This window comes from Sphingomonas sp. Leaf407 (genome assembly GCF_001425385.1).
Lineage (GTDB): Bacteria > Pseudomonadota > Alphaproteobacteria > Sphingomonadales > Sphingomonadaceae > Sphingomonas.
Genome location: NZ_LMQO01000001.1, coordinates 1,292,501 through 1,346,781, shown reverse-complemented (window position 1 = coordinate 1,346,781; position 54,281 = coordinate 1,292,501). Strand labels below are relative to the sequence as shown.

Annotated in this window: 63 protein-coding genes and 1 tRNA gene (2 of these 64 running past the window's edge); 49 read left to right on the top strand and 15 right to left on the bottom strand. The window is 66.9% G+C overall.

The genetic code is table 11. The features are described 5' to 3' along the window. Both ettA and ASG37_RS06090 read left to right on the top strand, forming a co-directional pair. Positions 1-652: the 3' end of an energy-dependent translational throttle protein EttA gene (ettA, locus tag ASG37_RS06095; RefSeq protein ID WP_055756979.1), read on the top strand. 1,028 nt of this gene lie to the left of the window's left edge; the window shows 652 of its 1,680 coding nt (coding positions 1,029-1,680); its start codon lies beyond the left edge, outside the window; its stop codon occupies positions 650-652. Beyond that, positions 652-1,038 carry a hypothetical protein gene (locus ASG37_RS06090; protein WP_055756977.1) on the top strand — a complete coding sequence of 129 codons (387 nt, stop codon included), beginning with the start codon at positions 652-654 and terminating at the stop codon, positions 1,036-1,038. Before ettA ends, ASG37_RS06090 begins: the two co-directional genes overlap by 1 nt. Before the next feature lie 193 nt (positions 1,039-1,231). Here the strand turns inward: ASG37_RS06090 and ASG37_RS06085 are convergent, their stop codons facing one another. From ASG37_RS06085 to dapA, 7 genes are all read right to left on the bottom strand, one after another. Further along, positions 1,232-2,008 carry an NYN domain-containing protein gene (locus ASG37_RS06085; protein WP_055756975.1) on the bottom strand — a complete coding sequence of 259 codons (777 nt, stop codon included), beginning with the start codon at positions 2,006-2,008 and terminating at the stop codon, positions 1,232-1,234. Positions 2,009-2,053: 45 nt separating this feature from the next. Then, positions 2,054-2,488, bottom strand: a complete 435-nt coding sequence (locus tag ASG37_RS06080) for a hypothetical protein (protein ID WP_156349263.1) — start codon at positions 2,486-2,488, stop codon at positions 2,054-2,056. A gap of 71 nt (positions 2,489-2,559) precedes the next feature. After that, positions 2,560-4,218 carry a YbaL family putative K(+) efflux transporter gene (gene ybaL, locus ASG37_RS06075; protein WP_055756971.1) on the bottom strand — a complete coding sequence of 553 codons (1,659 nt, stop codon included), beginning with the start codon at positions 4,216-4,218 and terminating at the stop codon, positions 2,560-2,562. 67 nt (positions 4,219-4,285) lie between these two features. Further along, positions 4,286-4,825, bottom strand: a complete 540-nt coding sequence (locus ASG37_RS06070) for a DUF2062 domain-containing protein (protein WP_055757408.1) — start codon at positions 4,823-4,825, stop codon at positions 4,286-4,288. Between the two features lie 7 nt (positions 4,826-4,832). Next, on the bottom strand, positions 4,833-5,315 hold the full coding sequence (gene smpB / locus ASG37_RS06065) for an SsrA-binding protein SmpB (RefSeq protein WP_055756969.1): 483 nt from the start codon (positions 5,313-5,315) through the stop codon (positions 4,833-4,835). A 174-nt stretch (positions 5,316-5,489) separates the two neighbouring features. Continuing rightward, the gene (locus tag ASG37_RS06060; RefSeq protein WP_055756967.1) at positions 5,490-8,102 is read right to left on the bottom strand and encodes an ATP-binding protein; all 2,613 of its coding nucleotides are present in this window, start codon (positions 8,100-8,102) and stop codon (positions 5,490-5,492) included. Positions 8,103-8,114: 12 nt separating this feature from the next. Then, entirely contained in the window at positions 8,115-8,999 is an 885-nt protein-coding gene (dapA, locus tag ASG37_RS06055) for a 4-hydroxy-tetrahydrodipicolinate synthase (RefSeq protein WP_055756965.1), read from the bottom strand. A gap of 79 nt (positions 9,000-9,078) precedes the next feature. Between dapA and ASG37_RS06050 the strand changes: the two genes are divergently transcribed. The 8 genes from ASG37_RS06050 to ASG37_RS06015 all read left to right on the top strand — a co-directional run bounded on the left by ASG37_RS06050 (position 9,079) and on the right by ASG37_RS06015 (position 21,176). Then, complete coding sequence (locus tag ASG37_RS06050; protein WP_055756963.1) at positions 9,079-11,127, top strand: lytic transglycosylase domain-containing protein; 2,049 nt, start codon at positions 9,079-9,081, stop codon at positions 11,125-11,127. Beyond that, complete coding sequence (locus ASG37_RS06045) at positions 11,124-11,606, top strand: GreA/GreB family elongation factor (protein WP_055756961.1); 483 nt, start codon at positions 11,124-11,126, stop codon at positions 11,604-11,606. The genes ASG37_RS06050 and ASG37_RS06045 overlap by 4 nt, the downstream gene beginning before the upstream one ends. A gap of 268 nt (positions 11,607-11,874) precedes the next feature. Further along, complete coding sequence (locus ASG37_RS06040) at positions 11,875-13,956, top strand: M13 family metallopeptidase (RefSeq protein WP_055756959.1); 2,082 nt, start codon at positions 11,875-11,877, stop codon at positions 13,954-13,956. Between the two features lie 401 nt (positions 13,957-14,357). Beyond that, positions 14,358-16,748 carry an ATP-binding protein gene (locus ASG37_RS06035; RefSeq protein WP_055756956.1) on the top strand — a complete coding sequence of 797 codons (2,391 nt, stop codon included), beginning with the start codon at positions 14,358-14,360 and terminating at the stop codon, positions 16,746-16,748. Between the two features lie 51 nt (positions 16,749-16,799). Continuing rightward, positions 16,800-17,153 carry a response regulator gene (locus ASG37_RS06030; protein WP_055756954.1) on the top strand — a complete coding sequence of 118 codons (354 nt, stop codon included), beginning with the start codon at positions 16,800-16,802 and terminating at the stop codon, positions 17,151-17,153. Between the two features lie 131 nt (positions 17,154-17,284). After that, a complete protein-coding gene (locus ASG37_RS06025; RefSeq protein ID WP_055756952.1) occupies positions 17,285-18,448 on the top strand; it encodes a hypothetical protein in 1,164 nt (387 codons plus the stop codon). 262 nt (positions 18,449-18,710) lie between these two features. Then, positions 18,711-19,796, top strand: a complete 1,086-nt coding sequence (gene recA / locus ASG37_RS06020; protein ID WP_200909852.1) for a recombinase RecA — start codon at positions 18,711-18,713, stop codon at positions 19,794-19,796. Between the two features lie 729 nt (positions 19,797-20,525). Then, positions 20,526-21,176 (top strand): glutathione S-transferase family protein, encoded by a 651-nt coding sequence (locus tag ASG37_RS06015; protein WP_055756950.1) that lies wholly within the window; start codon positions 20,526-20,528, stop codon positions 21,174-21,176. A gap of 5 nt (positions 21,177-21,181) precedes the next feature. Here ASG37_RS06015 and ASG37_RS06010 read toward each other — a convergent pair. The 3 genes from ASG37_RS06010 to ASG37_RS06000 all read right to left on the bottom strand — a co-directional run bounded on the left by ASG37_RS06010 (position 21,182) and on the right by ASG37_RS06000 (position 23,488). Further along, a tRNA-Thr gene (locus tag ASG37_RS06010) sits at positions 21,182-21,254 on the bottom strand. A gap of 57 nt (positions 21,255-21,311) precedes the next feature. Further along, positions 21,312-22,211, bottom strand: a complete 900-nt coding sequence (locus ASG37_RS06005; protein ID WP_055756948.1) for a hypothetical protein — start codon at positions 22,209-22,211, stop codon at positions 21,312-21,314. Beyond that, on the bottom strand, positions 22,178-23,488 hold the full coding sequence (locus ASG37_RS06000; protein WP_055756946.1) for a replication-associated recombination protein A: 1,311 nt from the start codon (positions 23,486-23,488) through the stop codon (positions 22,178-22,180). Before ASG37_RS06000 ends, ASG37_RS06005 begins: the two co-directional genes overlap by 34 nt. A gap of 122 nt (positions 23,489-23,610) precedes the next feature. On the opposite strand from ASG37_RS06000, the gene ASG37_RS05995 reads away from it, so the two are divergent. The 5 genes from ASG37_RS05995 to ASG37_RS05975 all read left to right on the top strand — a co-directional run bounded on the left by ASG37_RS05995 (position 23,611) and on the right by ASG37_RS05975 (position 26,439). Further along, positions 23,611-24,210: a PadR family transcriptional regulator gene (locus ASG37_RS05995; RefSeq protein WP_235525309.1), complete on the top strand. Its 600-nt coding sequence runs from the start codon at positions 23,611-23,613 to the stop codon at positions 24,208-24,210. Beyond that, positions 24,207-24,524 (top strand): DUF2218 domain-containing protein, encoded by a 318-nt coding sequence (locus ASG37_RS05990; RefSeq protein ID WP_055756944.1) that lies wholly within the window; start codon positions 24,207-24,209, stop codon positions 24,522-24,524. The genes ASG37_RS05995 and ASG37_RS05990 overlap by 4 nt, the downstream gene beginning before the upstream one ends. A gap of 31 nt (positions 24,525-24,555) precedes the next feature. Further along, a complete protein-coding gene (locus ASG37_RS05985; protein ID WP_055756942.1) occupies positions 24,556-24,822 on the top strand; it encodes a UvrB/UvrC motif-containing protein in 267 nt (88 codons plus the stop codon). Positions 24,823-24,888: 66 nt separating this feature from the next. Continuing rightward, positions 24,889-25,764: a dienelactone hydrolase family protein gene (locus tag ASG37_RS05980; RefSeq protein ID WP_055756939.1), complete on the top strand. Its 876-nt coding sequence runs from the start codon at positions 24,889-24,891 to the stop codon at positions 25,762-25,764. A 51-nt stretch (positions 25,765-25,815) separates the two neighbouring features. Then, positions 25,816-26,439 (top strand): glutathione S-transferase family protein, encoded by a 624-nt coding sequence (locus ASG37_RS05975; protein WP_055756937.1) that lies wholly within the window; start codon positions 25,816-25,818, stop codon positions 26,437-26,439. A gap of 37 nt (positions 26,440-26,476) precedes the next feature. Here the strand turns inward: ASG37_RS05975 and ASG37_RS05970 are convergent, their stop codons facing one another. Next, complete coding sequence (locus ASG37_RS05970) at positions 26,477-27,130, bottom strand: peptidylprolyl isomerase (protein WP_055756935.1); 654 nt, start codon at positions 27,128-27,130, stop codon at positions 26,477-26,479. 113 nt (positions 27,131-27,243) lie between these two features. Between ASG37_RS05970 and ASG37_RS05965 the strand changes: the two genes are divergently transcribed. Both ASG37_RS05965 and ASG37_RS05960 read left to right on the top strand, forming a co-directional pair. Next, a complete protein-coding gene (locus tag ASG37_RS05965; RefSeq protein WP_055756933.1) occupies positions 27,244-27,516 on the top strand; it encodes a hypothetical protein in 273 nt (90 codons plus the stop codon). Between the two features lie 51 nt (positions 27,517-27,567). After that, positions 27,568-28,638: an alpha/beta fold hydrolase gene (locus ASG37_RS05960; RefSeq protein WP_235525321.1), complete on the top strand. Its 1,071-nt coding sequence runs from the start codon at positions 27,568-27,570 to the stop codon at positions 28,636-28,638. A 15-nt stretch (positions 28,639-28,653) separates the two neighbouring features. On the opposite strand, the gene ASG37_RS05955 is transcribed toward ASG37_RS05960, so the two are convergent. Next, positions 28,654-29,133: a hypothetical protein gene (locus ASG37_RS05955; RefSeq protein ID WP_055756931.1), complete on the bottom strand. Its 480-nt coding sequence runs from the start codon at positions 29,131-29,133 to the stop codon at positions 28,654-28,656. 252 nt (positions 29,134-29,385) lie between these two features. Between ASG37_RS05955 and rpsL the strand changes: the two genes are divergently transcribed. From rpsL to rplQ, 31 genes are all read left to right on the top strand, one after another. Continuing rightward, entirely contained in the window at positions 29,386-29,757 is a 372-nt protein-coding gene (gene rpsL, locus ASG37_RS05950; protein WP_055757399.1) for a 30S ribosomal protein S12, read from the top strand. Positions 29,758-29,846: 89 nt separating this feature from the next. After that, the gene (gene rpsG, locus ASG37_RS05945) at positions 29,847-30,317 is read left to right on the top strand and encodes a 30S ribosomal protein S7 (RefSeq protein WP_055756929.1); all 471 of its coding nucleotides are present in this window, start codon (positions 29,847-29,849) and stop codon (positions 30,315-30,317) included. Positions 30,318-30,412: 95 nt separating this feature from the next. Further along, positions 30,413-32,506: an elongation factor G gene (fusA, locus tag ASG37_RS05940; RefSeq protein ID WP_055756926.1), complete on the top strand. Its 2,094-nt coding sequence runs from the start codon at positions 30,413-30,415 to the stop codon at positions 32,504-32,506. Positions 32,507-32,708: 202 nt separating this feature from the next. Further along, complete coding sequence (gene tuf, locus ASG37_RS05935) at positions 32,709-33,902, top strand: elongation factor Tu (RefSeq protein ID WP_055756924.1); 1,194 nt, start codon at positions 32,709-32,711, stop codon at positions 33,900-33,902. Between the two features lie 152 nt (positions 33,903-34,054). Then, the gene (rpsJ, locus tag ASG37_RS05930) at positions 34,055-34,363 is read left to right on the top strand and encodes a 30S ribosomal protein S10 (RefSeq protein WP_033921125.1); all 309 of its coding nucleotides are present in this window, start codon (positions 34,055-34,057) and stop codon (positions 34,361-34,363) included. A 323-nt stretch (positions 34,364-34,686) separates the two neighbouring features. After that, positions 34,687-35,409 carry a 50S ribosomal protein L3 gene (rplC, locus tag ASG37_RS05925; protein WP_055757390.1) on the top strand — a complete coding sequence of 241 codons (723 nt, stop codon included), beginning with the start codon at positions 34,687-34,689 and terminating at the stop codon, positions 35,407-35,409. 3 nt (positions 35,410-35,412) lie between these two features. Continuing rightward, the gene (gene rplD / locus ASG37_RS05920) at positions 35,413-36,039 is read left to right on the top strand and encodes a 50S ribosomal protein L4 (RefSeq protein ID WP_055756922.1); all 627 of its coding nucleotides are present in this window, start codon (positions 35,413-35,415) and stop codon (positions 36,037-36,039) included. Further along, positions 36,032-36,346, top strand: a complete 315-nt coding sequence (locus tag ASG37_RS05915) for a 50S ribosomal protein L23 (RefSeq protein WP_055756919.1) — start codon at positions 36,032-36,034, stop codon at positions 36,344-36,346. The genes rplD and ASG37_RS05915 overlap by 8 nt, the downstream gene beginning before the upstream one ends. A gap of 1 nt (position 36,347) precedes the next feature. After that, positions 36,348-37,196, top strand: coding sequence for a 50S ribosomal protein L2 (rplB, locus tag ASG37_RS05910; protein ID WP_055756917.1), 849 nt, complete (start codon positions 36,348-36,350; stop codon positions 37,194-37,196). Between the two features lie 4 nt (positions 37,197-37,200). Further along, positions 37,201-37,479, top strand: coding sequence for a 30S ribosomal protein S19 (gene rpsS, locus ASG37_RS05905; RefSeq protein ID WP_055756915.1), 279 nt, complete (start codon positions 37,201-37,203; stop codon positions 37,477-37,479). Then, complete coding sequence (rplV, locus tag ASG37_RS05900) at positions 37,479-37,856, top strand: 50S ribosomal protein L22 (protein WP_055756913.1); 378 nt, start codon at positions 37,479-37,481, stop codon at positions 37,854-37,856. The genes rpsS and rplV overlap by 1 nt, the downstream gene beginning before the upstream one ends. Next, positions 37,856-38,566 carry a 30S ribosomal protein S3 gene (rpsC, locus tag ASG37_RS05895; RefSeq protein WP_055756912.1) on the top strand — a complete coding sequence of 237 codons (711 nt, stop codon included), beginning with the start codon at positions 37,856-37,858 and terminating at the stop codon, positions 38,564-38,566. Before rplV ends, rpsC begins: the two co-directional genes overlap by 1 nt. A gap of 12 nt (positions 38,567-38,578) precedes the next feature. Continuing rightward, a complete protein-coding gene (gene rplP / locus ASG37_RS05890) occupies positions 38,579-39,010 on the top strand; it encodes a 50S ribosomal protein L16 (protein WP_055756910.1) in 432 nt (143 codons plus the stop codon). A gap of 2 nt (positions 39,011-39,012) precedes the next feature. Next, positions 39,013-39,216: a 50S ribosomal protein L29 gene (rpmC, locus tag ASG37_RS05885; protein WP_055756906.1), complete on the top strand. Its 204-nt coding sequence runs from the start codon at positions 39,013-39,015 to the stop codon at positions 39,214-39,216. Positions 39,217-39,227: 11 nt separating this feature from the next. After that, entirely contained in the window at positions 39,228-39,500 is a 273-nt protein-coding gene (gene rpsQ, locus ASG37_RS05880) for a 30S ribosomal protein S17 (RefSeq protein WP_055756904.1), read from the top strand. 220 nt (positions 39,501-39,720) lie between these two features. Then, entirely contained in the window at positions 39,721-40,089 is a 369-nt protein-coding gene (gene rplN, locus ASG37_RS05875; protein WP_055756902.1) for a 50S ribosomal protein L14, read from the top strand. Then, positions 40,089-40,403: a 50S ribosomal protein L24 gene (gene rplX / locus ASG37_RS05870; RefSeq protein ID WP_055756900.1), complete on the top strand. Its 315-nt coding sequence runs from the start codon at positions 40,089-40,091 to the stop codon at positions 40,401-40,403. The genes rplN and rplX overlap by 1 nt, the downstream gene beginning before the upstream one ends. Further along, positions 40,396-40,980 (top strand): 50S ribosomal protein L5, encoded by a 585-nt coding sequence (gene rplE / locus ASG37_RS05865; RefSeq protein WP_055756898.1) that lies wholly within the window; start codon positions 40,396-40,398, stop codon positions 40,978-40,980. Before rplX ends, rplE begins: the two co-directional genes overlap by 8 nt. A 60-nt stretch (positions 40,981-41,040) precedes the next feature. Further along, positions 41,041-41,346, top strand: a complete 306-nt coding sequence (rpsN, locus tag ASG37_RS05860) for a 30S ribosomal protein S14 (protein WP_055756896.1) — start codon at positions 41,041-41,043, stop codon at positions 41,344-41,346. 12 nt (positions 41,347-41,358) lie between these two features. Further along, on the top strand, positions 41,359-41,754 hold the full coding sequence (gene rpsH / locus ASG37_RS05855) for a 30S ribosomal protein S8 (RefSeq protein WP_033921102.1): 396 nt from the start codon (positions 41,359-41,361) through the stop codon (positions 41,752-41,754). Beyond that, on the top strand, positions 41,754-42,287 hold the full coding sequence (gene rplF, locus ASG37_RS05850; protein ID WP_055756890.1) for a 50S ribosomal protein L6: 534 nt from the start codon (positions 41,754-41,756) through the stop codon (positions 42,285-42,287). The genes rpsH and rplF overlap by 1 nt, the downstream gene beginning before the upstream one ends. Continuing rightward, positions 42,287-42,643, top strand: a complete 357-nt coding sequence (rplR, locus tag ASG37_RS05845) for a 50S ribosomal protein L18 (protein ID WP_055756888.1) — start codon at positions 42,287-42,289, stop codon at positions 42,641-42,643. The genes rplF and rplR overlap by 1 nt, the downstream gene beginning before the upstream one ends. Before the next feature lie 3 nt (positions 42,644-42,646). After that, positions 42,647-43,381 carry a 30S ribosomal protein S5 gene (rpsE, locus tag ASG37_RS05840; protein WP_055756886.1) on the top strand — a complete coding sequence of 245 codons (735 nt, stop codon included), beginning with the start codon at positions 42,647-42,649 and terminating at the stop codon, positions 43,379-43,381. Positions 43,382-43,387: 6 nt separating this feature from the next. Then, positions 43,388-43,564, top strand: a complete 177-nt coding sequence (gene rpmD, locus ASG37_RS05835) for a 50S ribosomal protein L30 (protein WP_055756884.1) — start codon at positions 43,388-43,390, stop codon at positions 43,562-43,564. A 97-nt stretch (positions 43,565-43,661) separates the two neighbouring features. Next, positions 43,662-44,192: a 50S ribosomal protein L15 gene (rplO, locus tag ASG37_RS05830; RefSeq protein ID WP_055756882.1), complete on the top strand. Its 531-nt coding sequence runs from the start codon at positions 43,662-43,664 to the stop codon at positions 44,190-44,192. A gap of 167 nt (positions 44,193-44,359) precedes the next feature. After that, on the top strand, positions 44,360-45,730 hold the full coding sequence (gene secY / locus ASG37_RS05825; protein WP_055756880.1) for a preprotein translocase subunit SecY: 1,371 nt from the start codon (positions 44,360-44,362) through the stop codon (positions 45,728-45,730). A gap of 28 nt (positions 45,731-45,758) precedes the next feature. Next, entirely contained in the window at positions 45,759-46,400 is a 642-nt protein-coding gene (locus ASG37_RS05820; protein ID WP_055756878.1) for an adenylate kinase, read from the top strand. 282 nt (positions 46,401-46,682) lie between these two features. Continuing rightward, entirely contained in the window at positions 46,683-47,051 is a 369-nt protein-coding gene (gene rpsM, locus ASG37_RS05815; protein WP_055756875.1) for a 30S ribosomal protein S13, read from the top strand. Between the two features lie 105 nt (positions 47,052-47,156). Then, the gene (gene rpsK, locus ASG37_RS05810) at positions 47,157-47,546 is read left to right on the top strand and encodes a 30S ribosomal protein S11 (protein ID WP_055756871.1); all 390 of its coding nucleotides are present in this window, start codon (positions 47,157-47,159) and stop codon (positions 47,544-47,546) included. 93 nt (positions 47,547-47,639) lie between these two features. Then, positions 47,640-48,704, top strand: a complete 1,065-nt coding sequence (locus tag ASG37_RS05805) for a DNA-directed RNA polymerase subunit alpha (RefSeq protein ID WP_055756869.1) — start codon at positions 47,640-47,642, stop codon at positions 48,702-48,704. A gap of 230 nt (positions 48,705-48,934) precedes the next feature. Continuing rightward, positions 48,935-49,357, top strand: a complete 423-nt coding sequence (rplQ, locus tag ASG37_RS05800; RefSeq protein WP_055756866.1) for a 50S ribosomal protein L17 — start codon at positions 48,935-48,937, stop codon at positions 49,355-49,357. Between the two features lie 139 nt (positions 49,358-49,496). On the opposite strand, the gene ogt is transcribed toward rplQ, so the two are convergent. Next, the gene (ogt, locus tag ASG37_RS18185; RefSeq protein WP_321163606.1) at positions 49,497-50,081 is read right to left on the bottom strand and encodes a methylated-DNA--[protein]-cysteine S-methyltransferase; all 585 of its coding nucleotides are present in this window, start codon (positions 50,079-50,081) and stop codon (positions 49,497-49,499) included. Positions 50,082-50,144: 63 nt separating this feature from the next. Here ogt and ASG37_RS05790 point away from each other — a divergent pair, with 63 nt between their 5' ends. After that, positions 50,145-50,972, top strand: coding sequence for a bifunctional transcriptional activator/DNA repair enzyme AdaA (locus tag ASG37_RS05790; protein ID WP_082448595.1), 828 nt, complete (start codon positions 50,145-50,147; stop codon positions 50,970-50,972). Between the two features lie 175 nt (positions 50,973-51,147). On the opposite strand, the gene ASG37_RS05785 is transcribed toward ASG37_RS05790, so the two are convergent. Then, a complete protein-coding gene (locus ASG37_RS05785; protein ID WP_235525308.1) occupies positions 51,148-53,163 on the bottom strand; it encodes a M3 family metallopeptidase in 2,016 nt (671 codons plus the stop codon). A gap of 11 nt (positions 53,164-53,174) precedes the next feature. Further along, on the bottom strand, positions 53,175-54,281 hold the 3' portion of the coding sequence (locus ASG37_RS05780) for an L-serine ammonia-lyase (RefSeq protein WP_055756863.1). 246 nt of this gene lie beyond the right edge of the window; 1,107 of the gene's 1,353 nt are visible here — the last part of the coding sequence; the start codon falls outside the window, past its right edge — the gene reads right to left on this strand; its stop codon occupies positions 53,175-53,177.

The following is a 54,281-nucleotide window of genomic DNA, read 5'->3' as shown; positions in this document are numbered from 1 at the left end:
CGAGAATCTCGATTTCAGCCTGCCGCCGGGCGGCATCGTCGGCGTGATCGGCCCGAACGGGGCAGGCAAGTCGACGCTGTTCAAGCTCATCACCGGTCAGGAACAGCCCGACGGCGGCACGATCGACGTCGGACAGACCGTGAAGCTCGGCTATGTCGACCAGTCGCGCGACGACCTCGACCCCAACAAGAACGTGTGGGAGGAAGTGTCGGACGGCCTCGACGTGTTCCGCTTCGGCAAGCAGGAACTGGGCACGCGCGCCTATGTCGGCGCGTTCAACTTCAAGGGCCAGGACCAGCAGAAGAAGGTCGGCCAATTGTCGGGCGGTGAGCGCAACCGCGTCCACATCGCCAAGATGCTCAAGGAGGGCGGCAACGTCCTGCTGCTCGACGAACCGACCAACGATCTCGACGTCGAGACGCTGCGCGCCTTGGAAGAGGCGCTCGAATCCTTCGCGGGCTGCGCCGTGGTCATCAGCCACGACCGCTTCTTCCTCGATCGCCTCTGCACCCACATCCTCGCGTTCGAGGGCGACAGCCACGTCGAATGGTTCGAGGGCAATTTCGAAGCATATGAGGCCGACAAGCGCCGCCGCATGGGCGACGCCGCCGACCGGCCGACGCGCCTTGCCTACAAGAAGCTGACCCGCTGATGCCGACGCCCCCGGACCATGGCGGTCCGGGGGCGATCGCCGACGTCGCGCGGGTCCGCGCGCTGTTGATCGACGCCGCGCGCGAGGGGCAGGCGCTGACCTATTCCGGGCTGCTGCTGGCGCTCGGCCATGGCTTCACCCGGCCGAAGATGCGCGCGCTGTGCCGCACGCTCGACGCGATCGATGCCGCCGGCGCCGGGATGGGGGAACCGGGCCTCGCCGTCCTCGTCGTGCGCCAGTCGGATGGGCTGCCGGGGCAGGGCTGGTGGATCGATACCGCGACCCCGGCGGGCTATGCCGACGCATGGACCGGCCCAAAAGCTGCCGCCTACGTCCGCAGGCACCAGCAGGCGGCCTTCAGCTACTGGCAGGGGGCGGGTGTTTGATTCGGTCCAGTCCGGGCCGGTTCGACATCCGGGAAAATGCCTTTCCAACCTGCTCCCCTCCCTTGTCAGGGAGGGGAGGTGTCCACGAACGGCCGTCTTATGACCGCCGATCGATCCTGTCGGCAGGGTATGGTCGGTGCCGCCCAACCGCCCCAGCCTTCGCTGGGGCGACGTCCGCTGCAAATCCCCACACTCACACCCGCTTGACGAAGATCCCGGTGTCGCGCCGTTCGACCTCGAACTCGCGGACCTTTTCGATCAGGTCGGACAATCGCTTGAACCCATAGTTGCGCGTGTCGAAGCTCGACCGGTTGGCGGCGCGCTGGCCGACTTCGGACAGGCTGGCGAAACCGCGCTTGTCGATCTTCGACGCATCATAGGCATCCGACAGCAATTTGACGAAGGCGACGTCGACCTTCTGGCTGGTGCGCGCCGGGGCGGGGGTGGGCTTGGCCGCCGGGGTCGCGGCGGTCGCGCCGACGCCGCCGATCGCGGGGGGCAGCGGCATGTTGGCGACATCCTCGACATCCAGCGACGCGACGTCGATGAAGCGGGTGCAGCTCTCGCGGAACCCCTGCGGCGTGCGTTCGGTGCCGAAGCCGTACACCGGCACGCCTTCCTGGCGGATACGCTGCGCCAGCGGCATGAAATCGCTGTCCGACGACATGATGCCGAAACCGGTGATCCGCCCGCGCAACAGCAGGTCCATCGCGTCGATGGTCATGCGCATGTCGGTGGCGTTCTTGCCCTTGGTGATGTCGAACTGCTGGAACGGTTCGATCCCGTGGCGCATCAACAGCTTTTCCCAGCTTTTGAGGCCCGGTTTCTGCCAGTTGCCATAGGCGCGCCGAACGTTGACCGTGCCGAATTCGGCCAGCACCGTCAGCACCGAATCGAGATAGGCGGCGCCGGCATTGTCGGCATCGATCAGCAACGCGACGTTGCCGGTGGGGTGGGGAAGCTGGACCATGACGCCCGGCCTACCGCATGGACGGCGGCGGCGCGACCGAAACCGTCAGCGTTTCGCGCAGGACGGGTCGATCGCCGCCGGATCGATGGCCAGTTCGATCCGTACCGCCGTGCCGCCGGGACGGTCGATCGCCATCGCGGCGTCGCCGCCGCACCCGACCAGTAGCACCGGCCGGCTGACCGTCGTCCAGCGTCCCGCCTGTTGCCGCGCTACCTCGACCGCGACCTGTGCCGCCGGCTTGCCGGCGATGGTGGCGCGCTCCGGCCGGACGCTGATGGCATAGCCGCCGGGCCGGTCGAGCCGGATCGTCGTTGCCTGGCCGTAGGGGGTATAGACGATCGGTGTCGCGATCAGCCGGTCGCCTTCATAGAGCCGGATCGCGATCGGTACGTGGACGGCATCGCCCGCCTCCGCGCCACTCGCCACCGTCATCGCGATCAGCGCCAGCATCATCCGCACGATCGACCAGAATATCGCCACCGAATCCACCCCCGTTGCTTCGATCGTGCGATGCTACGTCGGCGCGAACCGTGGGGCAACCGGGTGTCGGGTCATCCCGTTGCCGCCCGCTGCTCGCCCGCCCGGCGCAGCATCGTGCGCGCCAACTCCTCCTCGCCCAGCACGACCTCGTCGACGCCGTGGCGCTTGAGATAGGCGACCTCGTCCACCGAATGCGCGCGCGACAGGACATAGAGATCGGGGTTCAGCGCCCGTGCCCGCGCGGCGATCGCCCCGGCCTCGAACCCGCCGGGGATCGCGATCAGCAGCTTGGTGGCGCGCGGCACCCCTGCGTCGCGCAGCACCCGGTCGTCGAGTGCATTGCCGACGACCACGCTCCACCCCTCGCTTGCCGCCGTGTGCGCGGTATCGCGCTGGTCCTCGACGATCACGAAGGCGCGGCCGGCGTCACGGCATCCCTTGGCGATGATCCGCCCGACCCGGCCGGCACCGATGACGACGACATGGTCCTCGCGCGCTTCCTCGCGCGCTTCCTCGCGTTCGGTTTCCTGTCGGCTGGGGTCCTGCGGCGCGGTGCCGCGTCCGGCGACCATCGCGAACAGCACCGGATTGACCAGGATCGACAGGATCGCCCCGCCCAATATCAGGTCGCGCGCCTCTGCCGGCAGGATGCCGAGCTTGGTGCCCAGCCCGGCGAGGATGAACGAGAATTCGCCGATCTGCGCAAGGCTGGCGGCGACCGTCGCGGCGGTGCGATTCGGATGGCCGAATGCGCGGACGATCACCCATGCCGCCGCCGACTTGCCGATCACGATGATGCCGACCGTGGCGAGCAGCGGCAACGGCTGTTCGATCAGCACCTTGGGGTCGGCGAGCATGCCGACCGACACGAAGAACAGCACCGCGAACGCATCGCGCAACGGCAGCGTTTCCTGCGCCGCGCGGCGGCTGAGTTCGGTTTCGCCAAGGATCATCCCGGCGAAGAAGGCGCCCAGCGCAAACGACACATCGAACGCCAGCGCCGATCCGAACGCGACGCCCAGCGCAATGGCCAGCACGGCGAGGCGGAACAGCTCGCGCGACCCGGTATGCACGACCCAGTGCAACGCCCATGGGATCGCCCGCCGCCCGACGATCAGCATCAGCGCGACGAACCCGCCGACCTTCACCAATGTCGTCGCGATCGACCACAGGATCGCCGGCATCGCCACCGCCTTGTCGGGGTCGAGCGCGGCGGCGACGACCGGCAGCAGCACGAGCGCCACGACCATCGCCAGATCCTCGACGATCAGCCAGCCGACCGCGATCCGCCCCCGCTCGGTCTGGACCAGCGAGCGCCCCTCCAGCGCGCGCAGCAACACCACGGTACTCGCCACCGACAGCGCGAGGCCGAAGCAGAGGCCCGCGACCAGCGGCCAGCCGAGCCATGTCGCAAGGCCCAGCCCCATCAGCGTCGCGGCGGCGATCTGCACGATCGCGCCGGGCACCGCGATCCGCCACACCGACATCAGGTCCTTCAGGCTGAAGTGGAGCCCGACGCCGAACATCAGCAGGATGACGCCGATCTCGGCCAGTTCGGTGGCGATCCCCGAATCGGCGACCACTCCGGGCGTGAACGGCCCGATCAGCACCCCGGCCATCAGATAGCCCGCGATCGGCGACACCCGCAGCCGATGCGCCAGCGCCCCCATGAAGAACGCGACGACCAGGGCGAGGACGATAGTACCGATCAGGGGCGTGTAATGCGGCATCGGCGCTCCGTTTTAGGAATATGTACGGAACGAACTGTCAGGACGCGACCGGGTTTCGCCGGACCGGCTATTCCTGCTGGTGCCGCCGCTTCCACTTGGCGGCGATCCACCACCGCCAGCCCAGTGCGGCAATGGCATAGCCCAGCACCGCGCCGATCACCGAACACACCACCATGCCGAGCGCGGTGGCCGGACCCACTTCCGCGATCAGCCAGTCGAGCCAGCCCGGCGGGGCCGCCACCGCATCGCCGATCGGCTGGCCCGGCACCGCCCGGTCGAGGTGCAGCAGCCACGCCCCGACCTTGTAGTACAGGATGAACAGCAGCGGGGTGGTGATCGGATTGGTGAAGAACGTCGTCAGCGCCGCCGCCGGCACATTGGCGCGAAGCGGCAGCGCCAGCACCGCCGATGCCGGTATCTGCCCCAGCGGAATCAGGATGCCGGTGAACATGCCCAGCGCCACACCGCGCGGCACCGACCGGCGGGTGAAACGCCACAATTCGGGGGCAAGGACACGATGCGCGACCGGGCGCAGGAAGCGGTTGGCCTCCATCGATTCGCGCGTCGGCAGGTTTTCGCGGATCCAGCGCAGCGCGCGGACCCCCATCGTCTTGTCAGCCACGGTCGCGCAGCAACCTTCCCGCTTCGCGCTTCCACTCGCGCTCCTTGATGTGCTCGCGCTTGTCGTGGGTCTTGCGCCCCTTGGCCAGCGCCAGTTCGACCTTCGCCCGGCCCTTGGAATTGAAATACACCGACAGCGCGATCAGCGTCATGCCGTCGCGCGCGACCGCGCCGTGCATCTTGTTGATCTCGCGCTCGTGGAGCAGCAGCTTGCGCGGGCGGCGCGGTTCATGATTGAACCGGTTGCCGTGGCTGAATTCGGGCACGTTGGAATTGATGAGCCACACCTGCCCCTCGCGGACGTCGGCATAGCTTTCCATGATCGATCCCTCGCCGAAGCGCAGCGACTTCACCTCGGTTCCGGTCAGCGCGATGCCGGCCTCATACACGGTGTCGATCTCGTAATCGAAGCGCGCACGGCGGTTTTCGGCGACGATCTTCTTCTTGTCGAACAACTGGGGACGCGGACGGCTCATGCGCGGGACATAGGGGGTCGGGGGGCATAGGGGAAGCGGTCGATCGTCATGCCGCATCCGACTCCCCTCCCTGGAAGGGAGGGGTTGGGGGTGGGTCGGCCTGCGAGGGAACGCCAGCGTCCGCCACGAACCAACCCACCCCCGGCCCCTCCCTTGTCAGGGAGGGGAGGTAATCTACCCGTCCAACGCCTCCCGCACCTTTCTCGCCAGTTCGTCGACCCCGAACGGCTTGGACAGCAGCCGCGTACCCGGATCGAGCACGCCGTTATGCACCACCGCGTTGCGGGTATAGCCGGTGGTGTAGAGCACCCGCAGCCCCGGCCGCAGCGCGCCCGCGCGGTCGGCGAGTTCGCGCCCGGTCATCCCCGGCATCACGACATCGGTGAACAGCAGCGACACCGGCTGCCCACCCTCGATCAGCGCCAGCGCCTCGGGGCCACTCGCCGCCTGCACCACGCGGTAGCCCAGATCGCGCAGCACCTCGACCGAGAAGGCGCGCACGCGCGCCTCGTCCTCGACCACCAGCACCACTTCGCTCGGCGCGCCGCCGCGCACGTCGGGCAGGGTGGTGCGCGGCCCCGGCGTCGGTGCCTCGCCATAGAAACGCGGCAGATAGAGGCGCACGGTGGTGCCGACGCCCGGCTCGGAATACAGGCGGACATGGCCGCGCGACTGGCGGACGAAGCCGAACACCTGGCTTAAGCCGAGGCCCGTTCCGCGCCCGACCGGCTTGGTGGTAAAGAACGGGTCGAACGCCTTGGCCAGCACGTCGGGGGCCATGCCGCTGCCGGTATCGCTGACCGCGATCAGGACATATTGCCCCGCCGCCATCTCCGCCTCGCGTGCGTAATCGTCGCCGACATGGGCGTTGGCGGTCTCGATGGTCAGCTTGCCGCCGTCCTCCATCGCATCGCGCGCGTTGACCGCAAGGTTCACGATGGCGTTTTCGAGCTGGCCCCGGTCGGCTTCGGCACGCCACAGCCCGGCGCCCAGCACCGTCTCCACCGCGATCCGCTCGCCCAGCGTCCGGGCGAGCAGGTCGGTCAGGTCGGCGATCAGCCGGTTGCCCTCGACCGGTTCGGGCGACAGCGGCGACTGGCGCGAAAAGGCGAGCAGCCGCTGCGTCAGCGCCGCCGCCCGGTCGGCCCCCTCGCGCGCCGCCTCGACATAGCGGGTCACGTCGATCCGGCCCTGCGCCAGCCGGCGGTCGATCATGTCGAGGCTGCCGATGACGATCGCCAGCATGTTGTTGAAGTCGTGCGCGATGCCGCCGGTCAACTGGCCGACCGCCTCCATCTTCTGCAACTGGCGCACCTGCGTCTCGGCGGCGGCGCGTGCGGACGCGGCATCGTGCAATTCGGTCGCCACCCGTTCGAGCTGCGCGTCCTGCCGCCCGACCTTGGCCTCCAACTGGCGCAGCGCGTCGGCGCGCTGGACCGCGATCCAGCCGATCTCGGCGATCTCGGTCGCCAGTGCCACTTCGCCCGCCGTCCAGCGGCGCGGGGTCGCGTGGTTCAGGATCAGCATCGCTTCGACCCGCCCGTCGTGGCGCAGTGGGATCACGATGCCCGACCGCGCCGAATAGGTCGCGGCGACCGCCGGATCGAACGCCGGATCGGTGGTGAAGTCGTCCGACACGATCGGCTGGCCGCTGCGCAGCAGCGCGGTGCCGACCGCGCCGAACCGGTCGAGCGAATGATCGCCGACGAGCGGCGGCAGCGCGCCGTCGTTCCAGCCCGCGCCATAGCGGACGCGGTGGCCGATGATCCGCGCGAAGCCGGCGCGGTTGATGCCCAGCCGCTCCCCCAGCGCCTGCGCGGTGAAGCGCATGATCGCCGCCGGATCGGTCGCGGACCGCTGGCGCGCGGACAGCGACAGGACGAAATCGCGTTCGGCCTTGGCGGCTAGCGCCGCCAGCTCGGCGCGCTTGCGATCGTCGATGTCGTAGCTGACGCCGGGGAAGCGGACCGGGCGGCCGGCATCGTCGAACACGCAGCGCCCCTGCGCCGATACCCAGCGGCTGTGGCCGTCGGCCCCCAGCAGGCGATATTCGGCAAGGAACGTTCCGTCGCCGTCCGGGTCCATCGCGGCGGCGATCGCGCGCTGCGCCGCCTGGAGATCGTCGGGGTGGACGCCGTCGAAGAACCGGTCGATCGACGCGCCCTGCTCCGCTTGCCTGGGATCGACGCCATAGAGCAGCGCGAAGCGCGAATCGGCGCGCACCACGTCGTTCTGCACGTCCCAGTCCCATGCGCCGATGTTGCGCCCGGCGGACAATGCCTGTTGCAGCCGTTCGTCGGCGGCGGCGCGCTCGCGCTCGGCCATCACCCGCCCGGTCGTCTCGCCGGTGATGCACAGCAATCCGGCGACTTGGCCGTGATCGTCGAAGGCGGGCGAGTAGGTGAAACTCCACCAGCTTTCCTCGCTCTCGCCGGTGCGTTGCAGGTCGAGCTGCATGTCGGTCGCGGCGACATGACCGCCCGCCATCGTCCGCTCGACCAGCGGCAGCAATTCGTCCCAGATGGTCGCCCACACCACGTCGAACCGCTCGCCCAGCGCCATGCCGACGCGGTGGCCGAGCAGCGGGCGATAGGCGTCGTTGTAGAAGCAGCGCAGGTCCGGCCCCCACGCGAGGAACATCGGCGTGGGGCACGACAACATCATCGCCAGCAGCGCGCGCAGCGATACCGGCCAGTCCTCGATCGGCCCCATCGGTGTCGCGGACCAGTCACGCGCGGCAAGTTCACGCCCGGTCAGCGTCTGGATCGAAAACGGTCCGTTTGGCATACGGTCTGCTTGTTAGCCGATCAGTCCCGCATGTGCGAGCGCCGCGTCGACCGCCTTGCACGACGCCGCCGACGGCGGGGTCATCGGCAGGCGCAGATCGGTCGGGAAACCGGGCCGGACGCGCCCGAGCGCATATTTGACGGGTCCGGGCGACGCATCGCTGAACAGCGCCGAATGCAGCGGATACAGTCGGTCCTGGATCGTCAGCGCGCGGGCATAGTCCCCGGCAAGGCAGGCGTCCTGAAACTCGGCGCACATCGCCGGCGCGACATTGGCCGTGACCGAAATCGCGCCGCCGCCGCCCATCGCCATGAAGGCCAGCGTCATGTCGTCGTTGCCCGACAATTGCACGAAACCCGGCCCGCAGCGCGCGCGGTGTTCGGCGACGCGCGCCATCTGGCCCGTGGCATCCTTGATGCCGACGACCGTGTCGGGGAACGCCTTGACGATCCGTTCAACCGTTTCGACCGCGATGTCGGTGACGGTGCGTCCCGGCACGTTGTAGAGCATGATCGGCAGGCCGCCGCGCGATGCCAGCACCTCGAAATGGCGGAACACGCCTTCCTGGTTCGGACGATTGTAATAGGGCGGGACCAGCAGCGCGGCGGCGGCGCCCGCCGCCTTGGCCGCATGGATGTGATGCAGTGCGACGGCGGTGTCGTTCGACCCGCAGCCCGCGATCACCGGCACGCGCCCGCCGGCCTGATCGACGCAGACCCGCACGACATGATCGTGTTCCTCGATGGTCATCGTCGCCGCCTCGCCGGTGGTGCCGCAGGGCACCAGCGCCGACGATCCGCTCTCGATCTGCCAGTCGACGAGCGCGCGGAACGAGGCTTCGTCGAATCGGCCGTTGGCGAACGGCGTGACGAGCGCCGGGATCGAACCGGAAAACATGGGGATAATCGCTCCGTCGAAAGGAAATTGGGCCGAAAAGGTGGCGACAGATAGGGCGGGCTTCCATATCATGTCCAGTATGCTGACCACCGTGTTCAAGAGCGCGTTCCTGCTCGCCGGCGTCGCGAGCGCCGCCGTGGCCACCGGGGTGTTGCAGACGCCCTTCCCGCAATCCGCCCCCGTGCCCGCTACGGTCACGCGCCAGCCGCTGCCGGCGGGCTATGTCCCGTCGGTCCCGGCCCCGGCCGTGCAGAGCGCGCCGGTGCCCTATGACCCGGTCCAGCCGGTGCTGGCCGACTGGAAGCGGTTGCAGCAGTCGGACAATTACCCCTTCGCCGACTATGCGCGGTTCCTGCTGGCCCACCCCGGCTTCCCCGGCGAGACCAGCCGCCGCGCGGCGGCGGAGACGGTGCTGGCCAACGGCGCGCAGGATCCGGCGACCGTGCTGCGCTTCTTCGATCGCTATCCCCCGCTCACCGCCGCCGGGCAGCTCCGTCGCGCCGAGGCACTTGCCGCGACCGGCCGGATGACCGAGGCGAACGAGGCGGCCCGCGCGGCATGGCGCAGGGGGAGCCTGCGCACCGCCGACGAGACGGCGCTGTTCGCCCGCTTCGCCGCCGCGCTGACCCCGGCCGATCACGACGCGCGGATGGACCGGCTGTTGTGGCAGGGCGCGACCAGCAGCGCGCAGCGCCAGATCGGCTTCGTCTCGGCGGCGATGCGCCCGACCTTCGATGCCCGCCTGGCGTTCAAGGGCGGCGGGGCCGATGCCACGGTGCGCGGCGAGCAGGGCGGCGTCGATCGTGCCGATCCGGGCTATGTCGCCGACCGGGCGATGTGGCTGCGCGCCACCGGCCAGTCGCCCGCCGCCCGCGCGTACCTCGCCCAGCCGCGCCGCCTGTCGCGCAGCCCCGGCGATGCCGAGAAATGGCTGGAGGTGCTGCTGACCAACGCCCGCGCCGCGCAGGCCGACGGACAATATGGCGTCGCCTATCAGATCGCGTCCCAGATCGACGACGCCTTTCCGGCGGGCACGGTCATCGCCGATGAATCCTATGGCGAGCGTGACGACTATACCAGCCTCGCATGGCTGGCGGGCACGGTCGCGTTCCAGAATCTGAACCGGCCGGGCGACGCGGCGGGCATGTTCGCTCGCTATGCCAGCGGGTCGCGCACTCCGACCGTGCGTACCAAGGGCTATTACTGGGCGGGCCGCGCCGCCGAGCGCGCGGGCGACCGCGCCACCGCCGACCGCTGGTATGCGCAGGCCGCCGACCTGTCCGACCTGTTCTACGGCCAGTTGGCGAGCGAGCGGATCGGCCGCCCGCTGCGCGCGCCGTCCGCCACCGCCAGTCCGGCGATGGTGCCGCCTGCGCTGCGCACCGCCTACATGAACGGCGAGGTCGCCCGCGCGGTCCGCTATCTCGGGCGCACCGGCCAATATGCCGACCAGACCTTGTTCGTCCGTAAGATCGCCGAGGATGCGAGGAGCGATACCGACCATGCACTGGCGGTCGAGCTGTCGCGCGCGATCGAGCGGCCCGACCTCGGCGTCATGGTCGGGCGCAGCGCGCTGCTGAACGGGCACAGCGACTATACGCTGGCGGGCTATCCCTCGGTCGCGGTGCCGGGGTCGCAATCGGGCCAGTTCACGCTGATCCACGCCATCGCGCGGCAGGAAAGCCAGTTCGACCGCACCGCCGTCAGCCGCGCCGGCGCGCGCGGGCTGATGCAGTTGATGCCGGGCACCGCGCGCGAGACGGCGGGCAAGCTCGGCCTGTCGTACAATCCGTCGTCGCTGAACGATCCCGGCTACAACATGGCGCTGGGGTCGAGCTACATCCAGCGGATGCTCGACTATTACGGCGGCAGCTATCCGCTGGCGATCGCCGCCTATAATGCCGGGCCGGGCAATGTGAACAAGTTCATCCGCGCCAACGGCGATCCGCGCACCCCCGGCGTCGACATGATCGAATGGATCGAGAAGATCCCGCTCTCCGAAACGCGCGGCTATGTGCAGCGGGTGCTGGAGAATGCGGTCGTCTATGACCTGATCCATGCCGACAAGGCGCGCTCGCGCGGGCCGAACAACCTTAGCTGGTATCTCGGCAAGAACCGGCCGGGATGAGCGAGCCGCGTCCGAACTACATCACGCCCGCCGGCTATGGCGTGCTCAAGGCCGAATATGACCAGTTGCTGGGTGACGAACGGCCCAAGCTGCTCGACGTCATCGCGTGGGCGGCGGGCAACGGCGACCGCTCGGAAAACGGTGACTATATCTATGGCCGCAAGCGCCTGCGCGAGATCGACCGGCGGCTGGGCTTCCTTGCCAAGCGGATGAAGGCGGCGCGGGTGGTCGATCCCGGCCAGCAGGCCGACCGGACCCGCGCATGGTTCGGCGCGACCGTCACCATCGCCGACGAGGACGACCGCCACCGCACGCTGATCCTCGTTGGCGACGATGAAACCGATGCGGGGGCGGGCCGGATCGGCTGGAACTCGCCGATGGCGCGCGCACTGCGCGGCAGCGCGGTGGGCGACGTGCGCACGGTGCAACTGCCCGGCGGGGTCAAGGAATATGAGGTGATGGCGATCGCCTATCCGTGAGCGGACGGCGGATCGTCCGTTCGCGGTCAGGCGAGCTACTCCCCCTATTGTCACCCCGGACTTGTTCCGGGGTCCACGGTGCGGCGATCAATGTGCTCAAGGCGCTGGCGGCAGCGTGTGCGGCTTGGTGGACCCCGGAACAAGTCCGGGGTGACGTTACGAGCGAGAATGTTGGCCAACCCAACCCGAATCCACGCCAATCATATTGACGATCGATATGCCCCGGGTGCAGCATCGCCGTATCACCTGATACGAAAAGGCATTTCCCATGCGGCGTAGTTTCGTCCTGACCACCCTGCTCGCGGCGTCCGCGCTGTCGGCCTGTGCGACCCAGCGTGCCAATGTCGGCGGCGCCGATGCCAATCTCGACGCCGCGACCCAGGCGGCGGCAACCCCGCCGCCCGCCCCGGCAGCCAAGCCCGAGATCGGCAGCTTCGGCTTCGACACTGCCGGCATGGATACCGCGGTCAAGCCCGGCGACAATTTCTACAAATACGCCAACGGCACCTGGGAAAAGATCACCCCGATCCCCGCCGACAAGTCGAACTACGGCATGTTCACCGCGCTGGACGACCTGTCCAAGACGCGCACCCGCCAGTTGCTCGACGCGGCGAAGGGCGATCCCAATTCGAAGATCGGCACCGCCTACGCGACCTTCCTCGACCAGAGCGCGATCGAGGCGAAGGGCTTGGGCCCCATCCAGCCGTGGCTGACCGAGATCAAGGGCCTCACGTCGAAGGCCGGCTATGCCGCGCTGGTTGCGAAGGCGGCGCAGGCGGGCGTCGGCGCGCCGTTCGGTGCCTATGTCGGCCCCGACGACAAGCAGCCCGACGTCTATGCGCTGTCGGCGGGGCAGGCGGGCCTCGGCCTGCCCGACCGCGACTATTATCTCTCGACCGACGCCAAGCTGGCGCAGACCCGCGCCGCCTATGAGCAGCATCTGGCCAAGATGCTGACGCTGGCCGGCGAGCCGAACGCGGCGGCGCGGGCCAAGGCGGTCGTGGCGCTGGAGACGCAGTTCGCGCAGGCGCACTGGACGCGGATCGAAAGCCGCGACGCGAACAAGACCTATAACAAGATGACCGTCGCCGACTTGTCGCGTCGCGCGCCGGGCTTCGACTTCGCGACCTATTTCCGGGGCCTCGGTGCCGATACCCAGAGCGTGATCGTCGCGCAGCCAAGCGCCTTCACCGGCATGGCCAAGGTGATCGGCGCGGCCCCGCTGGCGGTGCTCAAGGACCAGTTGCTGCTGCGCTCGCTCGACGGTTTCTCGAGCGTCCTGCCGCGCAGCTTCGATGCCGAGAATTTCGCCTTCTTCGGCACCGTCCTGTCGGGCACGCCGCAGCAGGAGGAACGCTGGAAGCGCGCGGTCGACTTCACCTCGGACGCGGTCGCCGACGATGTCAGCAAGGCCTATGTCGCGCAATATTTCCCGCCTGCGACCAAGGCGGCGGCCGACGAACTGGTCCGCAACGTCACGGCGGCGATGGGCCGGCGCATCGACCAGCTCGACTGGATGGCCCCCGAAACCAAGGCGAAGGCACGGGCGAAGCTCGCCGCCTTCACCCCCAAGATCGGCTATCCCGACCGCTGGCGCGACATGAGCGACCTGACGATCACGCCGGGCGATGCGTTCGGCAACATGCTGCGCGCGAACCAGTGGCAGCAGCGCTATAACGTGCAGCATCTGGGCAAGCCGATCCAGAAGTGGGAATGGTTCATGACCCCCATGACCGTGAACGCCTATGCGAACCCGGTGATGAACGAGATCGTGTTCCCCGCCGCGATCCTCCAGCCGCCGTTCTTCGATCCGGCGGCCGATCCGGCGGTCAATTACGGCGCGATCGGCGCAGTGATCGGTCACGAGATCAGCCACCATTTCGACGATCAGGGCCGCAAGTACGACGTCAACGGCAGCCTCACCGACTGGTGGACCGCCGAGGACGTGAAGCGCTTCGACGAACGCACCGCCGCGCTGGTCCGGCAGTACGACGCCTATGAACCGCTGCCCGGCATGAAGGTGAAGGGCGAACTGACGCTGGGCGAAAACATCGCCGATCTCGCCGGGCTGACGGTGGCGTGGGACGCCTATACCCACGCCTATCCGGGCACCCGGCCGGCGATCGAGGGCTATACCCCCGAACAGCGCTTCTACCTCGGCTGGGCGCAGGTCTGGCGGCGCAGCTACCGCGAGGCGAATTTGCGCCAGCGGCTGCTGACCGATCCGCACAGCCCGTCCGAACAGCGCGCATGGGTCGTCCGCAACCTCGACCCGTGGTACGCCGGCTACAAGCCCGGCGCGACCGACAAGCTGTTCCTGACCCCCGAACAGCGCGTCCGCATCTGGTAAGGGCAGGGGGCGGGAGAGCGCGCTCCGCTCCTGCCCCCCCAACCGTCATTCCCGCGGAGGCGGGAATCCATACACGCTACCGTTCCGGCTCCAGCATGTTGGTCAGCGCCTATGGATTCCCGCCTGCGCGTGAATGACGAACACCGGACCAATCCACACCGTCACCCCGGACTCGTCCCGGGGTCCACCCTACCGCAAAAGCTGCCGATCGAACCTCCAATCGCACCGATCGCCGCGTCGTGGACCTCGGAACAAGTCCGGGGTGACGGTGTGGACAGGGCGATTGATTCCGCCCTGCACGACCGGCCGCTCCACCCTCCACCACCATGGGTCCACGACGATTCGCGCCGACCCCGACCACCCCGCTTGACGCCATCGCCCAAGCGCCGCAACAGCCTGTCATGGTGTCGCTTTCCCCCCGCTCTCCCTCGCCACTGGTGCCGATCGCCATCGCGGTGGCCAGCGGTATCGCGGCGGCGGCGGTGATCCTGTGGCTGCTCGGCGATTCGACCATCGCCGGCGGCTTTCTTGCCACTGCGCTGGTGCTGGCCGGCGCGCTGTTCGGCTGGACCCGGATGCGTGGGGTCGCGCAGCCCGACGAACCGCGCATCGACTGGTCGGTGGCGCAGGCGCTCGCCGCCGTCTCGCCCCACGCCACCGCCGTCACCGACCGCGCCGGGCGGCTGATGTGCGCCAATGATCGCTATGCCGCGCTGTTCGACGGCTATCCCACCCCGCCGGGCGTGGTGGGTGAGGGCGGCGACGCCACGTTGCTTGCCGGCGCCGCCCGCGCGGCATGGCGCGACGGCCATGCGCAGGTGACGCTCCGGCAGGGCGAGGCCCCGCTGATGGCGACGCTCACCCGTGCCGGCGACACGATGCTCGTCTGGCGGTTCGAGGGCGGACAGGCGATCGCCGAGGCCGCCGGCATCGGCATGATCCTGTCGGGCGAGATCGGCGAGCGGCTGGGATCGGCCGGGATCATGGTCGCGCTGCTCAGCCCCGACGGCCGCATCCGCAGCGCCAACCGCGTGTTTCAGGCACGCGCGATGGGGCAGGAGGATGCGACCTTGATCGACGGCCGCGACTTCGCCCGCTTCCTCGTCACCGACACGCGCGGTCGCGTCCGCTTCGAGCGCGAGGGGCTGGGCGGCGACCCGCTGCGCATCCTCCAGGTCCCGCTGGCCGAGGAAAGCGGCGGTCCGATGCTGGTCGCCCTGCTCGACGAGGAGGAGGCCCCCGCCGGCCTGCTCCCCATCGCCACGCCGGGGGCGGCGGGGCAAGTGCGCGCGCTCGTCTCGCTGCTGCCGGTCGGCATGGCGCTGGTCGATCGCGACGGGCGCTTTCTGCACATGAACGACGCCTTCGTCCGCGCGACCGGAGTCAATCCCGTCGCCCCGCCGCTCTATCCGGGCGATCTGGTGGTGCGCGAGGACAAGGCGGCGCTGGCCGATGCCGTCCGCCGCTTCGCCGGCGGTGCGCAGCACAGCGCCGACATGGCCGTCCGCCTGACCGATCGCCCCGACGAGCCGATCGCGCTGTCGATCGCCGGCGCGCGCGGGCTGGGCGAGGCGGCGGTCGTCGTCTCGCTGCGCGATACCGGCGAGGAGGGCAAATTGAAGCGTCAGGTGGCGCAGGCGACCAAGATGCAGGCGGTCGGGCAACTAGCCGGCGGCGTCGCGCACGACTTCAACAACATCCTCACCGCGATCATCGGCCACTGCGACCTCATGCTGATGCGCCATTCGCCCGGCGACAGCGATTACGACGACATCCAGCAGATCCGCGCCAACTCCAACCGCGCCGCCAGCCTGACGCGCCAGCTCCTCGCCTTCTCGCGCCAGCAGACGTTGCGCCCGCAGGTCCTGCAACTGCCCGACGTCATCTCCGAAGTGTCGAACCTGCTCAAGCGCCTGCTCGGCGAAACGGTGCAACTGGTCGTCAACCACGGCCGTGGCCTCGGGTCGGTCCGCGCCGATCCGGGGCAGTTGGAGCAGGTCGTCGTCAACCTCGCGGTCAATGCCCGCGACGCGATGCTCGCGCGTGGCGGCAACGGCGGTACGCTGACCATCGAGACGCTGTCGACCAGCGCGCAACAGGTCCGCGCGATGGACGACGACGTGCTGCCGGTCGGCGATTACGTGACGCTCACCGTGTCGGACACCGGCACCGGCATCCCGCCCGACATCCTGCCCAAGATTTTCGAGCCGTTCTTCACGACCAAGGAAGTGGGCAAGGGCACCGGGCTTGGCCTCTCGACCGTCTATGGCATCATCAAACAGTCGGGCGGCTACATCTTCGCCGAATCGCGGCCGGCCAAGGGATCGACCTTTACCATCCACCTGCCGGTCCACGCCGCCGAACCTCCGCGCCAGTCGACCCGCCCGGTCCGGCGCGAGGCGGAGGGCGCGCCGGCATGGGGATCGGGCACGATCCTGCTGGTCGAGGACGAGGACATGGTGCGCGCCATCGCCGAACGCGCGCTGACGCGACAGGGCTATACCGTGATGACCGCCGAGCATGGCGAGGCCGCGCTGGAACTGCTCGCCGACCGGCCGCACATCGACCTGCTGATCTCCGATGTCGTCATGCCGACGATGGACGGACCGACGATGGTCCGCCACGTACGCAAGGCATATCCGACGCTGCCGATCCTGTTCATGTCGGGCTATGCCGAAGAACAGTTGCGCCGCTCGATTGATCTGGATCAAGTTTCGTTCCTGCCGAAACCCTTTTCGGTGCAGCAACTTGCCATGGCGGCGCGCGATGCGCTGGCCAAGCCGCCGGGTTAACCGCGAATTGAGTTGCGGCGTTCGCGCTTTGACCGCTAAGGACCGCGCGTTATGACCTCGCCAGTGCGTATCCTTGTCGTCGAAGACGAACCTCTCATCGCGATGATGCTGGAGGATTTTCTCGACATCCTCGGCAAGTCGGTCGCCGGCACCGCCGACACCGTGGCCACCGCGCTCGCCGCGATCGATGCGGGGGGCATCGATGCTGCCATCCTCGACGTGAACCTGCGCGCAGGTGAGAAGAGCTGGCCGATCGCCGACCGGCTGGCGGCGGCCGGCATCCCCTTCGTCCTCGCCACCGGCGGCTCGGGCGACACGATCGAACCGGCGCACCGCGACCGCCCGGTCCTGTCCAAGCCGTTCACGATGGACGGCATCGAACAGGCGCTGAACGAACTGGGCTGAGGGCTCGGCGGGAAGTTCGCAGACGAGCAGGCCGGCACCCCGGAACGCATAGGCAAGTGTTTTGAAATAGCGCCATATTCGGGAACGTTCTCATGCTTGACAGCGCATGGGGAGCGGATGACCATCCGTATATGATCGTCTCCGCGCTGCTCCTGCTGGCCCAGGCCGCTACCCCGCAACCCGCCCAGCCGGCGGACATCATCGTCGTCGGCCAACGCGCCGAACAGGCGCTGGCCGATTGCCTCGCCCGCGCCTGTCCGCCGGCGGAGGACGTCGAGGCCTCGCTCCAGGCATCGGTCGAACAATTCACCGGCGGCCGCTACGTCGATGCCCGCCGCACCCTGCAGGCATCGATCCGTCGCAACCGCGATCATGCCGCGCAACTCCCGGGGCCGGTGTCCAGCCTGTACGCGACGCTCGCGACCGTCGCCGAACATGAAGGCGATGCGGACCTGTGGCGCACGTCGGCGCGCAACAACGTGCTGGTGCTGCGCGAACATGTCGGCGAGGGCAATCCCGCGACGCTGACCGAGGAACTGAGCTTCGCCGACAATATCCTCGGAATGGGCCAGACCGCGACGGCCGACGAGATGTACGGCACGGCGCAACGCCACGCGATCGAGGCGGGGCACGCCAATATCGCCGCCGGTGCCGCGTTCCGTCGCGCATGGCTGGCGATGCTGCGCGAACAATATGACCGCGCCGAACGCTTCGCCACGCAGGCCGTGACCCTTGCCGGCCCCGGCGACCGCACCATCGTCGAACTGCGCGACATCCTGCGCGCGCGCATCGCCATCCGCAAGGGCGACAAGGGCGCGGTAGACGCGCTGGCGGCGCGTCTGCGCCAGTCGGCCGACGCGCAGCCCAGGCTGCTGTTCTCGCGTCCGATCGAGAATATCGATCCGGCGCAATTTACCGACCTGTCCTTCCCCATCGGCGGCTGGAACGACTCGCGCATCCGCTTCGCCGATGTGGGCTATTGGGTCCGCCCCGATGGCCGGACCGCCGATGCAGAGGTGCTGCAAACCTCAGGTCTCGGCCAATGGCGACAGGTGATTCTCGATCAGGTCGCCGACCGGCGCTACGTTCCGCTCGACGTCCCGGCGGGCAGCCCCGGCACCTACCGCATCGACCGCTTCACCATACGTGGCACAATCGGCATCGCGACCGGCACCCGCATCCGGCAGCGGGTTGGACAGTTGACCGTCCACATCGTCGACCTGACCGAAACCGAGGCGATGAGCGCGGCGGCCAAGCGCCAGATGGCCGAGGTTCGCAGCCGGCAGGGTAGCTAAAGGTTGATTCGCCCATCCCGAAACAAGCGTCATCCCAGCGAAGGCTGGGATCTCCCGGGGCTGATGCGCGACAAATGCCGCCTGAGGCCCCAGCCTTCGCTGGGGCGACGTTCCTATCCACATGAATAAGACTCTGGAACCACGCGCAAGCCGGATGGAACGCCGTTCCACCGGACTTGCGGAACGGGAACAAAACGAATACATGAGTGTCAACGGATTGCGTTGAACCCTCGACGCGGTTGCTCTACGCGAAAGGCTGGACATGGCGGCAAATCTTAAGGCGGTCGATAGCAAGATGGCGGCAGCAAACGACAAGGCGGCAAGCGAGCGGCAGAAGGCGCTCGACGCCGCGCTGGCACAGATCGACCGTGCCTTCGGCAAGGGGTCGGCGATGAAGCTGGGCCAGAAGGAGACGATGCAGGTCGAGGTGATCTCGACCGGGTCGCTCGGCCTCGACATCGCACTCGGCGTCGGTGGCCTGCCGCGCGGCCGCGTGATCGAGATCTACGGCCCCGAATCGTCGGGCAAGACCACCTTGTCGCTGCACGTGCTGGCCGAAGCGCAGAAGGGCGGCGGCACCGTCGCCTTCGTCGACGCCGAACACGCGCTCGACCCGGTCTATGCCAAGAAGCTCGGCGTCAACATCGACGAGCTCATCGTGTCGCAGCCCGACACCGGCGAACAGGCGCTCGAAATCGTCGACACGCTGGTCCGCTCGAACGCGATCGACGTGCTGGTGGTCGATTCGGTCGCAGCACTCGTTCCCCGCGCCGAGATCGAGGGCGAGATGGGCGACAGCCACGTCGGCCTTCAGGCGCGGCTCATGTCGCAATCCCTGCGCAAGCTGACCGGTTCGATCAGCCGTTCGCGCTGCATGGTGATCTTCATCAACCAGCTCCGCATGAAGATCGGCGTGATGTACGGCAACCCGGAGACGACGACCGGCGGCAACGCGCTCAAATTCTACGCCTCGGTCCGTCTCGACATCCGTCGCACCGGCCAGATCAAGGACCGCGACGAGATCATCGGCAACGCAACCCGCGTAAAGGTGGTCAAGAACAAGGTCGCCCCGCCGTTCAAGCAGGTCGAATTCGACATCATGTACGGGCAGGGCATCTCGAAGATCGGCGAAATCCTCGACTTGGGTGTCAAGGCGGGCCTCGTCGAGAAGTCGGGCGCGTGGTTCAGCTACGACAGCGTGCGCATCGGGCAGGGGCGTGAGAACGCCAAGACCTTCCTGAACGAACACCCCGAACTGCGCGACAAGCTCGAAGCCTCGATCCGTCAGCGCACCGAAAAGGTCGCCGAGGAAATGATGGCCGGCCCCGATGCCGAGGACGATCTGTAAGGATCGCGTCGATCGTTATTGATCGCCACCGCCGCCGTATCCCGACCGGATACGGCGGCGGTTCCGTTTCAGGCATCCCCTCCCTCGAAGGGAGGGGCCGGGGGTGGGCAGGGTCCCGCAAGCGCGGCCGCTTGGGAAGCGAACGCCCTGTCCTACATACCGCATTTCAAGCCATGCCCGCACGATGCCAAGCGTCGCGACCGCAAACCATCCCCTCGTCATTCCGGCGAAGGCCGGAATCCATACACGCCGACGCTGCGGCCCTCGGCGGACAGCAGTTCCACCCGCCGCCAACACCCGCCACGGGCAAAGCCCGCGTCGTCGGACGGCGCTTTTCGCGCCGCCGGCCGGGCGCGCCTCAGGCGGCGCGGCGCTGCTTCGCTGCGCCTCGCCCGGCGCGCCGTTAGTGTTAACTTTGTAAACTTTGGGGGGAATTGGACGTCGAGCGTCGTCGACGCGAACCGCCCCGACTAACCCCATCGTCATTCCGGCGAAGGCCGGAATCTATACACGCCGACGCTGCGTCCCTCGGCGGACAGCAGTTCCACCCGCAGCCAACACCCGCCACGGGCAAAGCCCGTGTCGTCGGACGGCGCTGCCAGCGCCGCCGGCCGGGCGCGCCTCGTACGGCGCGGCGCTGCTTCGCTGCGCGTCGCCCGGCGCGCCGTGCAACTCTCTCCCCCCTCCCGCATTGCTCTACCAGACCTTACGCCCCGGGGAGGCCCACCGATGATAACCGTCCACCACCTCGAAAACTCCCGCTCGCAGCGCGTGCTCTGGCTGCTCGAGGAACTGGCCATGCCCTATACCGTACGCCACTATCAGCGGAACAAGACGACGATGCTCGCCCCGCCCGAACTGCGTCGCATCCATCCGCTCGGCAAGTCGCCGGTGATCGAGGACGGCGACGCCGGCGTCCCCGGCGACCCGCTGGTCGTGGCGGAAACGGGGGCGATCGTCGAATATCTGGTCGAGAAGGCCGACGGCCGGCTCGGCACGCCGCGCCATCGCCGCGCGGCGCTGCATTATCGCCACTTCCTCCACTATGCCGAAGGATCGCTGATGCCGCCGCTGCTGGTCAAGCTGGTGCTAGGCCGCGTGCCCCTGCTCGGCAAGGCGGCGCAGAAGAAGGTGCAGCCGATGATCGACGTCCACCTCGACTATGTCGAGGCGCATCTGGCGGCGAACGACTGGTTCGCCGGCGACGCGATGACCGCCGCCGACATCATGATGAGCTTTCCGCTCGAAGCCGCGCGCAGCCGTGCCGGCCTCGACGCCACCCGCCCGCGCACCATCGCGTGGCTGGAGCGCATCCACGCCCGCCCGGCCTATCAGGCGGCGCTCGCGAAGGGCGGGCCCTATGCCTATGCCTATGCCTGATCCGGTGCCGGTTGCAGGAATCGAACCCGCGACCTTCGGTTTACAAAACCGCTGCTCTACCATCTGAGCTAAACCGGCCGACCGGACCCTTGCGTTAGATTTGCCGCGCGCCGTGGTCAATCCCGAACCGGAAGGTCAGCCGACGCCGAACGTCCATCCCTCGGTCCGCGCGACCGCCGGCGTCATCCCCGCCGGCGCCCACAACGCCGGGGCATCAGCCACCCGCCGCAACCATGCCGCGCTCAGTACGGCATCGGTCGCATGATCGTCATACCGCCTGAGCGGCGCATGCCCCGCGCTGCCCAGCACCGCCAGCGCGGCGTCGAGCGCCGGCCCATCGCGCAGCTTGCTCCGCCCGGGCCGCACTCCTGCCGCCCGCGCGGCGATGGTGGTATAGATTTCGACGATCACCGGCCCCCGCTCAGGCACCGGATCGAACGGCCACACCGGTACTTGGCCACCCAGCCGGTGCAGCACGCGCATGCCGGTCAGGCTCGACTTGCCGACCTGCGCCGCGCCGATCAGGTTGAAGCAACTGGTCGGCGACAGCCCCGCCGCGCGCTGCGCCACCTCGCACACCCGCAACCGCCCGCGTCCCGCCTCGAATCGATCGCCACACGCGAAGCGTTGGCGGAAATGCCGGGCGATCTCGCCATGCGCCACCACCGACGATACTCCCAGATGCGGATCGTCGCCCGCCAGCGCCTCGACCATCGCCCACAGCGCCTTGGCGTAGGCCGGCGAGGCATCCCATCCCGGGAAATAGGCGCCATGATCGCAGAACGGCAGCGCGGGCGACAGGTCGAGCCCGATCAACACATCGTCGCGTGTCGCCAGCAGCCACTCGCACACGTCATCCCGCGACCACCCGCCCGGCCGCTCGACCAGCACCGGGGCATCGTCTCCCGGCCCGGCCACCGCCACCGCCACCGCCAGCCCCTTGGGCCGCGCCACCGCCTGTCCCGACCAGTCGATCCCGGCGAAGCGGGTGAAGCGTGACCTCACTCCCCGGTCCGGCGGCGCTCGTCCCACCATGTCATCCGCTCGGCGATCCGCTGCTCGAACCCGCGTCCGCTGGGCTCGTAGAAGCGCTGCGCCGCCATTGCCTCGGGCCAGTAATCCGCGCCGGAAAACCCGTCCGCATGGTCATGGTCATAGGCATAGCCCTTGCCATAGCCGATGTCCTTCATCAGCCGGGTCGGCGCGTTGAGGATCGATGGCGGCGGCATCAGCGATCCCGTCTCGCGCGCCGATTTCCACGCCGCCTTTTGCGCCGTGTACGCCGCGTTCGATTTGGGCGCGGTCGCGCAGTAGAGGCACGCCTGCACGATCGCCAGTTCGCCCTCGGGACTGCCGAGAAAATCATAGGCGTCCTTGGCGGCAAGACACTGCACCAGCGCCTGCGGGTCGGCGAGGCCGATGTCCTCCGACGCGAACCGCGTCAGCCGCCGCAGCACGTAGAGCGGTTCCTCGCCGGCGCTCAGCATCCGCGCCATATAATAGAGCGCCGTCTGCGGGTCCGATCCGCGCAGCGATTTGTGGAGCGCGGAGATGAGGTTGTAATGCCCCTCGCGGTCCTTGTCGTACACCGCCACCCGCCGCTGGAGCAGCGCCGACAGCCCCGCCGGATCGAGCGGTGCGTCCAGCGCAATCGCGAACAGCGTCTCGGCCTGATTGAGCAGGAACCGCCCGTCGCCATCGGCACTGGCGATCAGCGCGGCGCGCGCCGCTTCGTCGAGCGGCAGGGGGCGTCCCTCGACACCTTCCGCCCGCGCCAGCAACTCGGCGAGCGCGCCCGCGTCCAGCCGGTGGAGGATCAGCACCTGCGCCCGGCTGAGCAGCGCGGCGTTCAGCTCGAACGACGGATTCTCGGTCGTCGCCCCGACCAACGTGACGGTGCCATCCTCGACATAGGGCAGGAACCCGTCCTGCTGCGCGCGATTGAAGCGGTGGATCTCGTCGACGAACAGCAACGTCCGCTTGCCCAACCGGCCGTGGTCACGTGCCTCGGCAAAGACCTTCTTGAGATCGGCGACACCCGAAAATACTGCCGATATTTGAGCATAGCGCAGCCCCACCGCCGCCGCGAGCAGCCGCGCGATCGTGGTCTTGCCGGTGCCGGGCGGCCCCCACAACACCATCGACGACAGCCGCCCCGCCGCGACCATCCGCCCGATCGCGCCATCGGGACCGGTCAGATGCGTCTGCCCCACCACCTCGCCGAGCGAGGCAGGCCGCAAACGGTCGGCCAGCGGCCCATCGGCGACCGGTTCGGGGGCGGGGGGCGTGAAGTCGGCGAAAAGGTCGGCCATGCCCGACATGTAGGCGCGGCGCGTCCGGCGGCCAAGCAGATGCGGTACACCGGACGAACGATGCAGCGAAAATATATCTTGAGCCTACTTGCAGCGAAGCGATCAAGATATATCTTGGCGATATGGCAATCGACAGGAACCCGATGTTTTCACATCATCACCATCACGCCGCCGGCCGCGGCGATCCTTCACGCGGCGGCCCGTTCGGTCGCGACTGGCCGATGGGCCGGGGCGGTCGTCCCGGCGGCGGCGGCGGCGGCGGGCGGCGCATCTTCGACGGGAGCGAACTGCGGCTGCTCCTGCTGCGCCTCGTCGCCGACGAACCCCGCCATGGCTATGAACTCATCAAGGCGGTCGAGGCGTTGAGCGGCGGGGCCTATGCGCCGAGTCCCGGCGTCGTCTATCCCACGCTCACGCTGCTGACCGACATGGGACTGACCGAGGAACAGGCCGCCGAGGGCACGCGCAAGCGCTTCGCCGCGACCGAAGCCGGGCACATGCATCTCGCCGAATCTTCCGCGCAGGTCGCCGAGCTGTTCGCCCGGTTGCAGGCGCTGGGCGAACGCCACGCCCGCACCGACGGTGGCCCGATCCACCGCGCCAAGGCCAATCTTCGCGCCGCGATCCACCACCGGCTGAGCGGCAGCGAGATCGATGCCGATACGCTCCATGCGGTCGCCGCGATTCTCGACGACGCAGCACAGAAGGTCGAACGGCTATGAGCACCCACACCAGCACCGCGACCGTCCCGACCCCGCATGCCAGCCGCTATCTCCAGCAGCTCTGCAAGCACTGGCAGCACAACCTGACCGTCGAGTTCACCCCTGACCATGGCACCGTCGTGTTTCCCAAGGACGCGCGTGGTGCCGACCATCCGGGCGACGCGCTGGTGACGTTCGACGCCGGCACCGACGCGCTGACCGTCCGTATCGATGCGACCTCCGCCGAACAGCTCGACGGGCTGAAGGGGGCCGTCGCTCGCCACCTCGACCGATTCGCCTTTCGTGAAGGCGCGCTCGCCTTCGACTGGCGCTGATCCGTTCGTCCCGGTCGTGCGTTTGCCCCGCATGACCGAGACGATCGAATCCCTGCGCGCCGAGATGGAAGCCGCCGCCGCCGCGCTCGATTTCGAGCGGGCGCGGCAGTTGCGCGACCGGATCGCGCTGCTGCGCGGCGGTGCGGAGGCCGATGCCGCGCGTGCTGCCGACACCGCCGGGCTGACCCGCCAGCAGCCGGGCGCGATGGGGCTTGGCACCAGCCGCCAGCGGGTCGAGCCGCCCGCCGGCTGGAAACCGCCGCCGAAGCCCGACCCGATGGTCACGCGCAAGCGATAGCCATCGCCGCTTTCCCGATCGCCCGGTCTGTGCCAGCCTCCCGCCAACCCCTTGGGAGAGACGGCCATGACCGACCTGCGCGACCGTGCCATCGCACTCTACGATGCCTTTACCCACGATCACCGTGATCGCCGCGCGTTCATGAAGGAGATGGTCGTGCTGGCCGGATCGGTCGCGGCGGCCGAGGCGCTGGTCGCCAGCATCGCCGCGTCCCCGGCGGCGGCGCAGCAGGTGAAGGCCGACGACCCCCGGATCGAGGCGGCGCGGCGCAGCGGCACCGAGGCCGGCGCCCCGGCCACCGCCTATTTCGCTGCGCCCAAAGCATCGGGTAGGCAGCGGCCGACGGTTCTGGTAATCCACGAAAATCGCGGGCTGAACGCCCATATCGAGGACGTCGCCCGCCGCCTCGCACTCGCCGGCTTCCGCGTGATCGCGCCCGATTTCCTCGCCCCCCAAGGCGGAACGCCCGCTGACGAGGATCGCGCCCGCACGCTGATCGGCAGCATCGACTATGATCTGGCGCTGGCACAGGCCAAAGCGTTTCTGGCGAAGGCGCGGAAACAGGCAAGCGGCAACGGCCGGACCGGCGCGGTCGGCTTCTGCTGGGGCGGGGCGTTCGTCAACCGGTTGGCGGTCGCCGATCCGGCGCTGACCGCCGGTGTTTCCTATTATGGCCCCGCGCCCGATCCGGCCGAAGCGGGCAAGGTCCGCGCCGCGCTGCTGCTGCAACTGGCGGGCAAGGACACGCGGGTCAATACGACGGCCATCCCATGGGGCGACGCCCTGCGCGCGGCGGCCAAGCGGGCGACGACCCATGTCTATCCCGGTGTCGACCATGCCTTCAACAACGATACGTCGGCCGCGCGCTACGATGCCGCGGCCGCGACGCTGGCATGGGAGCGGACCATTGCCTTCCTGCGTCACGAACTTGACGCGCGATAGCATTATGTTCCACTTCCGTTCCGGCCGAATTGTTTGAGAAGGGAGCCGACCATGACCGGACTGACGCTATACACCAACCCGATGTCGCGCGGACGGATCGCGCGCTGGATGCTGGAGGAAGTCGGCGCCGACTACGGGGTCGAAATGCTCGGCTATGGCGGCACGATGAAGGACGACGCCTTTCTGGCGGTCAATCCGATGGGCAAGGTGCCGGCGATCGTTCACGACGGACGGGTCGTCACCGAATGCGCCGCGATCTGCGCCTATCTCGCCGATGCCTTTCCACAGGCGGGCCTCGCCCCGCGCGCTGAAGAGCGTGCCGACTATTACCGCTGGATGTTCTTCGCCGCCGGCCCGGTCGAGGCGGCGATCACCAACCGGTCGCTGGGGGTGGTCCCGACGAGCGACCAGCAGCGCATGGTCGGTTATGGCGAATACGACCGGGTCGTCGCGGTGCTCGAGGCGGCGGTATCCGCGCATCCCTATATCGCCGGCGACCGCTTCACCGCCGCCGATGTCTATGTCGGCTCGCATGTGATGTGGGGAACGCAGTTCGGCTCGCTGCCGAAGCTCGATGCGTTCATGGCCTATCTCGGCCGGCTGGTCGACCGGCCGGCGCATGTCCGCGCGAGCGCGCTGGACGATGCGGCGATGGCCGAAATGCAGGCGGCGTAACAGGGGAATGGCGGGCGCGGCCGGTGCCGCGCCTGCCTCACCGCTTGATGTTGATGAGCCAGACCTTGGGAAGTCCGGTCGGGCGCGGGGTGCCGTCCAGCCGCCGGGCGCGCAGGATGCGGACGGGATCGAGGATCATCTGCCCCTTCATCGCGTCGAGGCCGCCGCCGGTCGGCACCGCGAGGATTTTCTTGACCGTTGCCATGCCGCCGACCACCCGCCCGAACGCGGCATAGCCGTCGAAATCACCCTTGGCGTCCATGCTCGTCATCGCGCCGACCAGCAGCACGAAATTGCCCCCCGCCGAATTCGCTTCGGGCCGCCTTGCCATCGAGATCGCGCCATCGACATGACGCACTCCGGTCCGGTCGGTGCGTTCGTGGGGGAAGGGCGGCAGGATGCGCCGCGCATCGGTGCGGATGCCGCCCTGGACGAAGCCCAGCTTCGGGTCGCTCTTGCGTCGGGCCGAGCGGTAGAACACCGTATCGTCGAACCGCCCGTCGTCGACATAGGCGAGGAAGTTCTTCGTCGTCGCTGGCGTCCGCTTCGCATCGAGCGCCACGATGATCGGCCCGGCCGAGGTGTCGAACCGGACACGGATATAGCCCGGCGTCGCCCGGGTGGCGGACTGGGCGGCGGCGGGGGCAGGTGCCAGCAGGGCCAGCGACAGGGCGGCGAACAGGATACGCATCGGCGCTCTCTAACGCCTGCCGCCCGCAGGGGAAAGGATCGCCGGTCGCCGTACGGGGAACGACGGCGCGGGACGCGACGTTCTGAACCCCGACTTTCAGGAGAGCCATGCCCATGACCCGTATCCTCGCCGCCGCCGCCCTTCCGGCCTTCGCGCTGCTCGCCGCCTGTGGTGGGCAGGAGATTACCGTAACCAACGACAGCAACGTCGTGTTGAACGATACCTATGCCAACGCCGCCTTCCGCAACGATGGCGAGGTCGGCAACGAGATGATCGCGATCAATCCGATGGATACCGGCGAAAATTCGGTGACGGCTGCTGGCGACGCGATGATGGGCAACACGCCCGACGCGGTGAACGCGCAGATGGGCAACACGGCCAACTGACCACGGCCTGACGCGCCGGTTCGGCCGCGCAACGAAAATCGATTGACCTCCATGCCCCTGCTGCGCGACGACGCGCGCGGGGGAATGGGGTTGATGGACATGCTGAGCGCGATCATCCTGACGGCGGCACTGGCGAGCGCACCGGTAACGGCGGCGCCGGTCCCGGCTGATCCGCCGGTCGCCGACACCGGTGCCGATCTCGAAACCGTTCCCTATCCCTTTCCGCTGATGCGAATGGAAACCAGCGTCGGCGGTGTGCCGGCGGGCATGGCCTATATGGACATCCGCCCGACCGCCGCCGCCAACGGCCGCACCGCCGTACTGCTCCACGGCAAGAATTTCTGCGGCAATAGCTGGGAACGCACCGCCCGGACGCTTGCCGCCGCCGGCTGGCGGGTGCTGGTGCCCGACCAGATCGGCTTCTGCAAATCGTCGAAGCCGCGCACCGCGCAATACAGCCTGCACCAGATGGCGCGCCTCACCACCCGGCTGATGACCGAGCGCGGCATCGCCAAGGCGGTGATCGTCGGCCATTCGATGGGCGGCATGCTGGCGTTGCGCCTCGCGCTCGCCCATCCCGACCGGGTCGAACGGCTGGTGCTGGTCAACCCGATCGGGCTGAAGAACCGCGCCGACGACGGCATTCCCTATACCCCGATCGACCGGTTGTTGCAGGATCAGCGCGCGACGACGCTGGCCAGCATCCGCGCCTATCAGCGCGACACCTATTATCACGGCACCTGGACCCCGGCGTATGAACGCTGGGCGCGGATGCAGGCGGGGATGTATGTCGGGCAGGGGCGCGATACGGTGGCGATGGCACAGGCCAAGACCAGCGAGATGATCTATACCCAGCCGGTCGCCTATGAACTGGGCCGGATCAAGCTGCCGATGACGCTGATCGTCGGCACGCTAGACCGCACCGCCTTCGGTCGCGAACAGGCGTCGCCGACGCTGGCGCAATATCTCGAAACCGCGCCGCAGCAGGCGGCACGGCTGACGACGCAGTTGCCCACCGCGACGCTGGTGCGGCTGGCAGGGGTCGGCCATGTCCCCCAGATCGAAGTGCCCGAACGGTTCGAACGCGCGTTGCTGGGCGCGATGGGAACCGACGTCCGCTAGGCGGTCGCTGCCGGACTACGCGCCGGCGCCGATCCGAAAGTTGTCGTTCGCACAGGCCGGCAGGCGCAGCACGGTCGCCAATCGCCACATCGCCATACCGATCGCCGCCGGGCCAAGGACGGGAACCGCGATCGCCGCCGTCAGGCAGGCGATGACCGTCGCCCCGGATCGCGCATATAGTGCGAACGGCACGACGGCGACCAGCAGCGCGATCGGCACCGGCAGCAGCAGAACCATCGCCAGCATCGCCAGCGCCGCCGCCTCCGCCCATGGCCGCGCATGCCGGACATGCGCCAGCGGTTGGGCCAGCGTGATCGCGACCGATCCGGCGGCCAGCACCGGCAGCAGATGAACGAACGGCGCCACCATCCCGAATCGATCGAGCAGCCACCACAGTCCCGGCGCGGGCGCCGCCGCGAATCCGCTCGCCTGCGTCGCCTGCCACAGTGCCAGACTGCATGTGGCGGCGGCGGAAAGGGGCGGGGCGGGGCGCATCGTCGATCCCTAGCGCGGCAACCCTTGCCAATTCCTTGTGGGCGCGGCGTCATTGACGCTGGCGGGTGTCCGCGATATAGGCCCGCCCTGTCCCGCTGGGTCGGCTTCGTATCCGCGCCGCCAGCCTGCATGTGGGCAAGAGCTGAACATTGCTGGAGACATCGGCCTCGTGGAGAATCCCGCGCGGCCTTTGCGCATTTCTGATGAAGAAGGGCTCCGGCAAAGTAACCGCAAGATAAGGTGAAGGGCTTCATGCCGACGATCAACCAGTTGGTCCGCAAGGGCCGCGAACCGCAGAAGGCCAAGTCGAAGGTCCCTGCGATGGACCAGAACCCGCAGAAGCGCGGTGTCTGCACTCGCGTCTACACGACGACCCCGAAGAAGCCGAACTCGGCGCTGCGCAAGGTGGCCAAGGTTCGCCTGACTAACCAGCGCGAAGTCATCAGCTACATTCCGGGTGAAGGCCACAACCTGCAGGAGCACTCGGTCGTGCTCATCCGCGGCGGTCGTGTGCGCGATCTTCCCGGCGTGCGCTACCACGTCCTGCGCGGCGTGCTCGACACGCAGGGCGTCAAGGATCGCCGCCAGTCGCGTTCGAAGTACGGCGCCAAGCGTCCGAAGTGATTTCGCGCCGCATCGGCGGCGTGAAATCCACCTACCCCAGTAAGCCCCCGACAGGTTCGGGAACCGGCTGAAGATTAAAGGAATATCTGATGGCTCGTCGTCGTCGTCCCGAAAAGCGGGAAATCCTGCCTGATCCCGTATACGGGGATGAGGTTCTGTCGAAGTTCATGAACTCGGTCATGCTGGACGGCAAGAAGTCCGTCGCCGAGGGCATCGTCTATTCGGCGTTCGAAACCGTCGAATCGCGCGCCAAGCGGGATCCGCTGGGCGTGTTCCACGATGCGCTGAACAACGTGAAGCCGAACATCGAAGTGCGTTCGCGCCGCGTCGGCGGTGCGACCTATCAGGTGCCGGTCGAAGTCCGTTTCGAACGCGCCCAGGCGCTGGCGATTCGCTGGCTGATCTCGTCGGCGCGCAACCGCAGCGAGAACACCATGTCGGCGCGCCTGTCGGGCGAGTTGATGGATGCTGCCAACAACCGCGGCAACGCGGTCAAGAAGCGCGAAGACACGCACCGCATGGCGGAAGCGAACCGCGCTTTCTCGCACTACCGCTGGTAAGCTTCGGCGGTGGCTTTTCACCGCTGATCTAACCGCCTATATCGTGGGGAGCGGGCGTCATGCCTCGCTCCCCACATTGCTAAGGAAGCACGACCATGGCCCGCAGCCATCCGCTCGAACGGTATCGTAACATCGGCATCATGGCGCACATCGACGCCGGCAAGACGACCACGACCGAGCGCATTCTCTATTACACCGGCAAGTCCTACAAGATCGGCGAAGTGCATGAAGGCACCGCGACCATGGACTGGATGGAGCAGGAGCAGGAACGCGGCATCACCATCACCTCGGCGGCGACCACCTGCAAGTGGCGCGCGGAAGAGGGCAAGGGTGAAGAGCACCTCATCAACATCATCGATACGCCGGGCCACGTCGACTTCACGATCGAAGTCGAGCGTTCGCTGCGCGTGCTCGACGGTGCGGTCGCCTGTTTCGACGGCGTTGCCGGCGTGGAGCCGCAGTCGGAAACCGTGTGGCGTCAGGCCGACAAGTACGGCGTGCCGCGCATGTGCTTCGTCAACAAGCTCGACCGCACCGGTGCCAACTTCTACTTCTGCGTCGACTCGATCATCGAACGCCTCGGCGCGCGTCCGGCGGTCCTGTATCTCCCGATCGGTATCGAGGGTGGCTTCAAGGGTCTGGTCGACTTGGTAGAGAACCGCGCGATCATCTGGCTCGAAGAGTCGCTGGGCGCCAAGTTCGAATATCAGGACATTCCGGACGACATGGCCGAGAAGGCCGCGAAGTATCGCAGCGAGCTGATCGAGATGGCCGTCGAGCAGGACGACGACCTGATGGAAGCCTATCTCGAAGGCAACGAGCCGTCGGTCGCCGACCTCAAGGCGCTGATCCGCAAGGGCACGCTGGCGATGAACTTCGTGCCGATCGTGTGCGGTTCGGCGTTCAAGAACAAGGGCGTGCAGCCGCTGCTCGACGCCGTGGTCGACTATCTGCCGTCGCCGCTGGACATCCCGGACGTGCAGGGCGTGAAGCTCGACGGCGAGACCCCGGACTCGCGTCCGGCCACGGACGATGCGCCGATGTCGCTGCTGGCGTTCAAGATCATGAACGATCCGTTCGTGGGCACGCTCACCTTCGCCCGCATCTATTCGGGCACCCTCACCAAGGGCGGGTATCTGAACTCGGTGAAGGACAAGAAGGAAAAGATCGGCCGTATGCTCCTCATGCACGCGAACTCGCGTGAGGACATCGACGAGGCGCGCGCCGGTGACATCGTCGCCATCGCGGGTCTGAAGGAAACGACGACCGGCGACACGCTGTGCGATCAGTCGAACCCGATCATCCTCGAGCGGATGGAGTTCCCCGAACCCGTCATCGAGCTGTCGGTGGAGCCCAAGACCAAGGCCGACCAGGAAAAGATGGGCATCGCGCTCAATCGCCTCGCCGCCGAGGATCCCTCGTTCCGCGTGTCGACCGACCATGAATCGGGCCAGACGATCATCAAGGGCATGGGTGAGCTTCACCTCGAAATCCTCGTCGATCGCATGAAGCGCGAGTTCAAGGTCGAGGCGAACGTCGGTGCGCCGCAGGTGGCGTATCGCGAATATCTCGCCAAGCCGGTCGAGCTGACCTACACCCACAAGAAGCAGTCGGGTGGTTCGGGCCAGTTCGGCGAAGTGAAGGTGAAGGTGATTCCGGGCGAGCGCGGCACCGGCTACCAGTTCTTCGACGAGATCAAGGGCGGTAACATTCCGCGCGAGTACATCCCGTCGGTGGAAAAGGGCATGCGCGAGACGGCACTGACCGGTTCGCTGATCGGCTTCCCGATCATCGACTTCGAAGTTCACCTGATCGACGGCAAGTACCACGACGTCGACTCGTCGGCGCTGGCCTTCGAAATCTGCGCGCGTGGCGCGATGCGCGAAGCGGCGCAGCGCGCTGGCATCAAGCTGCTCGAGCCGATCATGAAGGTCGAGGTCGTCACCCCCGAGGATTATCTCGGCGACGTCATCGGCGACATGAACAGCCGTCGTGGCCAGATCCAGGGCACCGACAGCCGCGGCAACGCGCAGACGGTCGAGGCGATGGTCCCGCTGGCGAACATGTTCGGCTATGTGAACCAGCTCCGCTCGTTCACGCAGGGTCGCGCGCAATACTCGATGCAGTTCTCGCACTATGACGAAGTGCCGCAGAATGTTGCTGATGAGGTGAAGGCGAAGATGGCCTGAAGCGCACGGGGCTAAGGTGACTTAGCCCCGAGACGCTGAAGGCCGGCCGGCGGAGCGGCTTGCCGCTTCGACCGACGACCGGGGATTTACTCCCCGGTCGCCCCCCTCCCACGAGGGGCTGGCAATCCCCCCAAACAACCGCTAAAGGCGCGCCTTCGCGTTGCCCTGATGCGGCACCGAAATCGAATCAGAAGGTAGGAAAATGGCAAAGGCAAAATTCGAGCGGAACAAGCCGCATCTGAACATCGGCACCATCGGTCACGTCGACCATGGCAAGACCTCGCTGACCGCCGCGATCACCAAGGTGCTGGCCGAAACGTCGGGCGGCGTCGCCGTCGACTTCGCCAACATCGACAAGGCCCCGGAAGAGCGCGAGCGCGGCATCACCATCTCGACCGCGCACGTCGAGTATGAGACGGCCGCCCGTCACTATGCGCACGTCGATTGCCCGGGCCACGCCGATTATGTGAAGAACATGATCACCGGCGCCGCGCAGATGGACGGCGCGATCCTGGTCGTGTCGGCCACCGACGGCCCGATGCCGCAGACCAAGGAGCACATCCTGCTCGCCAAGCAGGTCGGCGTTCCCACCATGGTCGTCTTCCTGAACAAGGTCGATCTGGTCGACGACGAGGAAATCCTCGAACTCGTCGAGATGGAAATCCGCGAAGAGCTTTCGAAGCGCGAATTCGACGGCGACAACATTCCGATCATCCGTGGTTCGGCCACCTGCGCACTGTCGGGTTCGAACGACGTGTTCGGCAAGGAAGCGGTTCTCGCGCTGATGGCAGCGGTCGACGAGTCGATCCCGCAGCCGGAGCGTCCGCTCGACAAGCCGTTCATGATGCCGATCGAAGACGTGTTCTCGATCTCGGGTCGCGGCACCGTCGTCACCGGCCGTGTCGAAACCGGTATCGTGAAGGTCGGTGAGGAAGTCGAGATCGTCGGCATCCACGAGTCGGTCCGCAAGACCGTCGTTACCGGCGTCGAAATGTTCCGCAAGCTGCTCGACCAGGGCCAGGCCGGCGACAACATCGGCGCGCTGATCCGCGGCGTCGCTCGCGACGAAGTGGAGCGTGGTCAGGTTCTGGCGAAGCCGGGTTCGATCACGCCGCACACCGACTTCCAGTCGTCGGTGTACGTGCTGTCGAAGGACGAGGGTGGCCGTCACACGCCGTTCTTCGCCAACTATCGCCCGCAGTTCTACTTCCGCACGACGGACGTGACCGGCACGATCGAGCTGCCCGAGGGCACCGAAATGGTCATGCCGGGCGATGAAGTCGCGCTGGGCGTAAAGCTGATCGCACCGATCGCCATGGACGTCGGCCAGCGTTTCACCATCCGTGAAGGCGGTCGTACCGTCGGCGCAGGGGTTGTCAGCGGCATCGACAAGTAATATAGCGACTCTACTGACGGCCGCTCCCGGCGACGGGGGCGGCCGTTTGCTATTTAATGAGGGCGACTCGCTTCGAGCTGGGTCATCCAACTAACCATTCGTTGTTAATCAAGAGCCGTCCCAACGGCCCGCTCTTTCGCATCGGTAGGACCATGGACAACAATATCCGTATTCGCCTTAAGGCGTTCGACCATCGCGTGCTCGACCAGGCGGCCGGCGATATTGCCGATACCGCGCGTCGCACCGGCGCCCTGATCCGTGGACCCATTCCGCTGCCCACGCACATCGACAAGTTCACGGTCAACCGCGGCCCGCACATCGACAAGAAGTCGCGCGAGCAGTTCGAGACCCGCACCTACAAGCGCCTGCTCGACATCGTGCAGCCGACCCCGCAGACCGTCGACGCGCTGATGAAGCTCGACCTCGCGGCAGGGGTGGACGTAGAGATCAAGCTGGCGTAATGCCGGCTTTCCGCGACGTAGGGTGATTCCGCCCTGCGTCGCGCTTTCGCTTCCCGCCGGTTCGCGTCAGAACCCGCTGCGGTCGAGGCAGGGAAAGCACCAACGGGATACCGAACGGCAGGTCGTCCGCAAGGACAAAAGCCGTTGACCGAGTCCCCGCTATCGCGCGTGATATTCCCCCGGGAACGATCCGCGATGTCTGGCCCTGGCGGGGGCATGGTTTTCGCAGGGGCTGGGGCTTCGGAGGCGGGCGACCGCGCACCGGAGCCTTTTTCGTTAGGCAAGCTCGTCGTCAAGACGAGCCTCTGTTGGAGGAGATGGTCATGCGTACTGGTGTGATCGCGAAGAAAATGGGTATGACCCGGTTGTTCAAGGATGATGGGCGCCACGTGCCCGTCACCGTGCTGCAACTGGAAGACGTGCAGGTCGTCGCCCGTCGTGAACTGGATCGGGACGGCTACGTTGCGGTGCAGCTCGGCGCCGGCGTCGCCAAGGCAAAGAATGTCGCCAAGCCGCAGCGTGGCCATTTCGGCAAGGCCGAAGTGACCCCGAAGGCGCGCGTGGTTGAATTCCGCGTGGCGGAAGACGCGCTGCTCGACGTCGGTGCCACCATCGGTGCCGATCACTATGTCGCGGGTCAGCTCGTCGACGTATCGGGCCGTACGCAGGGCAAGGGCTTTGCGGGCGCGATGAAGCGGTGGAACTTCGGCGGTCTGCGCGCGACGCACGGCGTGTCGGTGTCGCACCGTTCGCACGGTTCGACCGGTCAGCGTCAGGATCCGGGCAAGGTCTTCAAGAACAAGAAGATGGCCGGCCACATGGGCGATCGCAACCGCACGCAGCAGAATCTTGAAGTCGTGTCGACCGACGCCGAGCGTGGTCTGATCTTCATCAAGGGTTCGGTTCCGGGCCATAAGGGCACCTGGCTGACGGTCAAGGACGCGGTGAAGGTCGCGCGCCATGCCGATGCGCCGTACCCCGCCGGGCTCAAGACCGCGAACAGCAACGAGGCGCCGGCAGCGGCCGCCGACGGCCAGGAGGGCTGATCCATGAAGGTCAAGGTACAGACCCTCGACGCCGTCGAAAGCGGTGACATCGAGCTCAACGACGAGGTGTTCGGCCTCGATCCGCGTGCGGACATCCTGCACCGGGTCGTGACGTGGCAGCTCGAGAAGCGTCGCGGCACCGCCCGCGGCACCCGCGAGCGCGCCGACGTTGCGCGTTCGGGCAAGAAGCTGGGTCGCCAGAAGGGCGGCGGTGTCGCCCGTCACGGCGATCGTCGCGCTCCGGTGTTCATCGGTGGTGGTAAGGCACACGGCGCCCGCGTCCGTGACTTCAATCCCGGCCTGAACAAGAAGATCCGCGCACTGGGCCTCAAGATGGCGCTGTCGAGCCATGCCAAGGCGGGTTCGCTGGTCATCCTCGACGGCCTGACCGTCGAGAACGGCAAGACGCAGGTCCTGCTCGGCAATCTCGCCAAGCTCGGCTTCGGCAAGAAGTCGCTCGTCATCGATGGTGACGCGGTCGAGAACAGCTTCGCGCTGGCCGCCCGCAACCTGCAGCAGGTCAATGTCCTGCCCGCCGGTGGCGCCAACGTCTATGACATCCTGAAGCACGACACGCTGGTGCTCACCCGCGCCGCGATCGAAAAGCTGGAGGCCCGTTTCAATGGCTAAGCAGCAGCAGGCGATCGACATCCGTCATTACGACGTGGTCCTCGCGCCGCACATCACCGAAAAGTCGACGATGCTCTCCGAGCATAACGCCGTCGTCTTCAAGGTCGCGACCAAGGCGTCGAAGCCGGAGATCAAGGCAGCGGTCGAAGCGCTGTTCAACGTCACCGTCACCGGCGTCAACACGATCGTGACCAAGGGCAAGACCAAGAAGTGGAAGGGCGCGCCCTACACTCGCTCGGACTTCAAGAAGGCGATCGTGACGCTGGCCGACGGCCAGTCGATCGACATTACCGAGGGGGCCAAGTAACATGGCACTCAAGCAATATAATCCGACCACGCCGTCGCAGCGTGGCCTGGTCCTGATCGACCGTTCGGCCCTGTACAAGGGTCGTCCGGTCAAGGCGCTGACCGAGGGCAAGACCAAGTCGGGCGGCCGCAACAACAAGGGCCATGTGACCTCGCGCGGGATCGCGGGCGGTCACAAGCAGCGCTATCGCATCATCGACTTCAAGCGTCGCCTGTGGGACGTCGAAGGCACCGTGGAGCGGATCGAATATGATCCCAACCGCACCGCGTTCATCGCGCTCGTCAACTATGGCGAGATCGAGGGCAAGGCCAACGTCGCCTACATCCTCGCGCCGCAGCGTCTGAACGTCGGCGACAAGGTGATCGCCGGCAAGAAGACCGACGTGAAGCCGGGCAACGCGATGGAACTGGGCCAGGTGCCGGTCGGCACGATCGTCCACAACGTCGAGATGAAGCCGGGCAAGGGTGGCCAGATTTCCCGTTCGGCCGGCACCTATGTGCAGGTCGTCGGTCGTGACAAGGGCATGGTCATCGTCCGCCTGAACTCGGGCGAGCAGCGCTACATCCACGCCACCTGCATGGCAACGATCGGCGCGGTGTCGAACCCCGACAACCAGAACCAGAATCTGGGCAAGGCCGGCCGTAATCGCTGGAAGGGCATCCGCCCGCTGACGCGCGGCGTCGCCAAGAACCCGGTCGACCATCCGCACGGCGGTGGTGAAGGCCGGACCTCGGGCGGCCGTCATCCGGTCACGCCGTGGGGCAAGCCGACCAAGGGCGCGCGCACGCGGCATAACAAGGCGACGGACAAGATGATTATCCGTAGCCGTCACGCGAAGAAGAAGGGCTAAACGAATGGCTCGTTCCGTATGGAAGGGTCCGTTCGTGGACCTCAACCTGCTGAAGAAGGCGGAAGCCGCGCAGGACGCCGGCACCCGCGCCGGTCCGATCAAGACGTGGTCGCGTCGCTCGACCATCCTGCCGCAGTTCGTCGGACTGACGTTCAGCGTCTATAATGGCCGCAAGTTCGTGCCGGTTTCGGTCAACGAGGACATGGTGGGCATGAAGCTCGGCGAATTTGCGCCGACCCGCTTCTTTCCCGGCCATGCCGCCGACAAGAAGGGCAAGCGCTGATGAGCAAGCAGGCAGCACCGCGCCGCGTCGGTGACAAGGAAGCACTGGCCGTCGCGACGCAGGTTCGCGGTTCGGCGCAGAAGCTGAACCTCGTCGCCGCGCTGATCCGCAACAAGAACGTCGGCGATGCGATGAACATCCTGGCGTTCTCGAAGAAGGCGATGGCGGTCGATGTCCGCAAGTGCCTCGCTTCGGCGATCGCGAATGCGGAAAACAACCACAACCTCGACGTCGACGCACTCGTCGTCAAGGAAGCCTCGGTCGGCAAGTCGATCACGATGAAGCGTTTCGCGACCCGTGGTCGCGGCAAGTCGACGCGTATCCTGAAGCCGTTCAGCCGCGTGCGCATCGTCGTGTCCGAGGTGGAGGAAGCGTAATGGGTCACAAATCCAATCCCATCGGTCTGCGTCTGCAGATCAACCGCACCTGGGACAGCCGTTGGTACGCCGAAGGCGCCGACTATGGCCGTCTGCTGCTGGAGGATCTCAGGATCCGCCAGTTCATCATGAAGACGCTGCCGCAGGCAGCGATCTCCAAGGTGGTGATCGAGCGTCCGGCCAAGCTGTGCCGCATTTCGATCTTCGCGGCGCGTCCCGGCGTCATCATCGGCAAGAAGGGCACCGACATCGAAAAGCTTCGCAAGAAGCTCGGCTCGATGACCTCGTCCGACGTGTCGCTGAACATCGTCGAGATCCGCAAGCCCGAAATCGACGCCAAGCTCGTCGCCCAGGGCATCGCCGATCAGCTCGAGCGTCGTATCGCCTTCCGCCGCGCCATGAAGCGTGCGGTGCAGTCGGCGATGCGTCTGGGTGCCGACGGCATCCGCGTCGCTTGCGGCGGTCGTCTGGGCGGTGCGGAAATCGCCCGGTCGGAAGGCTATCGTGAGGGCCGCGTGCCGCTGCACACGCTGCGCGCCAACCTCGACTATGCCGAGGCCGAAGCGCACACCGCGTACGGCGTCTGCGGCGTCAAGGTCTGGATCTTCAAGGGTGAGATCCTCGGCCATGACCCGATGGCGCAGGACCGGCTGATGATGGAGGCCCAGACCTCCGGCGTGCGCCCCGCGCGCGACGATCACCGCCGCTAAGGATGATGTGAGATGCTGCAACCAAAGCGCACCAAGTTCCGCAAGGCCTTCAAGGGCCGCATCCATGGCGATGCCAAGGGCGGTACGTCGCTGAACTTCGGGTCGTATGGCCTGAAGGCGATGGAGCCCGAGCGGATCACCGCCCGTCAGATCGAAGCGGCTCGCCGCGCGATCACTCGTCACATCAAGCGCCAGGGTCGCCTCTGGATCCGGATCTTCCCGGATCTGCCGGTGTCGTCGAAGCCTGCCGAAGTCCGCATGGGCTCGGGCAAGGGTTCGCCCGAATTCTGGGTCGCCCGCGTCAAGCCGGGTCGCATCCTGTTCGAACTGGACGGCGTGCCCGGCCCGCTCGCCGCGGAGGCGTTCGAACGCGCCGCGATGAAGCTGCCGATCGCGGTCAAGGTCGTCGCCCGTCTGGGCGACACCTCGCACCTGGAGGGTTGAGAATGACGAAGGCAACCGATCTTCGCACGAAGAGCGACGACCAGTTGGTCGAGGAACTGTCGAGCCTGAAGCGTGAGGCATTCAACCTCCGCTTCCAGGCGGCAACCAGCCAACTGGAAAAGCCGACCCGCGTGAAGGAAGTCCGTCGCGACATCGCGCGGATCAAGACGCTGCAGGGCGAGCGTTCGCGCTCGTCCGACAAGTAAGGACGAGAGACATGCCGAAGCGCGTGCTGACCGGGATGATCGTCTCGGACAAGACCGACAAGACGGTGGTGGTCAAGGTAGAGCGGAAGGTGAAGCACCCGCTCTACGGCAAGATCATCCGCCGTTCGAAGAAGTACCATGCCCATGACGAGGGCAACGAGTATCGCGAAGGCGAGACCGTGCGCATCGAAGAGACCGCGCCGATCTCGAAGCTGAAGACCTGGAAGGTGATCGAGCGGGTGAACACCCACGCGACCCCTTCGGAAGTCGCGGCCGAGGCGTAAGCCTTCGCAGGCGGGTGGGGGCCTTCGGGTCTCCGCCCCCCACGCAATTCCGGGGTCAGACCCGGATCGCAGGAACGCCGACGGACGGGCCTTGCCTTTTCGTCACGGGGCGGTTATTGGGCCGCTCCCCCGGCGTGGACTTGAACAGTCCGCTGCCGGGGTTCATTTTTAGCAGGCGGGGACCGGTCGGAATCGGCCCCATGGACAAGGAATCGCATCGATGATCCAGATGCAATCCAACCTTGACGTCGCTGACAACAGCGGCGCCAAGCGGGTGCAGTGCATCAAGGTGCTGGGCGGCTCGAAGCGCCGCACGGCAGGCGTTGGCGACGTTATCGTCGTCAGCATCAAGGAAGCCGCTCCGCGCGGCCGCGTGAAGAAGGGTGACGTGCATCGTGCCGTCATCGTTCGGACCGCCAAGGACATCCGTCGCGCCGACGGTTCGGTGATCCGTTTCGACGGCAACGCCGCGGTGCTGGTCAACAAGAACGAGGAGCCGATCGGCACCCGTATCTTTGGCCCGGTGGTTCGCGAGCTGCGCTCGAAGGGCTTCATGAAGATCATCTCGCTCGCCCCTGAGGTGCTGTAATGGCTTCCGCAAAGATCAAGAAGGGCGACACCGTGATCGTCCTGTCGGGCAAGGACAAGGGCAAGACCGGTCAGGTCGTGCTGTCGATGCCCAAGGACGACAAGGTCGTCGTGTCGGGCGTCAACATCGCCGTCCGTCACAAGAAGCCGACGCAGGCGGAGCCGCAGGGCGGTCTCGTCCGCTCGGAAGCGCCGCTGCACGTCAGCAAGGTCGCGCACGTCGTCGACGGCAAGCCGACCCGCGTTCGCTTTGAAATCCGTGACGGCAAGAAGGTCCGGGTCGCCGTAAAGGGCGGGGAGGTCATCAATGGCTGATACGTATACGCCACGCATGAAGTCGATCTATAACGATCGCATCATCAAGGCGATGACCGAGAAGTTCGGTTACAAGAACGCGCTCGAAGTGCCCCGGATCGAAAAGATCGTCCTGAACATGGGCGTGGGCGAAGCGACGCAGGACAAGAAGAAGGTCGAGCAGGCCGCTTCCGAAATGGAGCTGATCGCCGGCCAGAAGCCTGTTGTGACGAAAGCCAAGAAGTCGATCGCGCAGTTCAAGCTGCGCGAAGGCATGGCGATCGGTTGCAAGGTGACGCTGCGTCGCGAGCGGATGTACGAGTTTCTCGACCGCTTCCTGACGATCGCGCTGCCCCGCGTCCGCGATTTCCGTGGCCTGAGCCCCAAATCGTTCGACGGCCGCGGCAACTATGCCTGCGGCATCAAGGAACAGATCGTGTTCCCCGAAATCAACTATGACCGCATCGACAAGGTGCGCGGCATGGATGTGATCGTGACCACCTCCGCCAAGACCGACGACGAGGCTCGCGAGCTTCTGCGTCTCTTCGGTTTCCCCTTCCCTCAGGAAGCGGACGCCGAGGAAAAGAAGGCGGCATAACCAAAACCGCTCCCCTTCGCCGGGGAGCGGCCTATGCTTTACTAGAGAGAGCTTAAGTCCATGGCGAAACTGAGTTCCGTGAACAAGAACGAGCGTCGGCGCGCGCTCGTCAAGAAATTCGCGCCCAAATATGCGAAGCTGAAGGCGATCGCAGCCGACCAGTCGCTCGACGAAACCGAGCGTCTGATCGCGCGGCTGAAGATGGCCGAGATTCCCCGCAACGGGAATCCGACCCGCATCCGCAACCGTTGCGAGCTGACGGGTCGTCCCCGCGGCTATTATCGCAAGTTCCGTCTCGCCCGCGTCATGCTGCGGGAACTGGCCAACAAGGGCCTGATCCCCGGCGTCACGAAGTCGAGCTGGTAAGGAACATACAGCATGGCATTGACCGATCCCCTGGGTGACATGCTCACCCGCATCCGCAACGGCCAGCGCGCGCGCAAGGACAGCGTCCTGACGCCCGCCAGCAAGTTGCGTGCCCGTGTCCTCGACGTGCTTCAGCGCGAGGGCTATATCCGTGGCTACAGCGAAGAGCAGATGGGCCCCGCGGCCGGCATCCGCATCGAGCTGAAGTATTTCGAGGGCCAGCCCGCGATCAAGCATGTCGCGCGCGTCTCGAAGCCGGGTCGCCGCGTCTATTCGGGTTCGCAGGAACTGCCGAAGGTTCGCAACGGCCTTGGCATCACCATCGTCTCGACGCCGCGTGGCGTTCTGTCCGACGCCGAAGCGCGCGAACAGAATGTCGGTGGCGAAGTGCTCGCGGAGGTCTTCTGATGAGCCGCATCGGTAAGAAGGCAGTCCCGGTTCCGGCCGGCGTCACTGCCAACATCGCAGGGCGCGAGCTGAGCGTCAAAGGTCCCAAGGGCACGCTCACGCTGCCGCTGGCCGATGACATCGCCTATGCCGTCGAAGGCGACACCATTTCGGTGCAGCCGGCGAACGAAACCAAGCGCGCTCGCGCGTTCTGGGGCATGCAGCGCACGCTCGTGCAGAATCTGGTCACTGGTGTCACGACCGGCTTCACCAAGAAGCTGCTCATCACCGGCGTCGGCTATCGCGCCGCGGCACAGGGTCGTAACCTGAAGCTGCAGCTCGGCTACAGCCACGACGTCAACATCGACGTGCCGGAAGGCATCGAGATCAAGACGCCCGATCAGACCACGATCGAAATCAGCGGGATCGACAAGCAGAAGGTCGGTCAGATCGCTGCCGAGATCCGTCGTTGGCGTAAGCCCGAGCCGTACAAGGGCAAGGGCATCAAGTACGACGGCGAGTTCATCTTCCGCAAGGAAGGGAAGAAGAAGTAATGACCAAGGGTCTCTCTCTCTTCGCGAAGCGCCGTCGGCGCAATCGCACTGCGCTGAAGGCGCGTTCGGGCGGCCGTGCGCGGCTCTCGATCCATCGTTCGGGCAAGCACATCTATGCCCAGGTCATCGACGACGCGGCGGGTCGCACCGTTGCTGCGGCGTCGACTCTGGAAAAGGACGTGCGTGGCACTTCGGGCGCGAACGTCGATGCCGCCAAGGGCGTCGGCACCCGCGTTGCGGAAGCGGCGAAGGCCGCCGGCGTGACGCAGGTCGTGTTCGACCGTGGCGGCTTCCTGTTCCACGGTCGCGTCAAGGCGCTGGCCGAGGCCGCCCGTGAAGCCGGATTGGAGTTCTAAGATATGGCTGACGAAAACAATCAGGCCGAAACCCCCGCCGCCGACGTGTCGGCAGCGCCGGGTGGCGAGCAGCCGCAGGGCCGTGGTCCCCGCGGTGGCCGTGGTCGTGGCGGTCCGGGTGGCCCGGGCGGCGGCGGCGGTCGCGGTGGTCGCGACGGCAATCGTGGCGGTCGTCGTGACGATCGTCGCGGCGGACAGGATGATGGTGGCGAGGAGCTGATCGAAAAGCTCGTCCACATCAACCGCGTGTCCAAGACGGTGAAGGGCGGCAAGCGCTTCGGTTTCGCGGCGCTGGTCGTCGTGGGCGACGGCAAGGGCCGCGTCGGCTTCGGCCATGGCAAGGCACGCGAAGTGCCCGAAGCCATTTCGAAGGCGACCGCCGCTGCCAAGAAGGCGATGGTCCGCGTTCCGCTCAAGGACGGTCGCACGCTGCACCATGACGGCAACGGCCACTTCGGTGCCGGTCGCGTGACGCTGCGTTCGGCGCCTGCCGGGACCGGCATCATCGCGGGTGGCCCGATGCGCGCCATCTTCGAATCGCTCGGCGTCGCCGATGTCGTGACGAAGTCGGTGGGCACGTCGAACCCGTACAACATGATCCGCGCGACCTTCGAGGCGCTGAACGACCAGTCGTCGCCGAAGGCGGTGGCACAGCGTCGCGGCAAGAAGATCGCCGACCTGCTGGGTCGCGGTGGATCTCAGACCGCCGAGGCTGATGCCGCGGCGATCGTGGAGTAACGAGCGATGGCAACCGTCAAGATCACCCAGACCGGGTCGCCGATCCGCCGGACCAAGGACCAGCGCGCGACGCTGATCGGTCTCGGCCTCAACAAGATGCACAAGACCGTGGAACTGACCGACACCCCCGAGGTGCGCGGAATGATCCGCAAGGTGCAACACATGCTGTCGGTCGAGGGCTGAGGCTCTTACCTTCACCAGTGACAAATGCGGGGAAGGGGGCTAATCGGCCCCCTTCCTCATTTTTTCAGCGCGAACATAGCGAAAGCGAGTGCAACTCATGAAACTCAACGAACTCCGCGACAACAATGGTGCCCGCAAGAGCAAGATGCGCGTCGGACGCGGCATCGGCTCGGGCAAGGGCAAGACCGCTGGTCGCGGCCAGAAGGGCCAGAAGAGCCGTGAAGGCGTCTCGATCGCCGGGTTCGAGGGCGGCCAGATGCCGCTCCACATGCGGATCCCGAAGCGCGGCTTCAACAACATCTTCGCCAAGGACTATGCCGAGGTGAACCTCGGCGCGATCCAGAAGGCGGTCGACGCCGGCAAGATCGAAGCCGGCGCCACGCTCGACCATGCGGCGCTCAAGGCCGCCAACCTTGCCCGTGGCGGCAAGGACGGCGTGCGCCTGCTCGCCAAGGGCGAGCTGACCGTGAAGCTCAGCTTCACCGTTGCCGGTGCGTCGAAGTCGGCGATCGAGGCGGTCGAGAAGGCCGGTGGTTCGGTATCGGTAATCGACGTCGTGCCGGCCGCCGAAAAGGCCAAGGCCAAGAAGGGCCAGACGCTCGCCGCCAAGAAGGCCGCGCACGCCTGATCCCGCTCCCGCCCGGTCCCGGTCAACGCGACGGTTCGCCGCGCGACGACCGGGCCGGGCGGTATCCTAGGGGGTGGGCAACCACCCCTTAGACATCCCGGTCGCAACCCCTATATGGTCGCCGGGGGGTGGGCTTGCGGCCCGCCAGCATCATTCGGGACAAATCCATGGCATCGGCCGCCGATGGTCTTGCGACCAACATCAATCTATCGAAGTTCGGCAAGGCGACCGAACTCAAGAAGCGCCTGTGGTTCACGCTCGGCGCGCTCATTATCTTCCGCCTGCTCAGCTATGTGCCGCTGCCGGGGATCGACCCGACGCAGCTCGGCCTGCTGGCCAACCAGACGCAGGGCGGCGTCCTCGATTTCTTCAATACCTTTTCGGGCGGCGCGCTGACGCGCATGTCGGTGGTGGCGCTGGGCGTCATGCCCTACATCACCGCCTCGATCGTCGTGCAACTCGCGACGTCGCTCTCGCCGCAGCTCGCCGCCATCAAGAAGGAAGGCGAATCGGGCCGCAAGAAGCTCAACCAATATACCCGCTACGGTACGGTCGCGCTGACCGCGATCCAAGGCTATACCATCGCGGTCGGCCTCGAGGCGTTCGGCGCGTCGCAGGGCGTGGCGGCGGTGATCGAGCCGGGCCTCGCCTTTCGCGTCGCGGCAGTCATCTCGCTGATCGGCGGCACGATGTTCCTGATGTGGCTGGGTGAACAGATCACCAGCCGCGGCATCGGCAACGGCATCAGCCTCATCATCATGGCCGGCATCGTCGCGCACCTGCCGACCACGCTGCTGCAACTGTTCGAAGGCAGCCGTTCGGGCACGATGAACCCGATCACGCTGCTCGGCATCATCGTCGCGGTCGCCGGCCTCGTCCTGTTCATCTGCTTCATGGAGCGCGCGCAGCGCCGCATCCTGATCCAGTATCCCAAGCGCCAGACCGCGCGCGGGGTCCAGGCCGATCGCAGCCACCTTCCGCTCAAGATCAACACCGCCGGCGTCATCCCGCCGATCTTCGCATCCTCGCTGCTGCTGATGCCGGTGACGATCACCCAGTTCGCAGGGCAAGCGACGGCGGGCGAGAGCCGCTGGGGCGATTTCATCATCTCGCTCAACCAGTATCTGGCGCATGGTCAGCCGCTTTACATGGCGCTGTACGGCCTCGGCATCGTGTTCTTCTCGTTCTTCTACACCGCCATCGTCTTCAATCCCGAAGAGACGGCGGACAATCTGAAGCGCTACGGCGGCTTCATTCCCGGCATCCGCCCGGGCAAGAATACCGAGAATTACTTCGATTACGTGCTGACGCGCATCACCGTACTCGGCGCGGCGTATCTGGTCATCATCTGCCTGCTGCCCGAATATCTGGTGTCGGCACTGTCGATTCCCTTCTATCTCGGCGGCACCAGCCTGCTCATTGTCGTCAACGTGACGATGGACACGGTCACGCAGATCCAGTCGCACCTGCTGGCGCACCAGTATGGCGATCTCATCAAGAAGGCGAAGCTGAAGGGCGGCAACCGCGTCCGCGGTTGACCGGTCCATGGGCGCAAGGGGGCACACTATGGATATTATCCTTCTCGGACCGCCAGGTGCTGGCAAGGGCACGCAGGCTGCACGGCTTGAGGCACGTGGCATGGTGCAACTGTCGACCGGCGACATGCTGCGCGCGGCGGTGAAAGCCGGCAGCCCGGTGGGGTTGCAGGCCAAGGCGGTGATGGACGCAGGCGAGCTGGTGTCCGACGCAATCGTCTCGGCACTGATCGGCGAGCGGCTCGACCAGTTGGGCGACGATGGCGCGATCTTCGACGGCTATCCGCGCACCGCTGCGCAGGCCGACGCGCTTGACCTGCTGCTCGAACATCGCGGTCGCAAGCTGACCCATGTCATCGAGCTGCTGGTCGACGAGGATGCGCTGGTCGAACGTATCGTCGGCCGCTTCACCTGCGGCAATTGCGGCGCGGGCTATCACGACACGTTCAAGCAGCCCGTCGTCGACGGCGTGTGCGATGTGTGCGGTGCGACCGAGTTCAAGCGCCGTCCCGACGACAACGAAGCGACCGTGCGTACCCGCATGGTCGAATATCGCGCCAAGACCGCGCCGATCCTGCCGCTCTACGAATCGCGCGGCCTCGTCCAGCGGGTCGACGGCATGGCGCCGATGGACGACGTGACCGCTCAGATCGCGACGATCCTCGACAATTGACGGTTTCCCTCCCCGCATCGGGGAGGGAATACCCCCGGGGATATGCCCCGGCGGCAAAGTGGTTGATGTCACGTGGCAAATCGCCCACGTCTCGTCCCGAAAATGGTTCCGTTCGGCGGTTGACACACGCCCGGCCCCTCTCTAGTAGCGCTCTACTCCGACGCCGATGATTTGCGGCGGCGTGTTTGCGCGCGCTGCCATCGCGCGTATCGGAAGAAGCAACGCTACGAGATGGGGTGCCGCTGCCATGCAGTGCCCCGTGGAGCTGGGAGAACCTAATTCATGGCACGTATCGCGGGTGTTAATATCCCGACCAACAAGCGCGTCATCATCGCGCTGCAGTATATCCACGGCATCGGCCCGGCCAAGGCCAAGCAACTGACCGACCAGCTCGGCATCGCCGCCGAGCGTCGCGTGCAGGACCTGTCGGACCAGGAAGTGCTCCAGATCCGCGAAGCGATCGACGCCTCGCACACCGTGGAAGGCGATCTGCGTCGCCAGACCGCGATGAACATCAAGCGCCTGATGGATCTCGCCTGCTATCGTGGCCTGCGTCACCGCAAGGGCCTGCCGGTCCGCGGCCAGCGCACGCACACCAATGCGCGCACCCGCAAGGGCAAGGCGAAGCCGATCGCGGGCAAGAAGAAGTAAGAACGATCCGGGGGATCGTTTTTTCTTCTTCTCCGCCGGAGGCAGGGTCGAGGCTGACAGCCTCCCGGCCTCCGTACCACGCTATACAGGTCAGGATTTCCAATAATGGCACGTGAACCGCAGCGCCTTCGCCGTCGCGAGCGCAAGAACATCACCGCCGGCGTCGCGCATGTGAACGCCAGTTTCAACAACACCATGATTACGATCACCGACGCGCAGGGCAATGCGATCTCGTGGTCGTCGGCCGGTGCGATGGGTTTCAAGGGCTCGCGCAAGTCGACCCCGTACGCCGCGCAGGTCGCTGCCGAGGACGCCGGCCGCAAGGCCGCCGATCACGGCGTGCGCACCCTCGAGGTCGAAGTGAAGGGTCCGGGTTCGGGCCGTGAATCGGCGCTCCGCGCGCTGCAGGCCGTCGGTTTCCAGATCACGTCGATTCGCGACGTGACCTCGATCCCGCACAACGGCGTGCGCCCGTCGAAGCGTCGCCGCGTCTGATCCGTGCCTGCCCCCCCGCCGGGTTCGTCCGGCGGGGTTGTTCTTTCATGGCGCGGAACCGTCCCTTCCGCGCCGCCAAGCTAGGGGAAGCCCGTGTCCGTCAACGCTAAGAACTGGCAGGAACTCAAGAAGCCCAGCGGCCTCGAAAAGAAGCCGGGTGGCGATCCCAAGCGTCGGTCGACTTTCGTCGCGGAGCCGCTGGAGCGTGGTTTCGGCCTGACGCTCGGCAACGCGCTGCGCCGCGTGCTGCTCTCGTCGCTTCAGGGTGCCGCCGTCACCTCGATCAAGATCGAGAATGTGCTGCACGAATTCTCGAGCCTTGCCGGCGTCCGCGAGGACGTGACCGACATCGTGCTCAACGTGAAGCAGGTCGCGCTCAGGATGCAGGGCGAAGGCCCGAAGCGCCTGCAACTCTCCGTCACCGGCCCGGCCGAAGTGAAGGCGGGCGACATCGCCGTCACTGGCGACATCGAAGTGATGAACCCCGAACTGGTGCTGTGCCATCTCGATGATGGCGCGACGCTGAACATGGAACTGACCGCGGATGTGGGCAAGGGCTATGTCCCCGCCGCCGGCAACCGCCCGGCCGATGCGCCGATCGGTCTGATCCCCGTCGATGCGCTGTATTCGCCGGTCCGTCAGGTCAGCTACAAGGTCGAGAACACCCGCGTCGGTCAGGAACTCGATTACGACAAGCTGACGCTGACGATTGAAACCGACGGCACCGTGACCCCGGAGGACGCGCTCGCCTATGCCGCGCGCATCCTGCAGGATCAGTTGGCGCTGTTCGTCCACTTCGACGATTCGTCGCTGCCGCGCGCGGCGACGACCGGCACGCAGGTCGCTGCACCGCAGAGCGAAGGTCAGGGCGACACCGCCCAGATCAACCGCTATCTGCTCAAGAAGGTCGACGAGCTCGAACTGTCGGTTCGCTCGGCCAACTGCCTGAAGAACGACAACATCATCTACATCGGCGATCTGGTTCAGAAGACCGAGGCCGAGATGCTGCGTACGCCGAACTTCGGCCGCAAGTCCTTGAACGAGATCAAGGAAGTGCTTTCCTCGATGGGTCTGCGCCTCGGCATGGACATCCCGGGCTGGCCGCCCGAGAACATCGAGGAAATGGCGAAGAAGCTCGAACAGGAGATTATGGGCTGATTTTGCTCCGGGGCAAGCAAGCTTGCCCCGGAGACAAAACCAGCCCGGCCGGCGGGTGGCTTTCAGCCAACCCGACCGACGCCAGCGGCTTTGCCGCTGGCCGCCCGGCAGAAGAACTACGGTGACGGCCCAAACCGCCACCTAGAAGACAGGCGACGGGTGGCGGCCTCCAACAGCCACCTGCTCTGGGGTTCCGTGACACGGCCCCTTAACGAACGAAGGACTTTCCCATGCGTCATCGCGTCGGCGGCCGTAAGCTGCAACGTACCTCGGCTCATCGTATTGCGCTGTTCCGCAACATGTCGGCCGCGCTCATCAAGCATGAGCAGATCACCACCACCGTCGCCAAGGCGAAGGAACTGCGCCCCTACGTCGAAAAGCTCATCACGCTGGCGAAGAAGGGTGGCCTGTCCAACCGTCGTCTGGCGCATGCCCGGCTGCTCGACGATGCGCAGCTCGTGAAGCTGTTCGACGTGTTGGCGACCCGTTATGCCGACCGCAACGGCGGCTACACCCGCATCATCAAGGCCGGCATCCGCGCGTCGGACGCCTCGCCGATGGCGATCATCGAGTTCGTCGATCGTGACGTGTCGGCCAAGGGTCAGGATTCGGGCCCGGTCCTGAACGACGAGGATTTCGACGAAGCCGCCTGATCGGGCAGCCTGATCGAACCGGACAAGGGCGGTCGCACGATGGTGCGGCCGCCCTTTTTCTTATGGTCGATCCGACGATGCCGCGCGCCATCCCGATCGTCACCCCGGAACAAGTCCGTGGTGACGGTCGGGGCAGGACTCATCCCCCGAACAACCCGTCACGCCGCTCATGCGCCAGCAACCACCGCTTGCGCTCGACGCCGCCGGCATAGCCGGTCAGCGCGCCGGAGCGACCGATGATCCGGTGGCATGGCACGACGATCGCGACCGGGTTCGCGCCATTGGCCATGCCCACCGCGCGCACCGCACTCGGTCGGTCGATCATCGCCGCGATGTCGCCATAGCTGACCGTGTCGCCCGCCGTTACCCGCCGCAACGCCGCCCATACCGCGCGCTGGAACGTGGTGCCGCCGGTCACGGTCGGCAGCGAATCGATCGCCGTCAGATCCCCCGCGAAATAGGCCGTCACCGCATCGACGGCAGCGCCGGTCGCCGCGGCCGGAGCGATCGACCAGCCCGCCACCCCGTAATGTCGGTCGAGCAGCCGCCGCATCCGCGCATCATAATCGGCGAAGTCGAGCGCGCGCAGCGTTCCGGTGGCATCGGTCAGCAGGACGACCTCGCCGATCGGAGTCGACAGGCGGTGTTCGGACAGGGGCAAGGGCTGGATCATGACCCGCACCGTGCCGAGCACGCCGCGACCGTGCCAGCGGAAACCGGACATGGCAGTACGGTCAGGTCCGTTTCCCGCTGGTCGCGCCACCCCCGACCCGGCAGGATCGCACCCATGCTCGATCCCGATAGCTGCTACGCCGCGCTCGAACGGCGCGATCCCGCGATGGACGGCCGTTTCTTCGTCGGCGTCACGACCACCGGCATCTATTGTCGCTCGGTCTGCCCGGCGCGCACCCCGGCGCGCTCGCATGCCCGCTTCTATCCCGGTGCGGCGGCGGCGCAGGCGGCGGGGTTCCGCCCCTGTCTGCGCTGCCGCCCCGAAACCGCGCCCGACAGCCCGGCATGGGTCGGCACCCGCGCCTCGATCGACCGCGCGCTGCGGCTGATCGACGAAGGCGCGCTGGCGGAGGGGAGCGTCGTCGATCTCGCTGACCGGCTCGGCATGACCGACCGGCATCTGCGCCGGCTGTTCGAGCGCCATCTCGGCGCGGGGCCGCTGGCGATCGAGGCCACGCGGCGGCTGAACCTCGCCAAGCAACTGATCCATGACACAGCGTTGTCGCTGACCGACATCGCCTTCGCCGCCGGCTTCGGCAGCGTCCGCCGTTTCAACGAGGTATTTCTGAGCGCGTTCGACCGCCCGCCCTCGGCGCTGCGGCGGGGCGGTGCACCGGCCGATCCGGTCGCGCCGATCACCGTCCTGCTCGCCCTGCCGCCCGGCGCGACGCCGGTCGTCCCCGGCACGTTATCGCTCGATCAGGGGACGGTGACGTTGATCGAGCGACGCGGCGGATCGGTGCGAGTCGCGCTGCACGGCGTAGCGTTGGCCGATCTCGGCCGGACGATCGCGGCGGCGAAGCGGGCGCTGGCGGCGGGCTGTCCTACATCGCCGCCGTGCGTCACAACGTCCGATGCGGGGAATGGACTTCGGTCGGGCTGAGACGCCGGCCCCATCAATCAACACCGTCATCAAGTCCGGCGACGTTCGCTCCAGAGCGTGCTTAGTGTGAACTTTGTAAACTTTGGAGGCACGCCGCGGGCAAAGCCCGCGTCGTCGGACGGCGCTTTGGGCGCCGCCGGCCGGTCGCGCCTTGGGCGGCTCGGCGTAGCTGGTGCTACGCCTCGCCCGGCGCGACTGGTGCGACCAATCCATGCCGCTCCAGCATCGCCTGCGGATCGGGATCGCGCCCCCGGAACGCCCGGAACAACTCGATCGCCGGCCTGACCGACCCTTGCGACAGGACGCACGCCCGCAACCGGTCGCCGGTTGCGCGGTGGACGGTCCCGGCCTCGGCGAAGGCGGCGAAGCCGTCCGCCGCCAGCAGCTCGGCCCACAAATAGCTATAATAGCCAGCGGCATAGCCCCCGGCGAAGATATGCGCGAAGGCGTGAGGAAAGCGGTGCCATTCGGGCGGGCGGACCACCGCCACCTCGTCCCGCACCGATTCGATCACCGCCATCGGATCATCGCCATGGACGCCCAGGTGCAGCAGCAGGTCGAACATCGCGAACTCGATCTGCCGGACGAGGAACATCCCCGACTGAAACCGCCGTGCCGCCAGCATCCGCTGGAACAGCGCGTCGGGCAACGGCTCGCCGGTGTCGACATGCCCCGACATGGCGGCGAGCACCCCGGCGTCCCACGCGAAGTCCTCCATCAACTGGCTGGGCAGCTCGACCGCGTCCCACTCGAACCCCGACGTGCCCGAAATGTCGGGCCGGGGGACGCGGGTGAACAGGTGATGCAGGCAATGCCCCGTCTCGTGGAGCAACGTCGTCACATCGTCATGGCTGAGCAGCGGCGTGGCCGCTCCGGTCGGCGCGAAGTTGCAGACGAGATAGGCGACCGGCAGGCTCGGCAAATCACCGTCGAGAAACGGCCGGGCAGGGGCCATCCACGCGCCGCCCTTCTTGCCCGCACGCGCATGCAGGTCGAGATACAGTCCGGCGAACACGCCGGTCGCATCGGCCACATCGTAATAGCGGACGTCGGGATGATAGGTCGCGACGTCGCCCCGCTCGGTCAACGTCACGCCGAACAGGCGGACGAGCAACGCCTGCCATCCGCCAAGCACCCGATCGACCGGGAAATAGGCCTTGATCGCCGCCTGATCGATCGCATGGGCATGGCGCTTCAACCGGTCGCCGACGAAGCCGATGTCCCATGGTTGCAGATCGTCGAGCCCCAGATGGTCGGCGGCGAACGCCCGCAATTCGGTGACTTCGGCCTCGGCATGCGGCTTGGCCCGCGCAGCAAGATCGCGCAGGAACGCCAGCACCTCGCCGACATCGGGGGCCATCTTGGTGCTGAGCGAGCGCGCGACCGGATCGGCGAACCCCAGCAGCGTCGCGGCCTCGTGGCGCAGCGCGAGGATGCGGCGGATCCGCTCGCCATTGTCGAACTGCCCGGCGTGCGGCCCCTGATCCGACGCGCGCGTGCCATAGGCGCGGTAGACCTCGGCGCGCAACGCGCGGTCCTCGGCAAAGGTCAGCACCGCGACGACGCTCGGCTGTTGCAGCGTGACCAGCCAGCCCTCCAGATCGCGGGCCTGTGCGGCGGCAGCCATCATCGCCCGATCGGCTTGCCCCAGCCCGGCCAGTCGCGACTCGTCGGTCAGGTGCAGCGTCCATGCATCGGTCGCATCGAGCACGGCGCTCGCGAACTCGGTCTGCAATGCCGACAATTCGGTCGCCACGGTCTTGAACCGATCGCGCGCCGCATCGTCCAGCGCGACGCCCGCCAGCGTCCGGTCGCGGATCGACCGTTCGACCGCGATCCGGTCGGCATCGGGCAACATGGCGAAATCGGGGGTGATCGCCAGCGCGCGCAACCGGTCGAACATCGCCCGGTCCTGTTGCGCGGCGATGCCGCGTTCGGTCAGCACCGCCTGCCCCTGCGCATGCGCGGCGCGCATCGCGGGGCTGTCCTGCACCGCATGCAGATGCCACACGCTCGACCAGAAATTGTCGATCGCGACATCGGCGCGCTCGATCGGCAGCCAAGTCGCCGCGAACGTCGGCGGACCGTCCAGCGCGGTAACGCTGGCGGCATCGCGCTCGGCCAGCAGGGCGTCGAGCGTCGGACGGATCGATGCGGGGGTGATCACGGCGAAATCGGGCAGGTCGGACAAACGGGCTTCCTTCAACATTCGACGACGTTGACCGCCAGGCCACCCTGGCTGGTCTCCTTATACTGGCTCTTCATGTCCTCGCCGGTCTGGCGCATGGTCTCGATCACCTGATCGAGACTGACGATGTGGCGACCATCACCGTGCAGCGCCAGATAGGCGGCGTTGATCGCCTTGATCGCGCCCATCGTGTTGCGCTCGATGCACGGGATCTGCACCAGCCCGCCGATCGGATCGCAGGTGAGGCCGAGGTTATGCTCCATGCCGATCTCGGCGGCATTCTCGACCTGCGCCGGCGTCGCGCCGAGCGCGGCGGCAAGGCCGCCCGCCGCCATCGAACAGGCGACGCCGACCTCGCCCTGGCATCCCATCTCGGCGGCCGAGATCGAGGCGTTCTGCTTGTAAAGAAAGCCGATCGCCGCCGCGCTCATCAACAGCGCGCGGCTGCCCTCGCGGGTCGATCCATGGACGAACGTCTCGTAATATTTCAGCACCGCCGGGATGACGCCGGCGGCGCCATTGGTCGGCGCGGTGACGACCCGGCCGCCGGCGGCATTCTCTTCGTTCACCGCCAGCGCCCACAGGCTGACCCATTCGAACACGACGCCGGGGTCGCTGCGCGGACCGCGTTCGAGCAGCTTCTCGCGGATCGCCCGAGCGCGCCGCTGCACCTTCAGCCCGCCGGGCAGTTCGCCGCTGCCGGCGCACCCCCGATCGATCGAGGCTAGCATCGCCGCGCGCACTGCGTCGAGAAAGCCGTGCGTCTCGGCCTCGGGCCGCCACGCGCCTTCGTTGGCGGCGACGATCTCGGCGATCGACTGGCGGGTCTCGGTGCACAGCGCCAGCAGGTCGTTACCGCTCGCGAAGGGATGGGGGAGGGTCAGGTTGATTCGCGGGGCTGCCTCGCCCTCGGCGCGGATCGCCCCGCCGCCGATCGAGTGATAGCGGCGCGTGATCCGGCTGCCGTCGGCCAGCACGGCGGTGAACGCCATGGCGTTGGGATGCCCGGGCAGGAACCCCGGATGGAAGATCAGGTCGCGCGCCGGATCGAACGCGATTCTCACCTGTCCGGCGAGCGCAAGCGCCGCCGTCTCATGGATCGTGGCGACGATGCCTGCGAC

Excerpts from the sequence above, each read along its gene's own strand:
- rpsM (WP_055756875.1), top strand. The coding sequence starts at position 46,683 with ATGGCACGTATCGCGGGTGTTAATATCCCGACCAACAAGCGCGTCATC.
- recA (WP_200909852.1), top strand. The coding sequence starts at position 18,711 with ATGGCGGCAAATCTTAAGGCGGTCGATAGCAAGATGGCGGCAGCAAAC.
- rpsG (WP_055756929.1), top strand. The coding sequence starts at position 29,847 with ATGGCTCGTCGTCGTCGTCCCGAAAAGCGGGAAATCCTGCCTGATCCC.
- ASG37_RS05960 (WP_235525321.1), top strand. The coding sequence starts at position 27,568 with ATGCCCCTGCTGCGCGACGACGCGCGCGGGGGAATGGGGTTGATGGAC.
- rpsN (WP_055756896.1), top strand. The coding sequence starts at position 41,041 with ATGGCGAAACTGAGTTCCGTGAACAAGAACGAGCGTCGGCGCGCGCTC.
- ogt (WP_321163606.1), bottom strand. The coding sequence starts at position 50,081 with ATGTCCGGTTTCCGCTGGCACGGTCGCGGCGTGCTCGGCACGGTGCGG.
- rpsK (WP_055756871.1), top strand. The coding sequence starts at position 47,157 with ATGGCACGTGAACCGCAGCGCCTTCGCCGTCGCGAGCGCAAGAACATC.
- rpmD (WP_055756884.1), top strand. The coding sequence starts at position 43,388 with ATGGCAACCGTCAAGATCACCCAGACCGGGTCGCCGATCCGCCGGACC.
- secY (WP_055756880.1), top strand. The coding sequence starts at position 44,360 with ATGGCATCGGCCGCCGATGGTCTTGCGACCAACATCAATCTATCGAAG.
- rplN (WP_055756902.1), top strand. The coding sequence starts at position 39,721 with ATGATCCAGATGCAATCCAACCTTGACGTCGCTGACAACAGCGGCGCC.
- rplE (WP_055756898.1), top strand. The coding sequence starts at position 40,396 with ATGGCTGATACGTATACGCCACGCATGAAGTCGATCTATAACGATCGC.
- ASG37_RS06050 (WP_055756963.1), top strand. The coding sequence starts at position 9,079 with ATGCTGACCACCGTGTTCAAGAGCGCGTTCCTGCTCGCCGGCGTCGCG.
- ASG37_RS06025 (WP_055756952.1), top strand. The coding sequence starts at position 17,285 with ATGATCGTCTCCGCGCTGCTCCTGCTGGCCCAGGCCGCTACCCCGCAA.
- ASG37_RS06040 (WP_055756959.1), top strand. The coding sequence starts at position 11,875 with ATGCGGCGTAGTTTCGTCCTGACCACCCTGCTCGCGGCGTCCGCGCTG.
- ASG37_RS06030 (WP_055756954.1), top strand. The coding sequence starts at position 16,800 with ATGACCTCGCCAGTGCGTATCCTTGTCGTCGAAGACGAACCTCTCATC.
- rplC (WP_055757390.1), top strand. The coding sequence starts at position 34,687 with ATGCGTACTGGTGTGATCGCGAAGAAAATGGGTATGACCCGGTTGTTC.
- ASG37_RS05995 (WP_235525309.1), top strand. The coding sequence starts at position 23,611 with ATGGCAATCGACAGGAACCCGATGTTTTCACATCATCACCATCACGCC.
- ASG37_RS06005 (WP_055756948.1), bottom strand. The coding sequence starts at position 22,211 with ATGGTGGGACGAGCGCCGCCGGACCGGGGAGTGAGGTCACGCTTCACC.
- ASG37_RS05915 (WP_055756919.1), top strand. The coding sequence starts at position 36,032 with ATGGCTAAGCAGCAGCAGGCGATCGACATCCGTCATTACGACGTGGTC.
- ASG37_RS06070 (WP_055757408.1), bottom strand. The coding sequence starts at position 4,825 with ATGGGGGTCCGCGCGCTGCGCTGGATCCGCGAAAACCTGCCGACGCGC.
- rplP (WP_055756910.1), top strand. The coding sequence starts at position 38,579 with ATGCTGCAACCAAAGCGCACCAAGTTCCGCAAGGCCTTCAAGGGCCGC.
- rpsL (WP_055757399.1), top strand. The coding sequence starts at position 29,386 with ATGCCGACGATCAACCAGTTGGTCCGCAAGGGCCGCGAACCGCAGAAG.
- ASG37_RS05955 (WP_055756931.1), bottom strand. The coding sequence starts at position 29,133 with ATGCGCCCCGCCCCGCCCCTTTCCGCCGCCGCCACATGCAGTCTGGCA.
- ASG37_RS06015 (WP_055756950.1), top strand. The coding sequence starts at position 20,526 with ATGATAACCGTCCACCACCTCGAAAACTCCCGCTCGCAGCGCGTGCTC.
- rplQ (WP_055756866.1), top strand. The coding sequence starts at position 48,935 with ATGCGTCATCGCGTCGGCGGCCGTAAGCTGCAACGTACCTCGGCTCAT.
- rpsJ (WP_033921125.1), top strand. The coding sequence starts at position 34,055 with ATGGACAACAATATCCGTATTCGCCTTAAGGCGTTCGACCATCGCGTG.
- rplR (WP_055756888.1), top strand. The coding sequence starts at position 42,287 with ATGACCAAGGGTCTCTCTCTCTTCGCGAAGCGCCGTCGGCGCAATCGC.
- ASG37_RS05985 (WP_055756942.1), top strand. The coding sequence starts at position 24,556 with ATGACCGAGACGATCGAATCCCTGCGCGCCGAGATGGAAGCCGCCGCC.
- ASG37_RS06060 (WP_055756967.1), bottom strand. The coding sequence starts at position 8,102 with ATGCCAAACGGACCGTTTTCGATCCAGACGCTGACCGGGCGTGAACTT.
- ASG37_RS05820 (WP_055756878.1), top strand. The coding sequence starts at position 45,759 with ATGGATATTATCCTTCTCGGACCGCCAGGTGCTGGCAAGGGCACGCAG.
- ASG37_RS05990 (WP_055756944.1), top strand. The coding sequence starts at position 24,207 with ATGAGCACCCACACCAGCACCGCGACCGTCCCGACCCCGCATGCCAGC.
- rpsH (WP_033921102.1), top strand. The coding sequence starts at position 41,359 with ATGGCATTGACCGATCCCCTGGGTGACATGCTCACCCGCATCCGCAAC.
- ybaL (WP_055756971.1), bottom strand. The coding sequence starts at position 4,218 with ATGCCGCATTACACGCCCCTGATCGGTACTATCGTCCTCGCCCTGGTC.
- ASG37_RS05790 (WP_082448595.1), top strand. The coding sequence starts at position 50,145 with ATGCTCGATCCCGATAGCTGCTACGCCGCGCTCGAACGGCGCGATCCC.
- dapA (WP_055756965.1), bottom strand. The coding sequence starts at position 8,999 with ATGTTTTCCGGTTCGATCCCGGCGCTCGTCACGCCGTTCGCCAACGGC.
- ASG37_RS06045 (WP_055756961.1), top strand. The coding sequence starts at position 11,124 with ATGAGCGAGCCGCGTCCGAACTACATCACGCCCGCCGGCTATGGCGTG.
- rplO (WP_055756882.1), top strand. The coding sequence starts at position 43,662 with ATGAAACTCAACGAACTCCGCGACAACAATGGTGCCCGCAAGAGCAAG.
- rplB (WP_055756917.1), top strand. The coding sequence starts at position 36,348 with ATGGCACTCAAGCAATATAATCCGACCACGCCGTCGCAGCGTGGCCTG.
- rpsE (WP_055756886.1), top strand. The coding sequence starts at position 42,647 with ATGGCTGACGAAAACAATCAGGCCGAAACCCCCGCCGCCGACGTGTCG.
- ASG37_RS06085 (WP_055756975.1), bottom strand. The coding sequence starts at position 2,008 with ATGGTCCAGCTTCCCCACCCCACCGGCAACGTCGCGTTGCTGATCGAT.
- ASG37_RS05970 (WP_055756935.1), bottom strand. The coding sequence starts at position 27,130 with ATGCGTATCCTGTTCGCCGCCCTGTCGCTGGCCCTGCTGGCACCTGCC.
- rplV (WP_055756913.1), top strand. The coding sequence starts at position 37,479 with ATGAGCAAGCAGGCAGCACCGCGCCGCGTCGGTGACAAGGAAGCACTG.
- ASG37_RS06035 (WP_055756956.1), top strand. The coding sequence starts at position 14,358 with ATGGTGTCGCTTTCCCCCCGCTCTCCCTCGCCACTGGTGCCGATCGCC.
- rpmC (WP_055756906.1), top strand. The coding sequence starts at position 39,013 with ATGACGAAGGCAACCGATCTTCGCACGAAGAGCGACGACCAGTTGGTC.
- rplX (WP_055756900.1), top strand. The coding sequence starts at position 40,089 with ATGGCTTCCGCAAAGATCAAGAAGGGCGACACCGTGATCGTCCTGTCG.
- ASG37_RS05975 (WP_055756937.1), top strand. The coding sequence starts at position 25,816 with ATGACCGGACTGACGCTATACACCAACCCGATGTCGCGCGGACGGATC.
- rpsQ (WP_055756904.1), top strand. The coding sequence starts at position 39,228 with ATGCCGAAGCGCGTGCTGACCGGGATGATCGTCTCGGACAAGACCGAC.
- rpsC (WP_055756912.1), top strand. The coding sequence starts at position 37,856 with ATGGGTCACAAATCCAATCCCATCGGTCTGCGTCTGCAGATCAACCGC.
- rpsS (WP_055756915.1), top strand. The coding sequence starts at position 37,201 with ATGGCTCGTTCCGTATGGAAGGGTCCGTTCGTGGACCTCAACCTGCTG.
- smpB (WP_055756969.1), bottom strand. The coding sequence starts at position 5,315 with ATGAGCCGTCCGCGTCCCCAGTTGTTCGACAAGAAGAAGATCGTCGCC.
- rplD (WP_055756922.1), top strand. The coding sequence starts at position 35,413 with ATGAAGGTCAAGGTACAGACCCTCGACGCCGTCGAAAGCGGTGACATC.
- ASG37_RS06000 (WP_055756946.1), bottom strand. The coding sequence starts at position 23,488 with ATGGCCGACCTTTTCGCCGACTTCACGCCCCCCGCCCCCGAACCGGTC.
- tuf (WP_055756924.1), top strand. The coding sequence starts at position 32,709 with ATGGCAAAGGCAAAATTCGAGCGGAACAAGCCGCATCTGAACATCGGC.
- ASG37_RS05965 (WP_055756933.1), top strand. The coding sequence starts at position 27,244 with ATGACCCGTATCCTCGCCGCCGCCGCCCTTCCGGCCTTCGCGCTGCTC.
- ASG37_RS05980 (WP_055756939.1), top strand. The coding sequence starts at position 24,889 with ATGACCGACCTGCGCGACCGTGCCATCGCACTCTACGATGCCTTTACC.
- fusA (WP_055756926.1), top strand. The coding sequence starts at position 30,413 with ATGGCCCGCAGCCATCCGCTCGAACGGTATCGTAACATCGGCATCATG.
- rplF (WP_055756890.1), top strand. The coding sequence starts at position 41,754 with ATGAGCCGCATCGGTAAGAAGGCAGTCCCGGTTCCGGCCGGCGTCACT.
- ASG37_RS06090 (WP_055756977.1), top strand. The coding sequence starts at position 652 with ATGCCGACGCCCCCGGACCATGGCGGTCCGGGGGCGATCGCCGACGTC.